55 protein-coding genes (1 of these 55 running past the window's edge) are annotated in these 56264 nt (G+C 66.1%); 10 read left to right on the forward strand and 45 right to left on the reverse strand.

Annotated elements, in window-relative coordinates:
- The first annotated feature begins 95 nt into the window (after positions 1-95).
- The 4 genes from AC3WUF_RS12520 to AC3WUF_RS12535 are packed head-to-tail and all read left to right on the forward strand — an operon-like array spanning position 96 to position 4750.
- Positions 96-2357, forward strand: coding sequence for a TonB-dependent receptor (locus tag AC3WUF_RS12520; protein WP_492426032.1), 2262 nt, complete (start codon positions 96-98; stop codon positions 2355-2357).
- Positions 2358-2386: 29 nt separating this feature from the next.
- Positions 2387-3394: a pyridoxamine 5'-phosphate oxidase family protein gene (locus AC3WUF_RS12525; protein ID WP_492426034.1), complete on the forward strand. Its 1008-nt coding sequence runs from the start codon at positions 2387-2389 to the stop codon at positions 3392-3394.
- A gap of 4 nt (positions 3395-3398) precedes the next feature.
- On the forward strand, positions 3399-4571 hold the full coding sequence (locus AC3WUF_RS12530; protein WP_492426036.1) for a PepSY-associated TM helix domain-containing protein: 1173 nt from the start codon (positions 3399-3401) through the stop codon (positions 4569-4571).
- Positions 4568-4750 (forward strand): hypothetical protein, encoded by a 183-nt coding sequence (locus AC3WUF_RS12535; protein ID WP_492426038.1) that lies wholly within the window; start codon positions 4568-4570, stop codon positions 4748-4750. The genes AC3WUF_RS12530 and AC3WUF_RS12535 overlap by 4 nt, the downstream gene beginning before the upstream one ends.
- 18 nt (positions 4751-4768) lie before the next feature.
- Here the strand turns inward: AC3WUF_RS12535 and AC3WUF_RS12540 are convergent, their stop codons facing one another.
- The 25 genes from AC3WUF_RS12540 to AC3WUF_RS12660 form a co-directional block, all read right to left on the reverse strand.
- Positions 4769-7888: an efflux RND transporter permease subunit gene (locus tag AC3WUF_RS12540; RefSeq protein WP_492426040.1), complete on the reverse strand. Its 3120-nt coding sequence runs from the start codon at positions 7886-7888 to the stop codon at positions 4769-4771.
- 8 nt (positions 7889-7896) lie between these two features.
- Positions 7897-9168: an efflux RND transporter periplasmic adaptor subunit gene (locus AC3WUF_RS12545; protein WP_492426042.1), complete on the reverse strand. Its 1272-nt coding sequence runs from the start codon at positions 9166-9168 to the stop codon at positions 7897-7899.
- On the reverse strand, positions 9165-10436 hold the full coding sequence (locus tag AC3WUF_RS12550) for a TolC family protein (protein ID WP_492426044.1): 1272 nt from the start codon (positions 10434-10436) through the stop codon (positions 9165-9167). The genes AC3WUF_RS12545 and AC3WUF_RS12550 overlap by 4 nt, the downstream gene beginning before the upstream one ends.
- Positions 10437-10494: 58 nt before the next feature.
- The gene (locus AC3WUF_RS12555) at positions 10495-10854 is read right to left on the reverse strand and encodes a hypothetical protein (protein WP_492426046.1); all 360 of its coding nucleotides are present in this window, start codon (positions 10852-10854) and stop codon (positions 10495-10497) included.
- A 66-nt stretch (positions 10855-10920) separates the two neighbouring features.
- Entirely contained in the window at positions 10921-11139 is a 219-nt protein-coding gene (locus AC3WUF_RS12560) for a hypothetical protein (protein WP_492426048.1), read from the reverse strand.
- A 107-nt stretch (positions 11140-11246) separates the two neighbouring features.
- Positions 11247-12755 carry a sigma-54 dependent transcriptional regulator gene (locus AC3WUF_RS12565; protein WP_492426050.1) on the reverse strand — a complete coding sequence of 503 codons (1509 nt, stop codon included), beginning with the start codon at positions 12753-12755 and terminating at the stop codon, positions 11247-11249.
- Between the two features lie 92 nt (positions 12756-12847).
- Positions 12848-14320: an RNA polymerase factor sigma-54 gene (rpoN, locus tag AC3WUF_RS12570; protein WP_492426052.1), complete on the reverse strand. Its 1473-nt coding sequence runs from the start codon at positions 14318-14320 to the stop codon at positions 12848-12850.
- Between the two features lie 175 nt (positions 14321-14495).
- Positions 14496-15131, reverse strand: a complete 636-nt coding sequence (locus AC3WUF_RS12575) for a response regulator (protein WP_492426054.1) — start codon at positions 15129-15131, stop codon at positions 14496-14498.
- Between the two features lie 45 nt (positions 15132-15176).
- Positions 15177-15755 (reverse strand): PilZ domain-containing protein, encoded by a 579-nt coding sequence (locus tag AC3WUF_RS12580; protein ID WP_492426056.1) that lies wholly within the window; start codon positions 15753-15755, stop codon positions 15177-15179.
- Positions 15752-16132: a flagellar export chaperone FliS gene (gene fliS / locus AC3WUF_RS12585; RefSeq protein WP_492426058.1), complete on the reverse strand. Its 381-nt coding sequence runs from the start codon at positions 16130-16132 to the stop codon at positions 15752-15754. Before fliS ends, AC3WUF_RS12580 begins: the two co-directional genes overlap by 4 nt.
- A gap of 171 nt (positions 16133-16303) precedes the next feature.
- Positions 16304-17632 (reverse strand): flagellar filament capping protein FliD, encoded by a 1329-nt coding sequence (gene fliD, locus AC3WUF_RS12590; RefSeq protein WP_492426060.1) that lies wholly within the window; start codon positions 17630-17632, stop codon positions 16304-16306.
- Between the two features lie 11 nt (positions 17633-17643).
- Positions 17644-18021: a flagellar protein FlaG gene (locus AC3WUF_RS12595; protein WP_492426062.1), complete on the reverse strand. Its 378-nt coding sequence runs from the start codon at positions 18019-18021 to the stop codon at positions 17644-17646.
- A gap of 159 nt (positions 18022-18180) precedes the next feature.
- A complete protein-coding gene (locus AC3WUF_RS12600) occupies positions 18181-19341 on the reverse strand; it encodes a flagellin N-terminal helical domain-containing protein (protein ID WP_492426064.1) in 1161 nt (386 codons plus the stop codon).
- Between the two features lie 494 nt (positions 19342-19835).
- A complete protein-coding gene (gene flgL / locus AC3WUF_RS12605; RefSeq protein ID WP_492426066.1) occupies positions 19836-21029 on the reverse strand; it encodes a flagellar hook-associated protein FlgL in 1194 nt (397 codons plus the stop codon).
- Between the two features lie 11 nt (positions 21030-21040).
- Positions 21041-22888 (reverse strand): flagellar hook-associated protein FlgK, encoded by a 1848-nt coding sequence (gene flgK / locus AC3WUF_RS12610; RefSeq protein WP_492426068.1) that lies wholly within the window; start codon positions 22886-22888, stop codon positions 21041-21043.
- A gap of 7 nt (positions 22889-22895) precedes the next feature.
- Complete coding sequence (gene flgJ / locus AC3WUF_RS12615; protein ID WP_492426070.1) at positions 22896-23900, reverse strand: flagellar assembly peptidoglycan hydrolase FlgJ; 1005 nt, start codon at positions 23898-23900, stop codon at positions 22896-22898.
- Positions 23900-25000 (reverse strand): flagellar basal body P-ring protein FlgI, encoded by a 1101-nt coding sequence (locus AC3WUF_RS12620; protein ID WP_492426072.1) that lies wholly within the window; start codon positions 24998-25000, stop codon positions 23900-23902. The genes flgJ and AC3WUF_RS12620 overlap by 1 nt, the downstream gene beginning before the upstream one ends.
- A 9-nt stretch (positions 25001-25009) precedes the next feature.
- A complete protein-coding gene (gene flgH, locus AC3WUF_RS12625) occupies positions 25010-25684 on the reverse strand; it encodes a flagellar basal body L-ring protein FlgH (RefSeq protein ID WP_492426074.1) in 675 nt (224 codons plus the stop codon).
- Entirely contained in the window at positions 25681-26466 is a 786-nt protein-coding gene (gene flgG / locus AC3WUF_RS12630; RefSeq protein ID WP_492426076.1) for a flagellar basal-body rod protein FlgG, read from the reverse strand. The genes flgH and flgG overlap by 4 nt, the downstream gene beginning before the upstream one ends.
- Positions 26467-26687: 221 nt before the next feature.
- Positions 26688-27431, reverse strand: coding sequence for a flagellar basal body rod protein FlgF (locus tag AC3WUF_RS12635; RefSeq protein ID WP_492426078.1), 744 nt, complete (start codon positions 27429-27431; stop codon positions 26688-26690).
- A gap of 18 nt (positions 27432-27449) precedes the next feature.
- Positions 27450-28670, reverse strand: a complete 1221-nt coding sequence (gene flgE, locus AC3WUF_RS12640; protein ID WP_492426080.1) for a flagellar hook protein FlgE — start codon at positions 28668-28670, stop codon at positions 27450-27452.
- A gap of 10 nt (positions 28671-28680) precedes the next feature.
- The gene (locus tag AC3WUF_RS12645) at positions 28681-29340 is read right to left on the reverse strand and encodes a flagellar hook assembly protein FlgD (RefSeq protein ID WP_492426082.1); all 660 of its coding nucleotides are present in this window, start codon (positions 29338-29340) and stop codon (positions 28681-28683) included.
- Between the two features lie 24 nt (positions 29341-29364).
- Positions 29365-29769 (reverse strand): flagellar basal body rod protein FlgC, encoded by a 405-nt coding sequence (gene flgC, locus AC3WUF_RS12650; RefSeq protein ID WP_492426084.1) that lies wholly within the window; start codon positions 29767-29769, stop codon positions 29365-29367.
- 11 nt (positions 29770-29780) lie between these two features.
- Positions 29781-30161 (reverse strand): flagellar basal body rod protein FlgB, encoded by a 381-nt coding sequence (gene flgB / locus AC3WUF_RS12655; protein WP_492426086.1) that lies wholly within the window; start codon positions 30159-30161, stop codon positions 29781-29783.
- 86 nt (positions 30162-30247) lie between these two features.
- Positions 30248-31189 (reverse strand): chemotaxis protein CheV, encoded by a 942-nt coding sequence (locus tag AC3WUF_RS12660; RefSeq protein WP_492426088.1) that lies wholly within the window; start codon positions 31187-31189, stop codon positions 30248-30250.
- Positions 31190-31303: 114 nt separating this feature from the next.
- Here AC3WUF_RS12660 and flgA point away from each other — a divergent pair, with 114 nt between their 5' ends.
- The 4 genes from flgA to AC3WUF_RS12680 all read left to right on the forward strand — a co-directional run bounded on the left by flgA (position 31304) and on the right by AC3WUF_RS12680 (position 34212).
- Positions 31304-31990, forward strand: a complete 687-nt coding sequence (gene flgA, locus AC3WUF_RS12665) for a flagellar basal body P-ring formation chaperone FlgA (protein WP_492426090.1) — start codon at positions 31304-31306, stop codon at positions 31988-31990.
- Positions 31991-32072: 82 nt separating this feature from the next.
- Positions 32073-32375 carry a flagellar biosynthesis anti-sigma factor FlgM gene (gene flgM / locus AC3WUF_RS12670; protein ID WP_492426092.1) on the forward strand — a complete coding sequence of 101 codons (303 nt, stop codon included), beginning with the start codon at positions 32073-32075 and terminating at the stop codon, positions 32373-32375.
- Complete coding sequence (locus tag AC3WUF_RS12675; RefSeq protein ID WP_492426094.1) at positions 32372-32806, forward strand: flagella synthesis protein FlgN; 435 nt, start codon at positions 32372-32374, stop codon at positions 32804-32806. Before flgM ends, AC3WUF_RS12675 begins: the two co-directional genes overlap by 4 nt.
- Positions 32807-32907: 101 nt before the next feature.
- A complete protein-coding gene (locus AC3WUF_RS12680; RefSeq protein WP_492426096.1) occupies positions 32908-34212 on the forward strand; it encodes an EAL domain-containing protein in 1305 nt (434 codons plus the stop codon).
- A gap of 23 nt (positions 34213-34235) precedes the next feature.
- On the opposite strand, the gene AC3WUF_RS12685 is transcribed toward AC3WUF_RS12680, so the two are convergent.
- The 6 genes from AC3WUF_RS12685 to AC3WUF_RS12710 all read right to left on the reverse strand — a co-directional run bounded on the left by AC3WUF_RS12685 (position 34236) and on the right by AC3WUF_RS12710 (position 41579).
- Positions 34236-34766: a cytochrome b/b6 domain-containing protein gene (locus tag AC3WUF_RS12685; protein WP_492426098.1), complete on the reverse strand. Its 531-nt coding sequence runs from the start codon at positions 34764-34766 to the stop codon at positions 34236-34238.
- Positions 34767-34780: 14 nt separating this feature from the next.
- Complete coding sequence (locus tag AC3WUF_RS12690) at positions 34781-35050, reverse strand: PepSY domain-containing protein (RefSeq protein WP_492426100.1); 270 nt, start codon at positions 35048-35050, stop codon at positions 34781-34783.
- 35 nt (positions 35051-35085) lie between these two features.
- A complete protein-coding gene (locus AC3WUF_RS12695; RefSeq protein ID WP_492426102.1) occupies positions 35086-37302 on the reverse strand; it encodes a TonB-dependent receptor family protein in 2217 nt (738 codons plus the stop codon).
- A gap of 5 nt (positions 37303-37307) precedes the next feature.
- On the reverse strand, positions 37308-38735 hold the full coding sequence (locus AC3WUF_RS12700; RefSeq protein WP_492426104.1) for an HTTM domain-containing protein: 1428 nt from the start codon (positions 38733-38735) through the stop codon (positions 37308-37310).
- Positions 38728-39966 (reverse strand): imelysin family protein, encoded by a 1239-nt coding sequence (locus tag AC3WUF_RS12705; RefSeq protein WP_492426106.1) that lies wholly within the window; start codon positions 39964-39966, stop codon positions 38728-38730. Before AC3WUF_RS12705 ends, AC3WUF_RS12700 begins: the two co-directional genes overlap by 8 nt.
- A gap of 86 nt (positions 39967-40052) precedes the next feature.
- Complete coding sequence (locus AC3WUF_RS12710) at positions 40053-41579, reverse strand: delta-60 repeat domain-containing protein (RefSeq protein WP_492426108.1); 1527 nt, start codon at positions 41577-41579, stop codon at positions 40053-40055.
- A 226-nt stretch (positions 41580-41805) separates the two neighbouring features.
- Here AC3WUF_RS12710 and AC3WUF_RS12715 point away from each other — a divergent pair, with 226 nt between their 5' ends.
- Together AC3WUF_RS12715 and AC3WUF_RS12720 are read left to right on the forward strand one after the other, a co-directional pair.
- Complete coding sequence (locus AC3WUF_RS12715; protein ID WP_492426110.1) at positions 41806-42480, forward strand: response regulator transcription factor; 675 nt, start codon at positions 41806-41808, stop codon at positions 42478-42480.
- Positions 42477-43790 carry a sensor histidine kinase gene (locus tag AC3WUF_RS12720; protein WP_492426112.1) on the forward strand — a complete coding sequence of 438 codons (1314 nt, stop codon included), beginning with the start codon at positions 42477-42479 and terminating at the stop codon, positions 43788-43790. Before AC3WUF_RS12715 ends, AC3WUF_RS12720 begins: the two co-directional genes overlap by 4 nt.
- A gap of 18 nt (positions 43791-43808) precedes the next feature.
- Here the strand turns inward: AC3WUF_RS12720 and AC3WUF_RS12725 are convergent, their stop codons facing one another.
- The 14 genes from AC3WUF_RS12725 to AC3WUF_RS12790 form a co-directional block, all read right to left on the reverse strand.
- Positions 43809-44600: a methyl-accepting chemotaxis protein gene (locus AC3WUF_RS12725; RefSeq protein ID WP_492427180.1), complete on the reverse strand. Its 792-nt coding sequence runs from the start codon at positions 44598-44600 to the stop codon at positions 43809-43811.
- A 478-nt stretch (positions 44601-45078) separates the two neighbouring features.
- Positions 45079-46116, reverse strand: coding sequence for a protein-glutamate methylesterase/protein-glutamine glutaminase (locus AC3WUF_RS12730; protein ID WP_492426114.1), 1038 nt, complete (start codon positions 46114-46116; stop codon positions 45079-45081).
- Positions 46116-46820, reverse strand: a complete 705-nt coding sequence (cheD, locus tag AC3WUF_RS12735; RefSeq protein WP_492426116.1) for a chemoreceptor glutamine deamidase CheD — start codon at positions 46818-46820, stop codon at positions 46116-46118. The genes AC3WUF_RS12730 and cheD overlap by 1 nt, the downstream gene beginning before the upstream one ends.
- A 2-nt stretch (positions 46821-46822) precedes the next feature.
- Positions 46823-47683, reverse strand: a complete 861-nt coding sequence (locus AC3WUF_RS12740) for a CheR family methyltransferase (RefSeq protein WP_492426118.1) — start codon at positions 47681-47683, stop codon at positions 46823-46825.
- A gap of 30 nt (positions 47684-47713) precedes the next feature.
- Positions 47714-50032, reverse strand: a complete 2319-nt coding sequence (locus AC3WUF_RS12745) for a methyl-accepting chemotaxis protein (protein WP_492426120.1) — start codon at positions 50030-50032, stop codon at positions 47714-47716.
- A 51-nt stretch (positions 50033-50083) separates the two neighbouring features.
- Positions 50084-50596 carry a chemotaxis protein CheW gene (locus tag AC3WUF_RS12750; RefSeq protein WP_492426122.1) on the reverse strand — a complete coding sequence of 171 codons (513 nt, stop codon included), beginning with the start codon at positions 50594-50596 and terminating at the stop codon, positions 50084-50086.
- Positions 50597-50616: 20 nt separating this feature from the next.
- Positions 50617-52620, reverse strand: a complete 2004-nt coding sequence (locus AC3WUF_RS12755; protein ID WP_492426124.1) for a chemotaxis protein CheA — start codon at positions 52618-52620, stop codon at positions 50617-50619.
- Between the two features lie 11 nt (positions 52621-52631).
- Entirely contained in the window at positions 52632-52997 is a 366-nt protein-coding gene (locus AC3WUF_RS12760; protein ID WP_492426126.1) for a response regulator, read from the reverse strand.
- Positions 52994-53305: an STAS domain-containing protein gene (locus AC3WUF_RS12765; protein ID WP_492426128.1), complete on the reverse strand. Its 312-nt coding sequence runs from the start codon at positions 53303-53305 to the stop codon at positions 52994-52996. The genes AC3WUF_RS12760 and AC3WUF_RS12765 overlap by 4 nt, the downstream gene beginning before the upstream one ends.
- A gap of 313 nt (positions 53306-53618) precedes the next feature.
- Positions 53619-54395 carry a glutathione S-transferase family protein gene (locus AC3WUF_RS12770; RefSeq protein WP_492426130.1) on the reverse strand — a complete coding sequence of 259 codons (777 nt, stop codon included), beginning with the start codon at positions 54393-54395 and terminating at the stop codon, positions 53619-53621.
- Positions 54396-54436: 41 nt separating this feature from the next.
- A complete protein-coding gene (locus tag AC3WUF_RS12775) occupies positions 54437-54781 on the reverse strand; it encodes a hypothetical protein (RefSeq protein WP_492426132.1) in 345 nt (114 codons plus the stop codon).
- Between the two features lie 24 nt (positions 54782-54805).
- A complete protein-coding gene (locus AC3WUF_RS12780) occupies positions 54806-55276 on the reverse strand; it encodes a VOC family protein (protein WP_492426134.1) in 471 nt (156 codons plus the stop codon).
- Positions 55277-55368: 92 nt separating this feature from the next.
- On the reverse strand, positions 55369-55605 hold the full coding sequence (locus AC3WUF_RS12785) for a hypothetical protein (RefSeq protein ID WP_492426136.1): 237 nt from the start codon (positions 55603-55605) through the stop codon (positions 55369-55371).
- 365 nt (positions 55606-55970) lie between these two features.
- On the reverse strand, positions 55971-56264 hold the 3' portion of the coding sequence (locus tag AC3WUF_RS12790; protein WP_492426138.1) for a GNAT family N-acetyltransferase. 168 nt of this gene lie beyond the right edge of the window; 294 of the gene's 462 nt are visible here — the last part of the coding sequence; its start codon lies beyond the right edge, outside the window — the gene reads right to left on this strand; it ends in the stop codon at positions 55971-55973.

Below are 56264 nucleotides of genomic sequence, written 5' to 3' on the forward strand. Positions count from 1 at the left end.
AGCCATCGCAGTACAGCCACGCCTCTCACAGTAACGACCGCGGTATCGGGGGCTGGATGCGTCTGCGCACAGGTTGGGCAACTCTCATCGCTGGCATGCTGGCGAGCAGCGCCGCGTTCGCGCAGCGCGAAACGACAACGGAACCGGCGGATGTCCCGACGATCGCCGTGCCGTCGACGGCCGATGAGCTGCCTGCGCAAAACATCAGTTCGCCGTCCGCGACGGCCTCCCAGCTCGAAACCATCGTCGTCACCGGCGAGCTGCTGACCCGCAATGCCGAGCGCACGACGACCAGCGTCGGCGTGCACACCGGCGCCGAGATCGAACGCAGCACCGCGCTCGACGTCTACGACGTCATCAATTCCACGCCCAATGCCAGCTGGCACGACAGCGAACTGGGCCTGTCGAGCATCACGCTGCGCGGCATCGGCAGCTACGGCACCAGCCAGATCGGCGCCGGCACGATCTACGGCACCGCGACCGCGATCGTCGTCGACGGCGTCGCGCTGCCGCGCGGCGCGATGGGCTTCGCCGATCTGTCCGCCTTCGACCTGAGCCAGGTCGAAGTCTTCCGTGGCCCGCAGTCGACCAGCCAGGGCCGCAACGCGATGGCCGGCGCGGTCATCATCAACACGGCCGAACCCGCCGTCGAAGGCGGCTTCGCGCCGGAACTGCGCGGACGCCTGGCGGGCGGCAGCGATTCGGCCTACCAGGGCGCGGTGGCCGCCGGTGCGACGCTGTGGCCGGACGTGCTGGCGCTGCGGGTGACCACCGATCACCGCGCCGACGATGGCGATCTGCCGAACGTCACGCGCGACGACGACGAATGGGCGCACGACAGCAATCACGGCACCCGCGTGCGGGCGCGGCTTACGCCCTTCGGCGCCGATGGCGACTACGAGGCACTCGTCACGGCCGGCGAACTGCGTCGCAACAGCGGCAACCGCTACGTCGAGCAGTCGCGCGAGGCTGAGCGCGTCGCGACTGCCGACGTCGAGAGCACCGTCGACAATCAGGCGCGGCTCGCCTCGCTGGAGCAGCAACTACGCCTCGGTGATCACTGGAACCTGCGCGCGATCAGTGCCTACGCCGATTCCACGGTGGAGCTGATGCTCGATGTCGACTACAGCGCCAAGCAGAACGGCTTTATCGCGCAGATCGCCAACTCGCATTCGTTCTCGCAGGAACTGCGCGCAAGCTTCGACTACGACCACTGGCGCGGCACGCTGGGTCTGTATTACTTCCGCGGCAAGGATGGCGAAACCTCGTCCGGCGACACCGCGGTGTCCGCACTGATCGATGCCGTCGGGCTGTGCCCGGTCGAACTCGTCTGCGAAGCCCTGCCGCTCGGCAACGTCACCGTCGTCGCCGATGCGCCGGCGCGTTTCGAGAACTATGCCGCGTTCGGCGAAGTGGACTGGGACGCGACCGAGCGCCTGACCCTGACCGCCGGCCTGCGCGTCGATCGCGAGCGCAACGGCCGCCACGTGGTCAGCGAGATCGACGGCGATACGCCGTTCGCCCAGCTCGCGGTGTTCGCGCTGCAGAACGCCGGCGTGCTCGGCGAGAACGGCGAAACCGACGTCAGCCGCAGCTTCTCCGCGGTGCTGCCGAAGGTCGCGGCCAGCTACGAGATCTACGACGGCGGCTATGTCGGCGCCGCCTACACCGAGGGCTACCGCCCCGGCGGCGAGGGCTACAACTTCGGCTCCGGCCGCCGTTACAGCTTCGATGCCGAGCGCACGCGCAACGTCGAGCTGTCGTTCAAGACCGCGCTGCCGCAGTGGCGCACGCAGCTGGCGCTGAACCTGTTCCATACGGACTGGGACGACATGCAGGTCCAGGTCGGCGAGCTGCTGGACTCGTACATCGAGAACGCCGGCCAGTCGCGCATCCGCGGCGGCGAGCTGGAAATCCGCAGCCTGTTGGTCGATCAGCTACGCCTGATCGCCGGCGCCGGCGTCACCCACGGCCGCTTCATCGAGTTCGTCAGCACGACCGGCGATTTCAGCGGCTATCCGCTGCCCAAGGCGCCGGAGTATTCGGCGACGCTGGCGCTGGAATGGACGCCGTTCGAGGACCTGCTGATCCGCCCCGAAGCGCAGTGGATCGGCTCGACCCCGGCCCAGGTCGGCAACGCCGAGGTCAACGCCGGACCGGCCTACCAGCTGGACGCCTATACGCTGCTGAATTTGTCGGTGCGCTGGCAGCCGGGCCGGATCGGCTTCTTCTTCAACGGCAGCAATCTGACCGACGAAAATTATCGCCAGGACGCGATCAAGGCGGCGCTCGGCGGCGATCTCGCCGCGCTCGGCTACGGCCGGCGGCTGGTGGGCGGCGTCGAGTTCAAGTTCTAGAATCCTCGCCTGCCATCCAGGAATCCCCCATGACCGAACTGATCGAGGACGTCGAAGCGCTGGTCGCCACCGTCGGCAAGGTGCCCGGTTCGCTGGACATGAAGGTCATGGATCACCTCGACGCCAGCGCGCTGCGCTGGCTGCAGGTGTCGCCGCTGGCGTTTGCGTCGTTCGGCGACAGCGGCAGCATCGACATCAGCGCCGCCGGCGGTGCGCCCGGCTTCGCGCAGGCGCCCGATCCGAAGCGCCTGCGTCTGCCGCGGGCGCTGCTCGACAGCCCGCAGTTCGCCCGCCCTGGCCGCGGCTTCGGTTCGCTGTTCCTGGCGCCCGGCATCGACGAGACGCTGCGCATCAATGGCCGGGTTGTGGCGGCCGATGGCGATGCGATCGAGATCGCGATCGACGAGTGCTATCTGCACTGCGCAAAGGCGCTGATGCGTTCCAAGTTCTGGGCCGCGCAGCCGCTCGATGGCGGGCCGGACGATGCCGCCGGTTTCATCGCGGAGAGCCGCTTCATGGCACTGGCGACGATCGACCGCGACGGCCGCGCCGATGTCAGTCCCAAGGGCGATCCGGCGGGCGCGATGCTCAAGCTGCAGGACGGCGCGGCCTGGTACGCGGACCGCCCCGGCAACCGCCGCGTCGACAGCTTCCGCAACCTGATCACGCAACCCAATCTCGCGGCGATGGTGCTGATTCCCGGTTCGACGCGTGTTGCAGTGCTGCACGGCGCGGCGCAGATCACGACCGGCATGACGATGCGCGAGGCCTTCGCGGTCGGTGAGCGCGTGCCGAAGATCGTCACCCGCGTGCAGCAGCCGCGTCTCGAACTGCGCGACAGCGCCGCCCTCGCCCGCGTGCGCCCCTGGCCGGCCGCCGCGGCGCCGGCCGATATCGATCCGGCGGCGATGTTTGTTGCTCATGTGAAAGAGAGCAAGGCGCGCGGCCTGCAGGCGACGATCGCCCGCGCGGCGCTGAATGTGCCGGGCCTGATGGAGAAAGGCCTGCAGCACGACTACAAGAACAACATGTACTGACACCATGTCGACGACCCATCCGAAGGCACCGACGCGCTGGTTCCGCACCAACCTCTGGCTGCATCGCTGGACCAGCCTGATCGCGACGCTGCCGTTCCTCGTACTGTGCCTGACCGGCACCGTGCTGATCTTCCATGAGGAGATCGATTACGCAATGGGCGTGATCCCGGACGGCGCGCGTTCGGCGCATGCACCGCAGCAGCCGCTGTCGGTCTCGGTGGCCAACGTCGCAGCGGCGTATCCGGACCAGCGTGTGCTCAGCGTCGGCATCGATGCCAAGAACCATCCGGGCGTGCAGCTGGTCGTCACCGCGGCGCGTGGCGAAACCGGCTTCGACAACGCGCAGCTGCGCTTCACCGAACTGGCGACCGGCCAGCTGATCGGCGAATCCGATCCGGCCAAGACCCTCACCGGCTTTCTGCTCGAACTGCACGCGCAGTGGTTCCTCGGTCCGGTCGGCGAGCTGATCGGCGCGCTGATCGCATTGCTGGTGCTGCTGTCGCTGCTGTCGGGCGTCGTCGTCTACGCGCCCTACGTCAAGCGCGTGGCCTTCGGCGTGCTGCGCCGAGGCCGCGGACCGCGCCTGCTGCAGCTCGATCTGCACAACTTCATCGGCGCGCTCGTGCTCGGCTGGGCACTGGTCGTCACCGTCACCGGCTTCATGCTCGGCTTCGGCAGCGTCGCGCTCGGCCTCTGGCAATACACTGAGCTGTCCGAGCTGCGCGCGCACGCCAACAGCCTCGAACCGGTCGACGCCGACCGGCCGCCGGTCGATGTCGACCGCGTGTTCGCCACCGCGCTGACGACGGCGCCGCCGGGCTGGAGCGTGGCCTCGGTGATCTTCCCCGGCACCGACTTCTCGACGCCGCGTCACTACACCGCGCTGCTGGTCGGTGCCGAAGGCGCCGAGGAACGCATGCTGCGCGTCGCAATCGTCGACGCCGCGACGGGCGAGATCGCCGCCGCGCCGGAATTCCCGCTGTATCTGAAGGCGATCTTCATCTCCGAGCCGCTGCACTTCGGCGACTACGGCGGCCTGCCGCTGAAGCTGCTGTGGACGGCCTGCACCTGGCTGACGCTGTTCATCACGGCCAACGGTGCCTGGCTGTGGTGGGACCGGCGCCGTCGTCGCAAGCGCACGACCGAGGTCATGGAAGTGATCGGAGTCACCGAATGAGCGCCGCCCCGCGCAGTCCGCTGGCGCTGGTCGGCGTGCTTGCCGTACTGAGCATCATCGGCCTCGTCACGATGCTGCTCGCTGGCTCGGCCTGGGGCGACGCCGCCGGCTTCGTGCTGACCGCGCTGCCGCTGATCGTCGGCGTCCGCCAGCTGCGGCGCGCACGCGCGCCGCGCTGACGGAAACCTCAGGAAACCTCAGGCCGCGCGCCGGTGCAGCAGCCGGTATAGCGCCGGCAACACCAATAGCGTCAGCAGTGTCGAGCTGATGACGCCGCCGATCACGACCGTCGCCAGCGGTCGCTGTACCTCCGAACCGATGCCGGTGTTGAAGGCCATCGGCACGAAACCGAGCGCCGCGACCAACGCTGTCATCAGCACCGGCCGCAGCCGCGTGCGTGCACCTTCGACGATCGCCGCATCGAGCGCCATGCCGCCCTCGCGCAGGCTGCGGATGAAGCTGACCATCACCAGACCGTTGAGCACGGCAACGCCGGACAGCGCGATGAAGCCGACCGCGGCCGAGATCGACAGCGGAATGTCGCGCAGCATCAGCGCCGCGATACCGCCGGTCAGCGCCAGCGGCACGCCGGTGAAGATCAGCAGCGCATCGCGCAGCGACGCGAACGCCAGCCACAGCAGGCCGACGATCAGCGCCAGCGTCAGCGGCACGACGATCGCCAGGCGCTGGCTGGCCGACTGCAGCTGCTCGAACGTGCCGCCGTAGGACAGCCAGTAGCCCGGCGGCAGCTCGGCCTGCGCATCGACCCGGCTGCGCAGCTCGGCGACGAAGCTGCCGAGATCGCGTTCGCGCACGTTGGCGGTGACGACGACGCGCCGCTTGCCGTTCTCGCGGTTGATCTGGTTCGGCCCCGGCGCCAGTAGCGGCGTCGCGACTTCGGCGAGCGGTACGTAACCGCCGCCAGGCAGCGGGATCGGCAACCGGGCGATCGCATCGAGATCGCTGCGCAGCGTCTCGCCAAGCCGGATCACCAGATCGTGCCGGCGGTCGCCATTGAACACCTGACCGACCGTCAGGCCGCCGTACGCGGCGCCGACCGCATCCTGCAGCGCGGCAACATCGAGGCCGTAACGCGCCAGTGCCTCGCGGTCCGGCTGCAGGCTCATGATCGGCAGGCCGGTCACCTGCTCCATCGCGACGTCCTGCGCACCGGCGACGCTGCCGACGATCGCCTCGATGCGCTCGCCGATCTCGCCGAGCACTTCGAGATCGTCGCCGTAGACCTTGACCGCGACGTCGGCGCGCACGCCGGACAGCAGCTCGTTGAAGCGCATTTGGATCGGCTGCGTGAACTCGTAGTTGTTGCCGGGCACCGGCCGCACGACCGCTTCGAGCTCGGCAACCAGCTGCGCCTTCGGCTTGCGCGGATCGGGCCACTCGCTGCGGTCCTTGAGAATGATGAAGTTGTCGGCGACCGACGGCGGCATCGGATCGGTCGCGATGTCGGCGGTGCCGATCTTCGCGACGATACGGTCGACCTCCGGCATCGTCTTCACCGCGGCTTCGAGCTGCGTCTGCATCGCGACTGCCTGCGTCAGGCTGGTGCCGGGAATGCGCAAGGCATGCATCGCGATGTCGCCTTCGTCGAGGTTGGGAATGAACTCGGTGCCCATGCGCGTCGCGAGCAGGCCCATCAGCAGCACCAGGGCCGCGGCGGCGCAGGCCAGCAGGCCGCGTGCGCCGAGGCTGAAGCGCAGTGCCGGCACGTAGAGGCGCTCCGTCATGCGCGCGAACCAGGTGTCCGCATGCGCGCGCGGCGCCGTCACGAACAGCGCGACCGCCGCCGGCACCGCGGTCACCGACAGCAGCATCGCCGCGACGAGCGCCATGACGACGGTCTGCGCCATCGGATGGAACATCTTGCCCTCGACGCCTGACAGCGCAAAGATCGGCAGATAGACGGCGGTGATGATGAACACGCCGAACAGCGCCGGCTGCATCACCTCGCGCGTCGCCTCGAAGACGATGTTCAGGCGCTGCTCCAGCGGCAGACGCCGGCCGTCGCCAGTTGCCGCGAGCGACAGGCGCCGCAGGCAGTTCTCGACGATGATGACCGCGCCATCGACGATCAGGCCGAAATCCAGCGCGCCGAGACTCATCAGATTCGCCGACACGCCGCTGCGGACCATGCCACTGATCGTCAGCAACATCGTCAGCGGAATGACCATCGCCGTGAGCAGCGCCGCGCGGATGTTGCCGAGCAGCAGGAACAGCACGACGATGACGAGCAGCGCACCCTCGACCAGATTCTTCTGCACCGTGCGCAAGGTCTTCTCGACCAGGCCGGTGCGGTCGTAGATCGTGACGATCTCCATGCCGGGCGGCAGCGAAGTCTGGATCGCCGCGATCTTCGCCGCGACGGCACTGGCGACCGCGCGGCTGTTCTCGCCGACGCGCATCATCACCGTGCCGAGCACGACCTCGCGACCGTTCTCGGTCGCCGCGCCGGTGCGCAGTTCCGGACCCGTCGTCACCGTCGCGACATCGCCGACGCGCAGCGGCGCCCCGGCGATCGTGCGGATCACGATGCCGCGCAGATCGTCGAGCGCCTGCGCGGCGCTACCGACCTGCCCCGGCACGCGCAGCAGAATCTGCTGCCCGTAGCGCTCGATGTAGCCGGCGCCGGCATTGGCGTTGTTGCGCTCCAGTGCCGCGGCCAGATCGCCGAGCGTGATGCCGTAGGCGAGCAGGCTCGCGGGGTCCGGCTGCACGAGGTACTGCATCTCGTAGCCGCCAATGGAGTTGACGTCGGCGACGCCGGCGACGCGCAGCAGCTGCGGCCGCACGATCCAGTCCTGCGCGAGCCGCAGATCGGTCGGCGTGATCGCCGAGCCATCGGCGTTGTTCGCCTCGGCGGCGGCTTCGACGCTGTACATGAAGATCTCGCCCAGGCCGGTCGCCGCCGGCCCCATCTGCGGCTCCAGCCGCGACGGCAGCTGTGACGAGATCGCCTGCAGGCGCTCGGCCACCTGCTGGCGGGCGAAATACGGATCGGTGCCTTCGTTGAAGATCACCGTCACCTGCGACAGGCCGTAGCGCGACAGCGAGCGCGTGTACTGCAGGCCGGCGAGTCCGGCCATCGCGGTCTCGACCGGATAGGTGACGCGCTGTTCCGCTTCGAGCGGCGTGTAACCGGGCGCCTCGGTGTTGATCTGCACCTGGATGTTGGTGATGTCGGGCACCGCGTCGATCGGCAGCTGCTGGTAGCTCCAGACACCGAACAGCGCGAAAGCGAAAACGATCAGCAGCACCGGAATCCGCTGCCGGATCGAAATCTGAAGAATGCGTTCGAGCATTGGATTTCTCAGTGATCGTGGCCGGCGCCGGACTTGTCGATGTCGGCCTTGATCAGATAACTGTTATCGACGACGTAGCGCGCACCCGGCGCCAGACCGCCCAGTACCTCGACATGGGTTTCGTCCTGGCGACCCAGTTCGAGCCTACGGACTTCATAGGTCTCACCGACCTGTTCGTAGACCACCGTGAAATCGCGAAAGCTCTGCAGCCCGCTGCGCTTCACGGCCAGCGGCACTGCGGTCTCGCCAATCTGCACCAGGCCGCGCATGAACAGCCCCGGCGTCCAGTGTCCCGCCGTGTTGTCGAGATCGACACGCGCCGTGTAGACGCCGCTGAGCGAACCATGCGCCGGCCCTTCGACCGGCGCGATGCGCACGATGCGGCCGCTGCCTTCGCTGCCGCCGCCATCGACCGGCACGACGCGCACCGACTGGCCGACCTTCACACGCGGCAGATCGCGCGGGAACACCGAAAGCTCCAGCCACAGGCGCCGATAATCGGCGACGACGAACAGCGGCTCGGTGCCGGCCATCTCGCCGGGATTCGCATGGCGTTCGAGAACGAGGCCGGCAATCGGCGCCGTCAGCGCATAGCTCTGCAGGCTGTCGCTGCTCTCGATCAGCGCCAGACGCTCGCCGGCCTCGACGCGCTCGCCGGCGGTCTTGTAGACCGCGCGGATCGCACCCGGAAAGCGCGCGGTCACGCTGCGCAGATACTCGGCATTGGCAACGACGCGACCGCTGAGCGTCAGCGTATCGGCAATCGCCGCGCCGCCGGCAATGCCGGTCTTCACGCCGGCTTCCTCGGCCTGGCGCGCAGCGATCGTCGTGCGACCCTCGAAGCTGTCGTAGTTCCAGAGATGCGTCTTGCCGTTCTCGGTCGCGGTCACGCTCACCTGGAACGAATGCGGTTCGGCCACCGCGGCGTTGCCGAGCAGATAATCATCCTTCGGCACGAAGCTGATCCGGTCGACAGCGCCGCCCAGACGCGTCAGCTCGACGGTGACCTGCGCGTCGCTCGGCGGCAGCGGTCGGTCGTCGCGGAACAGGTAGACGCGGAACAGGTAGACGCGGTACTCGGGCTGCGTGCCGTCCTCGAAGATCTGCAGCTCCAGCGCGAAGTCGCCATCACGCAGCAGTCGCCCGCGATGCGGTCCACGTTCTTCGCTCTCCTCGGCCGCATGCCCATGGTCATGCGCGGCCTCGTCGTCGGCGTGAGGCTTGCAGGCAGACAGCGCGAGAACACACAGCAACAGCGTAAAGACAGACAGACGGTTCATGGCGTGCTCCCGATGACCAGATTCTCGCCGCTGATGTTTTCCAGCTCGGCGAGCAATGAATGGAAACGCGCCGCGGTGTCGACCCGTTCGCGTAAAGCAGATGCGCGTTCCAGCAGCACCTGCGACAGTTCCTGATAGCCGTAACGGCCGCGTTCATAGGCGTATTGCGTCTGCTTGAGCGCCTCGTCGCGCGCCGGCAGCACCCGCGTGTCGAGCAGCTGCAGCGCCTCGCGCGCGTGGTGCAGCTCCTGATAGCGGTCGAACAGCAACTCCTCGGCACGCAGCAGGGCGGCGCCGCCCTCGGCCTTGCTCTGCTCGTACCGCGCCGCGGCGATCGCCGCCTCATCGGTAGCGCGGCGCCCGGCGAACAACGGCAGGCTCAGACCGACAACCAGGCCGACATCGTCGCCGTCCTCGTAGCGGCGCATGCCGGCAGTCAAGGTCGGCCGCAGGCCGGCGCTGGCCAGCGCAACACGCCGCTCGGCATCGAGTGCCGCCGCCTGCGCGAGACGCGCCTGCGCCGCCGGGCTTTGCGCCAGGCGTTCGCGCAACTCCTCGAGCGGACGGACCTCCGGCAGCTCGAAGAAATTCGCCTGCAGGACACCGAAGTCCGGCGTACGCACACCCATGCTGACTGCGAGCGCAACGCGCGCACTCGCCTCTTCATGCTCCGCGTGCTCGCGCTCAAGCATCGCCTGCGCCAGCGCCGCTTCGGCCCTGGCACGCTCGGCAAGCGGCGAGCGCGCGGCGGCCACCCGCTCCTTCGCGCTCGCCAGGGTCTGCTCCGCCAGTGCAACCGAGGCCTCGGCGAGTTGCAGGCGCTGCGCATCGACGGCCGCTTCGATGAAGCGCTGGGTGACTTCGGCATAGGCGGCGCGGCGCCGCTGCAGCTGATCGGCCTTCAGCGCATCGGTGCGTGCATCGGCGAGTTGCAGGCGTCCACGGCCCTGCCCGCCGAGCTCCAGCGCCTGGACGAAGCTCAACGTCCACTGCGCGGCATCGAGGCCGCTGCGGGCGCCACTTCCGAGCGCGTCCTCCAGCATCAGGCCGGCTTCGCCCGATGGCGCGCGTCCGGCGAGCCGGCGTTCGGCACTGGCGCCGTCCAGCTCGGCGCCGAAGGCCTGCAGATCGGGATGTGATTCGGCGGCGCGCTGCAGCGCACCGGCCAAGGTCAAAGGCTCAGCGGCGATTGCCGGCCATGCGAACAGCAGGCCCGATGCGACGAGCGCAGACCGCCATGCAAGGCGGCGATACAAACGGTAAACCACGGGGAATCCTCATTTCGGGAACGCGGAACTGCGCCGCGCCCAAGGAGGACGCTGCGCGCTATGCGAACGCGAAAGGAGCCGGCGGTGCCTGGCTGGGCGGCCTGAGGTGTGCGGGCGGTCCGTGACCGGGCATTTCCCGCAGATAGCCAATGGCGAGCGTCGGTGTCAGCGTTTCGACAACCGGCACACACTGCGCCAGCGCCGGACTCTGGTCCGCCTTCAGCTGCGATCGGGAAATCAGACCATCGTCGTTGCAATCGACGTCGACCGCGCCGCTGGCGTGCGCATCGGCATGATCGGCGTCGTAGGCGTTGACCACATGAACATGCGCCGGAGCGGCATCATTGTCATGCTGATGTTCGTGCCAATGATCCTGCGCACTGCCGAGTCCGGCCAGGAGCCAGATCGACAGCAGCACGCGGAACGAGCGGGAGAACATGCCGTCAGTGTAGCCGACCGCCGTCCATCCGCGGAATCGACCGGCCTAGGCTGAACGCCAGAGCCTACCGGCTTCGGTGACTTCCCATGCGGCAGCGCCAAGCTTGCTGACGAAGCCGAGCTTCTCCAGCGAGGCCATGGTGGCGGTGGTACACACCGGATGGCCATTGACCTCGACACGCGTACCGCGCGCGACGTAGGCCTTCCAGCCCTGACCCATCCAGGTCATGACCGCGACTTGCGACTTGCTGAGTTTGCTGGCCAACCGAATCCCCTGGCGATCTGACGTGAAACCGCGTGCCTAGGGCCACAGTCTGAGACCAGAGTACAGTCTGCGCCAGTCCGGGATCTGCGCGGCGCGCGACTCGGCGTCTAGTTGTACGCGCTCTGCGGCTCGTCGAGGTAGTCGCGGGTCAGGCCGTACTTGCGCAGCTTCTCGACCAGCGTCGTGCGACGCGTGCACAGCAGCTTGGCGGCGTGGGCAACGACGCCGCCGGACTGCAGCATGGCCTGGCGGATCAGTTCCAGCTCGATGCCTTCGATGTGATCCTTGAGGTTGATGCCGTCAATCGGCAGCTCGGCGTTCTTGGCGTCGCCAGCCGTCGACACCGGGATCGGCATCGCCGAGCTGGCATCGATGATCATCGGCGTCACCAGACTGACGACCGTGTTCGGCGAGGCCGCCGCTTGCGGCGCTTCGAAGATCGTCGATTCGTCCAGCGGCTTCGCCGCCAGCGCGACGCGATAGCGCTCCGGCAGTTCGGCGGCGCCGACCGCCTGCTGCGGATGCAGCACGGCGAGACGTTCGATCAGGTTGGACAGCTCGCGGACATTGCCCGGCCAGTGATAGCGGCGCAGCGCGTTGATTGCGTCCGGCGCCAGGCGCACCTTGCCGCGGCCGCCGCGCTCCAGCGTCTTGGTCAGGTCGTCGACCAGCATCGGCAGATCTTCCAGGCGATCGCGCAGCGCCGGCATCTCGATCGGGAACACGTTCAGGCGGTAGAACAGGTCTTCGCGGAACGTGCCCTTGAGAATCGCTTCCTCAAGATTGCGGTGAGTCGCGGTGATGATGCGAACGTCGCAGTGCGAGCTGCGGTTGGAACCGACGCGCTCATAGCTGCGCTCCTGCAGCACGCGCAGAATCTTGACCTGCATCGGCAGCGGCATGTCGCCGATCTCGTCGAGAAACAGCGTGCCGCCGTCGGCCATTTCGAAACGGCCGCGGCGCGCGGTGATCGCGCCGGTGAACGCGCCTTTCTCGTGGCCGAACAGCTCGCTCTCGAGCAGCTCGTGCGGAATCGCGCCGCAGTTGACGGCGACGAACGGGCGGTCGCAGCGGTTGGACTGTTCGTGGATCGCGCGGGCAACGACTTCCTTGCCGGTACCGGATTCGCCGGTGACCAGCACCGTGGTGTCGAAGCTGGCGACCTGCTCGATCATCTTGCGCAGGCGGCGTACCGCGACGGACTGGCCGGTCGGACCGCTCAGCGCCGGCTGGCGCGGCGCCGGTTCCGGGTTGAGGCGGCAGGCGCGGCTGAGCAGATCGTTGAGCTGGCTATAGCGCACCGGCGTCTCGAGCATCAGGCAGGCGCTGGCATCGAGCCGGCAGTTGGCCTGCACGGCTTCGTGATACGGCTGCAGCACCAGCAGCGGCGGATGCATGCGGTCGCGGCGCAGCCAGTTGACGAAGGCCATCAGCGGCTCGCTTTCGGTGCGGCCGACGACGATCGCGGCGTAACCCGCCGAGCGCAGCTTGTCGACGTCGATCTGGTTCGGGCTTTCGTAGACGACGGCGCGGTAGTCGATGAACTCCAGCACCGACCGCAGGCTTTCGGCACGCTCGGCATCGTTGTCGACGATCAGGACGCGGGCTTCAGCCATGGGCCTGCTCCTTCGCAGTCGTCGGGTGCTGGGTCTGAACCATGTTTGTCGTCTTCATGATTTCACCGTGCCGGTAGTGCATCTGGAATGGCTTAGCTCTTGACCTTGATCCGCGAGACGCGCGGACGTTCGCAACGTTCCTTCGCCGGGGCGATGTGCATCGCCTCGCGATACTTCGCCACCGTGCGGCGTGCGACATGCACGCCGTTGCGCGCGAGGATCGCGGTGATGTCGCCATCGCACAGCGGTGCGCGGGTGCTTTCTTCGTTGAGGATCTTGCGGATCATCGCCTTGACGGCGGTGCCGGAGACTTCCGCTTCGCCAGCGCTGCGGCCCGCGATCAGCGACGGGAAGAAGGCCTTCAGCTCGTAGATGCCCCACGGCGTCTGCACCCACTTCTGCGAGGTGACGCGGCAGATCGTCGATTCGTGCATGCCGATCGCGTCGGCAATCTCGTGCAGGGTCAGCGGCGCCATGCCGACTTCGCCCTTCTCGAGGAACTGCGCCTGGCGCTCGAAGATCGCGCGCGCGGTGCGCAGCAGCGTGTCGTGGCGCATCTCGAGGCCACGCACCAGCCAGCGCGCTTCCTGCAGCTGGTCGCGCAGCGCGGTCGCGCCGCTGGACTGCGTCACCGAGCGCTCATACATGCGGTTGATGCGCGGCCGCGGCAACGAGCGGTTGTTGAGCTGGACCAGCCAGGCGCCGCGACGGCCGCTGACGGTCAGGTCCGGGATCACCGCCTGCGCCGGCGCGGCGAGCGCGGCGGCCGGCTTCGGGTTCAGCGACAGGATCAGATCGAGTGCCTGGTGCAGCTGTTCGGCGTCGACGTCCAGCGCGGTGCGCAGCTCGGCGAAATCGCCGGTGGCGACGCGCTCAAGGCAGGTCGTGACGATGTACTGGGCGAGATTCAGCCCCGGCGTCTGCAGCGGGTGCGAGCGCAGCTGCAGCTGCAGGCACTCGCTGAGATTGCGGGCGCCGAAGCCGCAGGGCTCGACCGACTGCAGCAGGTTCAATGCCGCTTCGAGTTCGGCTTCTTCCGGCACCGGCTGCAGGCCGCATTCCAGCGCGATGCCGCTCAGCGGCTGCACCAGGTAACCGTTGTCGTCGACGGCGTCGAGCATGACCTCGATCAGGCGCGCCTCGCGGGCGGAGCGCACGACCATCTGCAGCTGTTCGAGCGCGGCGATGCGGGCGTCTTCGACGGCGGCCATCGGCGTACGGGCTTCCCAGGACTCGCCGTCTTCGTCGAGCGGCTCGCCGCCCGACCAGCTGTCGGCGCTGCTCCATTCGAAATCGGCTTCGACCTCGGCGTGCGCGCCGGCATCCATGCCGCTGACTTCGTCGTGACGCTCTGCATTGGCGGCCGGTTCCGGCTCGGCCGGTGCTTCGACCTCGTCGTCGGCGTCGTCGTCGGCGGCGTCTTCGAGCATCATGTTGGTCTCGAGGGCCTGGCGCAGTTCCTGCTCCAGTTCCAGCTTCGAGAGCTGCAGCATGCGGATCGACTGGAGCAGCTGCGGCGTCATCGCCAGGTGCTGTCCCATCTGCGTCTTGAGCTGTGCTTTCATCGGCTGGATTCCTCTATCCGCGCGTGGCGTGTTGGAAACTACTTTGACGATGGCGGCCTACCTGACACAGCAGGATGATCCTTACAACGAGTAAGGGAAACCCTGAGTCGTGTCGGCTTTTTGCCATTCCTCGGGCCGAAGCTGCCGCTGCGAGTTTCTGCGCCATGGAAGCGTCTCAGACCGTCGCGAAATCAAGGCCGGTACGGATGGCATAGCGCATCAGCGCATTGGTGCCGTAGAGACCCAGCGATTCCATCAGACGCGCGCGATGGGTCTCGACGGTCTTGATGCTGACGCCCATAAGGCCGGCGATTTCCTTGGTCGATTTGCCGCGCGAGATCATCTGCAGCACCTGGCGCTGGCGCGGCGTCAGATCGACGCCGTCTTCCATGCGCTGGCCGGCCCGGCGTTCGACCGCCTTGTGCGACACCGACGGGCTCAGATAGATGTGCTTGCGCTCGACCGCGCGCAGGGCGGCACCCAGCTCGTCAGGCTCCGCATCCTTGGCGATGAAGCCGGCGGCGCCTTGGCGCAGCGCGCTGCGGACGTGCTGGCCGTCGGTCATCCCGGTCAGGATGATGACGGCGACTTCCGGGTAATGGCGGTGGATCTGGATCAGGGCTTCGAGACCGGTCATGCCGGTCAGGTTGATCTCGGTCAGGACCACGTCGGGGCGCAGGCGGCCGCAGAGTTCGAGCAGGGCCTGGCCGTTGTCAGCCTCGCCGACGACGACGCCGTGCGAGTGGACTTCAATCAGGTGACGCAGGCCGGCCCGTACCAGTGTTTGAGACTCCGCCAGACCTACCCGCATGTGCGCTACCCCGGTGAGTGATGGCCGGAATGCTACTGCCCAGTACTAGGACATCTCGCGGCCAGCCGGCGAACGTGCGTCGGCGACCGACCGCCGGTGACGGACGAAAACGTAGCGCTCCATTTCCAGCGCGCAGGCCTCGCCGAGCACCTGGAAAACCGCCTCGCCGGGCGCCTGGATCTGCGCCGGCCACAGCAGCGGCGACGGCAGCCCCGGATGCAGATGGATGCGCAGCAGGACCCGGCTGCCGACGGCCGGCAATTCGCCGCCCTGCCAGCTGATACCGGCCGGCGTCACCCGCGCCGCCACCGCCGCCGGCAGCGGCTGTGCCTGGCTCAGCAACGCCGACAGCAGCTCCAGCACGATGTCCATCTTGTGATGCAGGCGCTCGATCTCGGCCGTCACCGGCTCGTCCGGCTCGGCACGGCGCGGCCGTTCGTCGAGCAGCGTCGCGGCGGTCAGCAGGCGCAGGTTGTGGTCATGCCAGTGGGCAAGCTGGCGGTCCGCCGGCGCCGTCGTCAGCGGCGTCCAGCTGAGCGGAATGTGGTCGTGATAGCCGAGCAGTTCGTGCAGCGGCTGCGCGGCGGCAGCTTCGGCGACGCCGGCCTGCGCCTGGCCGTTCATCGGGCGATCCCTTCCCAGCCGGACTGGATTTCGCGGCTGAGACGCATCACTTCCTCCAGCGCCTGTTCGTCGTTGTCGGCATTGGCCTTGACCAGGCGCCGCGTCATGTACTCGTAGAGCGCGTCGAGGTTGCTCGCCAGCGCGCCGCCGGCCTCGCGGTCGAGGCAGACGCGCAGGTGCTCGACGATCGCCACCGCGCCGCCGATCTGGCGCGCCTTGGTCGCGACATCGCCGCGCATCAGCGCGCCGCGCGCCGCGGCGAGGCGTTCGAGCAGGCCGGCGTAAAGCATCGACACGAGCTTGTGCGGGCTGGCATCGGCAGCCGCGCCGACGCTGGAAACGCTCTGGTACTGACGGACGGCGGTGGCGTAGGACACGGCGACAACCTGCTGGGGGACTAAAATCTTTATCGGCGGACTTGCGGGGTTCTTGAGCCTTCGGCCCTGTGCATTTTTTGGACGTAGGATGGGCCGCCAGGCCCATCATTGCGCGACCAGAAGCGGTTGATGGGCCTGGCGGCCCATCCTACGGACCGGACGTGCGGGATATCAGCTGTTGCTGTTCGTCAGCGCCGCCAGCTGCTGGGTCAGATAGCTGCTCGTCGCGTTCATCTTCGACATCAGCGTGTCGAGCGCGCTGAACTGCGTGCGGTAGCGCAGCGTCATCCGCGCCATGCGCTCGTCGAGCGCTTCCTGCTGCTTGTCGATGCTCTTCTGCTGCGACTTGAGCGCGCTGTCGCGGGTCTCGATGCGGCCGCCGGTGCCGAGCGTGCGGTCGAGCGCCGTGGCAAGCCGCGTTGCATAGCCGTCGGTCGCGCTGAACAGCTTCTGCACGCCGGCGCGATCGCTGCTCATCGCCGTACCGAGTTTGGTGCTGTCGATCTTCAGCGTGCCGTCGGTGCTGGTCGTGATGCCGATCTCGGACAGATAGCCGAAGGCGCCGCCACCGCTGACGGTGCTGCCGATGATGCCGCGGATTTCCTGCGCGGCGCCGCGCGCCAGAGAATCGCCGGCCAGCGCCGCGCCTTCCTTCTTGACCGGGTCGTAGCGCGTCAGCGTGCTGATCGCGGCGATCGCGGTGTTGTAGGCGCGGACGAAGGACTCGATCGCGGTCGTCGCGGTCTTGCTGTCGTTGGCGACGCTGAGGCTCGCCACCGTGCCCGGCTCGGCCTTCGCCAGGTTCAGCGTCAGGCCGTCGATGACGCCGCTGACGCTGTTGCTCGACGAATAGTGGTCATAGCCCTCGACGCGCACATGCGCGTCCTGCGCCGCCTGCTTCTCGGTGAAGCTGGCAATGCTGCTGTTCACCGTGATCGCCGAGGCGGTACCGGTGGATGTCGACGTCAGCAGCAGGCGCGTACTGCCGTTGTCCTTGACCAGCGTCGCGACGACGCCGACGTTGTCCTCGTCGGCATTGATCTTGTCGCGCAGCGCGGCCAGCGAGTTGTCGCCGTCGCTGAGCGTGACCGTAAACGACTTGGCGCCGACCGTGAATTGGACGTCGCCGTTGCCAAGCACCGTGTCGGCGCCGGCATAGGTGCCGGACACCAGCTTGTGCGGCTGCGCCAGCGCGACGACTTCAACACTGTAATTGCCCGCCACCGCGCCGGTACCGGCGCTGGCGCCGAACAGATCGGTCTTGCTGGAGGTTGCGGCGAGCTTGGTCAGCGCACCGCCGCTCTTGAGGTCGGCGACCGCGGTCTGCAACCCGGCCATCACGGCGCGGAAAGTGCCGAGCGCGGAAATCTGCGCATTGACCTTGGTCTCGGCCGTCGCGAGCCGGGTGTCGGCATTCTGGCGCTCGGCAGCGACCAGCTGGCTGACCAGCGAGCTGACTTCGAGTCCGGAACCGATTCCGGCGGAACTGATGCTGGCCATGCCTCGCTCTCCTAAGCGGTCGCCGCCAGCAGTCCGCCGGCGGCCGTTCCGTTCTTCTGCAGATGTTTGGCGATCCGCAGCGCTTCTTCGCTGGGAATCTGACGGACGACGGTCCCGTCGCGACGATCGGACACCGTCACGACCACGCGGCCGAGGTCTTCCTCGATGCGGAAACTCAGATCGACGCCGGCCTGCTCGGCGGCTTCGCGCAGCCAGGGCAATGCACCCGCCAGATCGGCGGTGGCGGTACCCGCGGTTTCGGCATCGGCACTCGCGGCGGCGGTCGTCGGCGCCGGCTCATGTCTGGATGGTGCGTCCGGCGAAACGCCGGAATGGCCGCTACCTTGCGGTGCGACCAGTGCAGAGACTGCTGGAAGGGTGGGCATCATGTCCGCACCTGCGTCTTTGAGTGTGCGTTGATCTCGCCGACATCCCTCTCACCATCGACGGATTGGAGACCGGATCAGGGCAGCTGGGAACCGGAGAACCAGTGCCCCGATCCGGCCCCCTCTCCATCCATGGAGAGAGGGCGCGGTTTGAAGCTTGGCTTAGCCGCGCAGCAGGCTCAGCACGTTCTGCGGGGCCGAGTTGGCCTGGGCCAGCATCGCCGTACCGGCCTGCTGCAGGATCTGCGCGCGGGACAGGTTGGCGGTTTCGGCCGCGAAGTCGGCATCCTGGATGCGCGACCGCGAAGCGGTCATCGACTCCGAAGCGCTCGACAGGCTGGTCACGACCGACTCGAAGCGGCGCTGGTAGGCACCGAGCGAAGCGCGGGCGGTGTTGACGGCATTGAGCGCGGCATCCATCGACTGCATCGCGGTGTCTGCGCCAGCGACGCTGGACAGATCGAGCGAGGCAAAGCCGGTGGCGGTCGCGGCAGCGGTCGTCGCGGCGCTGAGGCCGGTCGTCGCAGCCGTCGAGGTACCGCCGGCATGCGCAACCGTGATGCCGGTGCCGCTGGTCGAAACCAGGGTGACCGTCGTCGCCGTGTCGTTGACCGCATAGACGCCGGTCTGATCGGACACCGAGTTCACCGCATCGCGCACCTGGCCGGCACGCTCGGTGGCCGAGGCAGCGGCCGCAAAGCCACCGACGCTGATCGCACCGTTGCCGTTGCCGCCATCGATGGTCAGGTGACCCGCGGTGACTGCCGTGAAGGTGGTCGCGGCAGCGCCAGTGACAGATGCGCGGATGTAGGAGCCGAGCGAAGTGCTGTTCGCATTCACGATGCTCGCGACCGAAATCGTTTCGCCGGCGTTCGCGCCAATCTGGAAAGCCTGATTGGTGAACGAACCGTCGAGCAGCTTCACGCCGTTGAACGAAGTCTGCGAGGCGACGCGGTTGATTTCCGACATCAGCTGCTGGGCTTCGGTGTTCATCGCGTCACGATCGGACTGGCTGTTCGTGGCGTTGCGCGACTGCACCGCGAGTTCGCGGATGCGCTGCAGGTTGTTGGTGACTTCGCCGAGCGCGGATTCCGCCGTCTGCACCAGCGAGATGCCGTCGTTGGCATTGCGGGCAGCCTGGTTGATGCCGCGGATCTGCGTCGTGAAACGCTCCGAGATCGCGAGACCAGCAGCGTCATCCTTGGCGCTGTTGATGCGCAGACCCGAAGACAGGCGCTGCAGCGAAGTGGAGAGCGAGGACTGCGAGGTCGTCAGGTTGCGCTGGGCATTGAGCGAGCTCACGTTGGTGTTGATGATTTGCATGGACTTCTCCTGATTGATCCCATTTTGGGAGGCTAAAACCGGGGCGGATTTTCTGGATCCGATCCCGCCTCAGCGGTCCCCTGGTAGGGAAGGTTTGCCGCTGCTGAGGGCTTTATCGGGAGAACGTCGACGAAACTTGAGAGAAATTTGCTACATGCGACGAACGGTCATTGCATTGGGGATGAATGGTCGCGTTGAGGCTTTTTATGTTCGACAGACAGAATAAATAGTTCGGCTGCGGTCTCTCGATACAGCGCGCCAGAAGGCGCGCCGCTCGAGACGAACGGAGAGTGCAGACATCAGGTGAAGTTCCTCCCTCTCCCCGCGTGCGGGGAGAGGGTTGGGGTGAGGGGCGTCTTTTCAGTCGAAGGACTGAACGCTCTTCTCGTCAGGAGATATTTCTCATGAGCTGCAGCGATCCATCGCCTCAGCGCTGCATACCCTGCCCCTCACCCCGGCCCTCTCCCCGCAGGCGGGGAGAGGGAGAGTCGGGCTCAGCGCAGATAGTCGAACAGCGACAACCCCTGCACTCGCGTATAGGTCTGCTGCGCAGCCTGCAGCGCGGTCAGCTGCATCTGCAGCCGCGTCGCGGCTTCGGCGTAATCGAGATCGCGCAGATCCGACAGTGCTTCCTTGGCATCGAGTTCCTGCGCACCGAGCTGGTTCGACGCCTGCTCGGCGGCGTTGAGCCGCACGCCGACACCGGCGCGCAGATCGGAGAAATGCGCCTGCGCGTTGTCGAGTTCACTCAAACCCTGCTGTAGCGCGGTCTGCCACTGTCCGCGCTGCGCGGCGTTGTCCTGTGGCGTCTGCATCATGCCGGCGAGCTTGTCGATCAGCGCCAGCACGTCCTGCGACTGGCTCGGCGCCAGGTTGTAGCTGTCGCCGTTGGCCGGCGACCCGCTGAACGACACTTCGACGCCGCGGAAGCGGATCGCGCTGCCGGCTGTGTAGCTGCCGCTCTGGATGAGATTGTTGCCGCTGTCGCGGACTTCGTAACTGCCGTTGTTGAATCCGATGCTGTATGCGCCGCCGTCCCAGGCGGCGGCATCGACGACCTTGCTCGCGGTCAGTTGCGAGCCGCCGCTGTTGGTCGCCGCGGCGGCGACCGCGAACGTGCCGTTGCCGCTGCGCAGATTGAGGAACACCGTGTCGCCGGCATCGCCCTCGGCGATCATCCGCGTCGCACCGATCTGCGCATTGCGCACCTGCTGGTCGCCGCTGTAGCTGGCGACGCTGCCGGTCCAGGAGAACGGCGCACTGCCATCGGCGCTGCCGGCAAAGATGTAGCGGCCCTGACCGTCGTCGCGGTTGGCGATGCCGAGCATCTGCTCGCGCAGCGCTTCCAGCTCGACGCCGATCGCGGCGCGCGACTGCGCCGACTGGCCGGCGCTGTTGGCCTGCAGGCTGAGTTCGCGCACCCGCTGCAGCACATCGATGCCTTCGGCGAGCGCGCCCTCCTCGACCGACAACCGATGATTGGCTGCATCCGCACTGGATTGGTAACGGCCGATCTGCGCGAGCTGGCGATCGAGGCCTTGAGCCGCGCCGAAGCCGACCGGATCGTCGCTGGCGCTGAACCACTTCTGGTTCGACGACAGCTGGTTCTGCGTGTGCGCGAGCTGGCTCTGCTGGCGCTGCATCGCCGTCACGCCCTGGTTGTGCAGCATGTTGGTCGAGATACGCATGGCTATCGTCCCTATCTTGAGGTCGCCTGCAACAGGGTCTGGAAGATCGTGTCGGCCACCTGCATGACCCGCGCCGCAGCCTGGTAGGCCTGCTGGAAGCGGATCAGGTCGGCGGCTTCCTCGTCGAGATTCACACCGGATACCGACTCGCGTTCCGCGAGCGTCTGCGACTGCACCGCGGCCTGCGCGTCGCGGCGCGTCAGCGCCTGCTGCGCATCGAGGCCGGCGCTGGTGACCATCGCCGTCTGCGCCTGCGTCAGGCTGCTACCGCCGCTGAACACGCCGCGGCTCGCCAGCCCGGCGAGCGCCTGCGCATTGCCGTTGTCGCCGCTGTTGGCGGTGCCGCGCGCAATCGTGAACTGCGCACCGGCGGCCGGCGTGCCGCTGACCGCGACGCTCCAGCCGTTGACGCTGATCGGCGTGCCGGCGGTGTACGCGTAGCTGCCGCTGCCGTTGATCTGGTAGGTGTTGGCGCTGCTGAACGTGATCGTGACCGGATCCAGCAGATTCGCATTCGTGGCATCGGTCACCGTCGGCGTGGCCGCGGTGACGCCGCTGCTGCCGGTGACGCGCAGCGGCGATGCCGCGGCGACCTTGGCCGGATCGCTGACCGCGACGCGCAGCTGGCCGGCGGCGAACGCAGTCGGCTGCAGCACGTAACGGTCGCCAACCGCCGGGGTATTGGCGATCGTCAGTTCAAGCCCGGCGCCGCGCAGCGGATCGGCGGCGGTGCCGGTGCCGCTGAGTGCGACGTTGGCGCCGCTGCTCTTGTCGGTCAGCTGCCAGCCGCCGCTCAGATAGCGCAGTTCGTAATCGTTGCCGCTCAGCGCGCTGACGTCGCCGAAGCCGACCGTGACGGTCGCGTTGCCGGTATTGGCGGTCGCGGCAAGGCCCTTGCTGGTCGGCTCGGCGAAGAACAGGCCGCCGAGATTGCCGCTCGCATCCATGCCCTGCGCGTGCTGGGCGTTGACCGTCTCGGCAATGCCGACGGCGAGCTTGCCGAGTTCATTACGTGCGGGATCGATGATCTCGCGCCGCACATCGAGCAGGCCGCCGAGGCTGCCGCCGCTGAGCTGGTTGGTGACGATCGCCGTGCCGCCGAGCGAGATCTCGACGCGGTCGGTGCTGTAGCTGTCGCCGACCACCGAGAGCGCCGTCGCCTTGTTGCCAAGCACCAGCGACTGGCCACCGCTGGTGAACACGTTGAGGCTGCCGTCGTCCTGGCTGACCGTCGAGATGCCGATGCGGCCTGCCAGATCCTGCAGCAGCTGGTCGCGCTGGTCGAGCAGATCGTTCGGCGCCTGGCCGCCCATCTGGCCCTGCGCGAGCGCGATGCGCTCGTTCATCTGCGCCAGAGACGTCGTCAGCTGATTGATCTCGCTGACCGTCGAGCGCATGCGCGAGTCGACATCGGTCGCCATCTGGTCGATCTGCGACTGGGTTTCGTTGAAGCGCGCGGCCAGCGTCTGCGCCGTGCCGATCAGCGACTGGCGCGCGGCCGTCGAGCTCGGGTTCTGCGCCAGCGTGTTCGCCGCATTGAAGAAGTTCTGCATCGGCGCCGCCAGATTGCTGTCGCTGTTCGACAGCAGGCTGTCGACGCGACCGGCATAGCCGGCGAACACTTCAAGCCGCGCATAGGCTGCGGTATCGCCCTGCAAGCGCGTATTGACCAGACCGTCGGCGATGCGGCGCACGTTCTGCACCGAGACGCCGCTGTTGAAGCCCGGTGCGGCGCCGAGTTCGACACGCTGGCGCGTGTAGCCCGGCGTGTTGACGTTGGCGATGTTGTGGCTGGTCGTGTCGAGCGCGCGGCGATAGGCCAGCAGCGCCGACGATCCGATGGAAAGCATGTCGCTCATGGCAGTCTCAGACGCTCAGTTGACGCGGCGCGGCGCGCTCGCTGCCCTGTACGGCGGCAAGCGCGGCGGTCATCGTCGGGCCGTGCGCGACGCGCATGATCTTCTGCGCGTAGGCCGGATCGGTGGCATAGCCGGCCTTCTGCAGGCCGGCGACATAGTTCGATTCGCTGCCGCCATGGCGCAGGGCCTCGGCGTAGCGCGGATTGGACTTGATGAATTTCACGTAGTCGGCAAACGACTCGCCAGCCGAGGCGTAGCTGCGGAAGCGCGCCGATTCGGACTGCGCGACGCCATTGCTGTATTCCGTCGTCATGCGCTCGACCTTGGCGCCGCTCCAGCGGCGATCGGCCTTGATGCCGAACAGGTTGTTGCTGGAACCGCCGTCGTCGCTGCGGATCGCCTTGCGACCCCAGCCGGTTTCCAATGCCGCCTGCGCGATCAGCACGCGCGCCGGCACGCCCAATTCGGCGGCTGCGGCTTCGGCATGCGGGCGGACGGCGGCGACGAATTCGGCGGCGCTGCGGGCGCGGATACCGGACTTCTTCATAGATTCACCGTCATTCTCGCGTACGCGGGAATCCAGGGAATTCACAGCGGCGCTCTCCGCCCTGGATTCCCGCGTACGCGGGAATGACGATGTATCCATAGCGGGTGGACGTTGCGGCAGCGGATTGAGCCGCGAAACATCGGGCGCCGTATTCGCATTCGCCGCCTGACGCCCCTGCAGCTGACGCACCAGCAGATCGGCAATACCAAGCCCACGACCGCTCGACATGTGCACCGCCATCTGCTGATCGAACATGTCCTGATAGAAGCCAGTCTGGCCGCCGCCCATGACGTCATCGCCGAGGCTCGCGGCGCGCGCGCTCTTGAGCATCTGCTGCGTCATCAGCGCCTCGAACTGCTGCGCGGTCTTGCGCAGCGCTTCCGGGGTCTGCGCACGGGCGTCCGCACGCAGACCGGCGAACTGATTGAAATCAGTGACCAGGTCCGGGCGGTTCAGCGTGTTCATCAGATGACCACCAGCTCCGCGCGCAGCGCACCGGCTTCGCGCAAGGCTTCGAGGATCGCGATCAGGTCGCCCGGTGCGGCGCCGACCTGATTCACGGCACGCACCAGATCATCAAGGCTGACGCCGGCGTTGAGCACGAACATGCGGCCGCTGCCTTCCTGCGACACGGTGATCTCGGAGCGCGGCACGACGGTGGTCTCACCCTGGCTGAACGGATTCGGCTGGCTGACCTGCGGCTTTTCGGAGATCGTCACGGCGAGCGAGCCGTGCGTCACCGCGGCCGGCAGCACGCGCACCTGGCTGCCGATGACGATCGTGCCGGTGCGCGCATTGACGATGACCTTCGCCGCGGCAGAGCCCGGCGTGACTTCGATGTTCTCCAGCGCGGCGAGGAAGATCACGCGCTGGTTGCCGTCGCCCGGCGCGTTGACCGCGACCGTGACGGCATCGACCGCGCGCGCATGCTCGCTGCCGAGAAACTGGTTGATGCCGTTGGCCATCATCGCCGCTGTCGTGAAGTCCGGCGTATGCAGGTTCAGGCGAATGTCGCCGCCCTCAGCAAAGGCGTTCGGCACGACGCGCTCGATCATCGCGCCATTCGGAATGCGCCCGGCGCTCGGGATGTTGACGGCGACGCGCGAGCCGTCCTTGCCGGACACGCCGAAGCCGCCGACGACGACATTGCCCTGCGCGATCGCATAGACCTGGCCGTCGGCGCCTTTCAGCGGCGCCATCAGCAATGCACCACCGCGCAGCGAACCGGCGTTGCCGATCGACGACACGGTGATGTCGATCGTCTGGCCCGGCTTGGCGAACGGCGGAATCTCGGCGTGGATCGCAACCGCCGCGACGTTCTTCAGCTGCAGGTTCTGGCCCGGCGGCAGCACGACGCCGAGCTGGCTCAGCATCGCCTTGAGGCTCTGCGTCGTGAACGGCGCCTGGGTGGTCTGGTCGCCCGAGCCGTCGAGACCGACAACGAGGCCATAGCCGACCAGCGGATTGCTGCGCACGCCTTCGACGCTGGCCAGATCCTTGATGCGATCGGCGTGAGCCGGCGCAAGAACCAGGAGCAAGCAGACCGCAGTGAGGAACTTGCGCATGGTCATTCTCTAGAAAGGAAACACAACGGAGCTGAAGAAGCGGCTCAGCCAGCCGGCGGAATTGGCATCCGCCATCGCGCCGCGTCCGGCGTAGCGGATGCGCGCATTGGCGATGCGGTCGGACGTCAGGCTGTTGTCGGCGCGGATGTCTTCCGGCCGCACGAGACCTTCGACCGAAACGGTTTCGCTGCCCTGGTTCAAGGTCAGTTCCTTCTCGCCGCGGACGACGAGATTGCCGTTCGGCAACACACGCACCACCATCACGCCGATACTGCCGCTGAGCGCATTCGACTGCGAGCTGGTGCCGCCGCCGGTGAACTTGCTCTCGGCGCCGAACTCGGTGTCGAGGATCGGCACGCCGCCGGCGGTCACCGGGCGACCGAGCAAGGTCGGGCTGTTGATGCCGACGCTGGATTCGCGCGCGGTCGAGGTATTGGCCTTCTTCTGCGCCGTCGTCGATTCGATCAGCAGCACGGTCAGCACGTCGCCGACGCGATGCGCCTTGCGGTCCTCGAACAGCGACATGCCCTGCTGCGGCGCATAGATTGCGCCGCTGCTGATCGGCTGCGGCGGTAGTTGCGCTTCGAGCGGCAGTTCGTACTGGTCGTCGACGGTCGCACCGCGCGACGCGCAGGCACCGAGTGCGAGCGCCAGCAGGATGATGGAAGCGCGGACGGCGTTCACAGGTTGTTGCTGACGTAGGCCAGCATCTGGTCGGTCGTCGAGATCGCCTTCGAGTTCATCTCGTAGGCACGCTGGGTTTCGATCATGTTGACGAGCTCCTCGACGACATTGACGTTCGAGGATTCGAGCGAGCCCTGCACCATCGAGCCGAGGCCCGACTGGCCCGGCGCGCCGGTCTGCGGCGTGCCGCTCGATGCGGTTTCCGCGTAGAGGTTCTCGCCGAGCGGCTGCAGGCCGCCGACGTTGATGAAGTCGGCGACGAGCAGCTGGCCGATCTGCTGCGGCGCCGATTCGCCGGCGAGCTTGGCGCTGACGATGCCGTCGGCGCCGATGCTCAGGCTCTGCGCGCCCTCCGGCACGGTGATGCCCGGCTGCAGCACGAGGCCGGCGTTGTTGACCATCTGGCCCTGCGCGTCGAGCTTGAAGCCGCCGTCGCGGGTGTAGGCGACCGAGCCGTCGGTCATCTGGATCTGGAAGAAGCCGCGACCGTTGATCGCCAGATCGAGCGGATTGTTGGTCTGCAGCATGTTGCCCTGGGTAAAGAGCTTCTCGGTCGCGACAACGCGCACGCCGGTGCCGAGCATCAGGCCGGTCGGCGCCTGGCTCTGCTGCGAAGTCTGCGCACCGGGCTGGCGGACCGTCTGGTACAGCAGGTCTTCAAAGGCGGCGCGGCCGCGCTTGAAACCGGTGGTGTTGACGTTGGCGAGATTGTTCGAGACCACCGACATGCGCGTCTGCTGCGCATCGAGTCCGGTCTTCGCGACCCACAGTGCTTGGTTCATTGCTGCCTCCACGACGGAAAACCGTCTTTGGGTGGAGGCTTACAAGTTCTGGGCCAGGGGGGGGTGTCAAGAAATTCACTTCATGCTCCCTCTCCCCGTTTCAACGGGGAGAGGGCTGGGGTGAGGGGCAGCACGGGTATTAAACGAACGAAGCTGCGTCGTCTGACAGCGCGCCCCTCACCCCGACCCTCTCCCCGCGCGCGGGGAGAGGGAGATTTCCTTTAGCCGTTCATCCTGAGCAGCGACGACGACGCCTGCGCATTCGCCTCCGCCGTCTTCATCAGCTTGACCTGCAACTCGAACTGCCGCGCGAGGCTGATCATGTTGACCATCGTCTCCGGCAGGTTGACGTTGCTGGATTCGAGCATGCCGGAGGTCAGCACATTGCCGGAGGCCGGCAGCGGCGGATCCGCGGGCTTGCCGCGCATCAGGCCGTCGGTGCCGCGCGTGAGCTGGTCGGGCCTGGCGCTGACGACCTTGAGGCGGGCGACCGTGCTCATGGTCTCCGCGCCCTGGCCGAGCGGCACGACGGAGATCGTGCCGTCGCTGCCGACGAGCAGGCGGCCGTTGGGCGGAATCGATACGAGGCCGCCATCGGACAGCACCGGCTGACCGCCGGCGGTGCGCAGCTGGCCGCTGGCGTCGAGCTGCAGATCGCCGGCCTTGGTGTAGGCCTCGCTGCCGTCGCTGGCCTGCACGGCGAGCCAGCTGTCTTCGCGCAGTGCGATATCGAGATCGCGGCCGGTCTGCTGGAAGGCGCCGCTGCGCGCATCCCAGGCCTGATCGGCGGCGGTGACGTTGACCCGCGACGGCAGACCGCCGCCCTGCACTTCGGCCGATGCGGCGGTCAGCAGCTGCGCGCGAAAGCCGGTCGTCGATGCATTGGCGAGGTTGTGGCTGTTCGCGGTCTGCGCACGCAGGGTCTGCGTGGCGCCGGTCATTGCGATGTATAGAGCGCGGTCCATGGGTTACCCCTGGAATCTTTAGCGGATGTTGATGATCGTCTGCGTGACCTGATCAGCAGTCGAGATCATCTGCGCGTTTGCCTGGAAGTTGCGCTGCGCGGTGATCATGTTGACCAGCTGTTCGGTCAGGTCGACGTTGGAGGATTCGAGCGCGCCGGATTGCACGAGACCGAAGCTGGTCGAGCCGGCCGGGCCGCGGACGACCTGGCCCGCCGCGAAGCTTTCGCCCCAGCTGCTGTTGCCGAGCTGCTGCAGACCCTGCGGATTCGGGAAGTTGGCGAGCGCGAGCTGGCCGAGCGGAATCGCCTGGCCGTTGGTGTAGCGCGCCTGCACGACGCCTTCGTCGGTGATCTCGACGCCGGTCAGACGGCCGGTGGCGTAGCCGTTCTGGCGCAGGCTCGCAACGCCGAAGCTGTTGCCGAACTGCGTGGAGTCGGACATCGACAGATTGATGTTCATCTGTGCCGCGCCGGTCGTCGGCGTGTAGCCGGCAAGCGCAATCTGGCCGCCAGCCGGCGTCAGCAGTGCGCCGGTGTCGGAATAGGTCAGCGTGGTCGGCGTGCCGACGGCGGCACCGTCGATCTGCACCTGCACGTCCCAGGTGTTCGCGGTCGCGCCCTTGATGAAGAACAGGTCGGCGGCGTGTGCGACACCGAGCGAGTCGTAGACGGTGACCGAGGTGGTCTTGTTGTAGCTGTTCGGATCGGTCGCCGAGAACGGCGTGACCGTCGGCGGCGTCGCATTGGCCGGCAAGTTGAGGTTGGCATTCAGCGTGGTCGTCGCGTTCGGCGGGTTGTCGCCGGTCGCGAGCTGCAGATCGGCGAGCCGCGCGGTGTCGAAGCTGGCACCGCCGTTGACCGGCGGGAACACCTGCAGACGCTGGTTGGCGGCATTGACGACGTAGCCGTTGCGGTCGGTGCCGAAGGCGCCGGCGCGGGTGTACGAGGTGCTGCCGTTGTCGGACAGCGTGAAGAAGCCTTCGCCGGACAGCGCGAGATCGAAGGAATTGCCGGTCGTCGTGATCGGCCCCTGCTCGAACTGCTGCGACACGCGCGACATGCTGGTGCCAATGCCGGTCGCGGTCGATGCGAGACCGTACGAGGAGATCGGGAACAGGTCGGAAAACTCGGCGCGAGATTCCTTGAAGCCGGTCGTGTTGACGTTGGCGATGTTGTTGGCAGTGACGTTGAGATCGGACGACGCCGCGTTGAGACCTGAAAGTGCGATACGGAAGGGCATGGCAGCCTCCTTAGAGAATCTGTTGAATGTCGGCCAGCGCCACCGGCGGCAGGCCATCGAGTTCGAGCGTCAGACCGTTGGCGCCAAGCGCGACGCTGCGCACCTGGACGATCGCCGAGGTATCGAGTTCGGTCGTGGTGTTTCCCTGCACGATGCTGGCGCGCATCGTGTAGTTGCCGGCCGCGGCGCGCTGGCCGCTGGCATCGAGACCGTCCCAGGCGAACTGCTGGTTGCCGGCGGCGAGCGTGCCGAAGTCGAGACGCCGCACGACCTGGCCGCTGCTGTCGACCATCTCGACCGACACCTGGCCGGACGACGGCACGTCGACCGCGCCGAGCAGATAACCTTCCTCGGGCAGCGGTGCGACATCGCTTTCGACCTGCACCGCATGACCGACGAGCTGCGCGGCCTGCAAAGTCTGGTTCGCGGTCAGCGAAGACGACAGGCTGCCGAAGGCTTCGTTGAGCTGCTCGATGCCCGACACCGTGCTGAACTGGGCGATCTGGCCGAGGAACTCACCGCTCTCCATCGGCTTGAACGGATCCTGGTTCTTCAGCTGCGTCGTCATCAGCGTCAGGAAGGCTTCCTGGCCAAGCGATTCCTTCTTGGTCGACGGCGCCTTCAGCGCGAGGCCAAGATCGGCATAGGGATTGGTTGCTGCGACGGTCATTTCAGATCACCGGAAAGTTATCGACTATTTGCCGAGCGTCAGCGTGCGCAGCGCCAGTTCCTTGGCGGTGTTCATCACTTCGACGCTGCTTTGGTACGAGCGCGCGGCGGAGATCATGTTGACCATCTCCTCGGCGACATTAACGTTGGGAGCGTAGACATAGCCTTCGGCGTCGGCGAGCGGATTGCCCGGCTCGTGACGCTTCTCTGGCGTGGCCGTGCTCTCGACGATGCCGAGCACCTGCACCGACGGCGTGTCGGTACCCGGCGCGGCCATTGCCTTGAACACTGGCAGGCGCGCCTTGTAGACCTCGTCGGCGCTGCCGGCGACGGCATCGGCATTGGCGAGGTTGCTGGCGACGGTATTGAGGCGCACCGACTGCGCGCTCATGGCACTGCCGGCGATATCGAAGATGCGCAGGGAGGACATGGTTCAGTGCCTCACTGGCCGGTCAGCGCGGTCATCATCGAGCGGATGCGTCCGTCGAGGAAACCGAGACTGGCCTGGTAGCGCAGCGCCGATTCGGCGAACTGCGCCTGCTCGGTCTGCACGTCGACGGTGTTGCCGTCGGCGCTGGGTTGATTGGGAATGCGGTACTTGAGGATCGCGGCGTCGGTCGTCGCGCCGCCGCTGGCCTGCTGCGTCGCCGCCGGATTCGCGCCGGCCGCGGCCTGCGCGAGCACCTCGCGGAAATCCAGATCGCGCGCCTTGAAGTTCGGCGTGTCGGCGTTCGCCAGATTGGCGGCAATCAGCTCCATGCGCCGGCGCTGGAGATCCATCGCCTGGGCTTGGATGCCGAAAAGTCCATCGGTTGCGGCCATGTGCTGCCTCCTCTGCCCGACGGACTGCGCCGGGGTTCGAGGAAGGACCTACAAGGCCTGTGCCAGCATGGCCGGCTGGCGCGCTTTCAGGCCGCCATGGCCGACGACTGGGCGCTTTTCAGCTGATCGAGCACCGCCTTCGCCAGCTCGTCGGCACCGAACTTGGCGATGAAGCGGTCGGCGCCGACCTTCTGCACCATCGCATTGTTGAAGACGCCGGACAGCGAGGAATGCAGGATCACATACAGATCTCGCAGGCGCGGGTTGCGCCGGATTTCCGTCGTCAGCGTATAGCCGTCCATATGCGGCATCTCGACGTCGGACAGCACCATCAGCAGCTTGTCGGTGATCGGCCCGCCCTCGGCGAGCAGCTGCAGCTGCTGCAGCGCCTCGCGGCCGTCGGCCACCGTGATGCATTCGACGCCCATCTCGCCGAGCACGCGCTCAATCTGGTTGCGCGCCACCCGCGAGTCGTCGGCGACCAGCACCTTGAGACCGGTCGCCTGCAGTTCCTGGGCCTGCTCGCGGATGCTGTCGTCGAGCGCCGGCGGGCTGCCGTTGACCTCGGCGAGCACCTTCTCAACGTCGATGATCTCGACCAGCTGGTCGTTGTAGCGGGTGATCGCCGTCAGATAACCCTCGGTCGCCGCCAGCGGCGGCGGCTGCAGCTGGGCGACGTCGACATGGACGATGCGGTCGACATGGCTGACGAGGAAGCCCTGCACCGAGCGGTTGAACTCGGCGACGATCACATGCGCGCCGGCGCTGTCGCCGAGGTTCTGCGCACCGATCGCCAGCTGCAGGTCGATGACCGGGATGATCTGGCCGCGGATATCGGCCACGCCGCTGATGTGCGCATGCGCACCCGGCAGGCGCGACAGCGCGGGCCGGCGGATGACTTCCTGCACCTTGAAGACGTTGATGCCAAAAATCTGACGCGGCCCCAGGCGGAACAGCAGCAGCGCCAGGCGGTTGTGGCCGGCCAGCTGCGTGCTGCGGTCGATACTCTCGAGCAATCCGATAGCCATGGTGGGCGCGTCCTTCGCGTGATGAAGCTTGATGCGAGCGCTATCGGCGCCGCGCGGCATTCCTTGAATGCCCGCCGACCGGCGGTCTGGCACGCGACTTGTAGGAGCCCCGCCATGAACAGGTTCCGTCACGCCGTTTTCGCCGTCGCTCTGCTGGGCTGGCTCGCGCCGGCGCTGGCCGACGACGAGGCGCTGGAGCGCATCCGCGAGGCCGCCACCGCGGCTGTCGCCGCCCAGGCGGCGCCGACCGCGCAGCTCAGCGCAGACAACCTCGATCCGCGCCTGCGCCTGCCCGCCTGTGCCGAACCGCCGCTGGCCGAGCCGCCGGCCAGTTTGCGCGGCAGCACGATCACCGTCGCGGTGCGCTGCAATGCGCCGAGCCAGTGGACCGTGCATGTTCCGGTACGCCTGCGCGATCCGCGCACGGTGCTCGTACTGTCGCGCGCCGTGCGCGCCGGCGAGACCGCCGGCGACGAGCTGTTCACCGTGCAGGAGCGCGATGTCGCGCTGCTGCCATTTGGATTCGTCGACGATCTCGAAGCCGCGCGCGGCATGCAGTTCAAGCGCGCCCTCGCGGCCGGCTCGACGCCCTCGCCGGCCGACCTGACGGCGCCGAACTGGGTCAAGCGCGGCCAGCTGGTGCAAGTCCTGAGCCGTGCCGGCGGCATCGAGGTCCGCGCCGAGGGCAAGGCCCTGGTCGACGGCAGCGCCGGCCAGCGCATCCGCGTCGAAAATCGCAATTCGAAGCGCGTCATCGAAGGCATGGTCAGCGCGCCCGGCGTCGTCGAGGTCGCGATGTGAGCGCCGTCAGCGGCTCGACCGTAAAGATTTTCCGGACATGGCCGATAAGCTGCCAGGGCACCGATGCCCGCAGGAGTCCGCCATGAGCAACAAGATTGAACCCAGCCGCAATTCGCCGATCCTCGCGAGCGTTCGCAGCCCGGCGTCCGGCACCGCCGGCCGCACCGCCGAAAGTGCGAAGTCGAGTGCGGGCGATTCCCTGAAGGTGACCGACCAGGCCCGTCTGGCGACGCGCGTGATCCAGGCCGCGCGCGAGAATCCCGAGCTCGATACGCAGCGCGTCAGTAGCGTGCGCCGGGCGATCGACAGCGGCAGCTACATCGTCAACGCCGCGGCGGTGGCCAGCCGCATGCTCCAACTTGAATGGCAACTATCGAGCCCATGAACGCATTCACCGCCAGTACCACGCTGCAGGAAAACCTCAACCGCCATTGCGCGAGCCTGCAGCTGCTGGTGGACCTGCTGCAGGAAGAGAATCAGGCCCTGCAGTCACAGGATGTGGCGGAGCTGGAACGCATCACCCAGGCCAAGGCACAGACGGCCGATCATCTGAATCTGCTCGGCCGCGAACTGCCGCCGGCCGCCAACGTCGCCCGCGCCGAACCCGCGCTGTGGGCGCGCCTGCAAACCCTCGCCGCGCAATGCCAGCTGGCGAACAAGACCAATGCCATGTTGCTCGATACGCGCACGCGCGCCGTCCGCGGCCGGCTCGAAGTGCTGCGCAGCGGCTACGACAACACGCCGCAGGGCGCCGCGGTCTACGGCCGCTCCGGCGTCAGCCAGAATTTCGGCAGCCGTCGCTTCGGCTTCGCCTGAGCCGCCACGGCGACGACCAGCGGTAGCCCGCGGGGGATTCACCGGCAAGGCCGGCGAGCGCCGGACGATCAAGTCGGCAAGCGTGCCGCCGATAAAATTGAATGCAGCCTCCATCGATCCCGCCCGCGGCCAGTCCTGCGTCCAGCCTCGGACGCCTCCTCAGTCAGCTCGCCTCGTGGAAGCCTTATCCGCGCGCGATGCTGGTCTATCTGGATCTGCGCCACATGCGCAGCATCAATCGCCTGGGCGACTCCGGCGCCGGCGATGCGGTGATCGCACAGACACTCGCGGTGCTGGAAAACTGGACCGGCCGCGCCGGCTTCGCTTACCGGCTGTGGAGCAATGAGTTCGTCGCTGTGAAATCGATCGACAGCGGCGAAAGCGCCGTCGATCAGGCCTCGACGCTGCGCGCCGAACTGACGGCGATCGTCTATCCATCCACACTCGGCAGCAGCCGCGTCGCGGTGTCGATGGGCTTGATGGTCGTCAACGCCGGCAGTCAGGACTGGGAGGCGCTTATCCACGACGCCGCCGAAGCCTGCGAGTCCGCCAAGCATCGCGGCTTGAATCAGATCGTCGCCAAGGACCAGCGTCAGAGCGTCGACGGCAGCGCCCTCGTCAACGCCAGCCATGTGCTGAACTTCAGATCGCTGCGCGACCAGGGCCGGCTGACGCTGCACGCGCAGCCGATCATGGACATCAGCACGCCGACGCCGCGCCTCGCGAAAGCCGAATTCCTGACCCGCATGCAGATCGGCGATCGCGCCGTGCCCTTGCCGCCGGGAACGATCGACACGCTGGAATACTTCGGGCTCACCACCGAACTCGACCGTCATTCGGTGCAGACGCTGTTCGCCTGGCTGGACCAGAACCCCGAGCTGCTGCGTCATCTGGACGGCGTCAGCCTCAACCTGTCGGCACGCTCGATCGCCGACGGTCATTTCATGGACGATCTCTACAACGAGGTGCGCAGCCTGCACCTGCCGGCCGGCAAGCTCGGCTTTGAAATCACCGAAACCGCGGCGATCGATCGTCTCGACATCGCCGCCGCGCTGGTCGCCGACTTCAAGGCGATCGGCTGCAACTTCAGCCTCGATGACTTCGGTTCCGGGCTGTGCTCCTTCGCCTACCTGCATTCACTGCCGGTCGATGAGGTGAAGATCGACGGCCGATTCATCCACGACATTGTCGGCAATCCGGTCTCGCAGGAGATCGTCCGTGCGATTCACCAGGTCGCCAAGGCGACCGGCAAGCGCACGGTCGCCGAGTTTGTCGACGAGCCCGGCAAGCTCGCGGTGTTGCGCTCGCTAGGCGTCGATCATGCGCAGGGCTGGCTGTTCCACAAGGCGATGCCGCCGGAGCAGCTGCTGAAGCTGTTGATGCGGCGCGATTCTCTGGCGGCCTGACGCACGGGCTCTCTGAGCGAGACTCAGGATTCAGGGTCTTCGTCGACGTACTTGTCGCCGGACAGCATGCCGCGAATCAGGTTCTGCCGTTCGAGGATGCTGCTGGCCGCGACGCCCAGCAGATGGATCGCGACGCAAGCCAGCATGCCGTAGGCCAACACCGCATGGACCGCAACCGGCCAATCCTCGCCCCAGTAGCGGTCCCAGCGGCTGACCCAGCCCGAGAGCGCGAGCAGCAACACCAGCACCCACAGCAGCAGGCCCATCGCCGCGCCGAGCGGGTTATGTCCGTACGGACGCGCGACCCGGCCGCAGAGCATCCCGCGCAGATGCGACAGTCCGGCGGACAGGCACGGCAGATGGATGCGCGCCGGCCCCGCGGACGAGCGCAGGCCGTACAGGATGCGCAGGCCGACGACGGCCGCGGCGGCATAACCCGCATAGCGATGCAGCTTGTCGCCGGAATCGTTGAGCATCGCGTAGACGAAAAGCGCCGCCACCGCCCAGTGCGCCAAGCGCACCGGCAGCGTCCAGACCTGCCTGAGCGTGCTCAAGGATTCCCGATGAATCAGTCGTCGATTTCCGACTTCACGATTTCCAGTGTCTTGGTGTCGAAATAGATCTCGGCCTTCTTGCCGTCCTTGTTGAAGCCATAGATCTCGTAGCAGTTGCCGTCGACCTTGAACTTCTTGATCTTGTAACCATCGGCTTCAAACTTGGCGCGGGCATCCGCCTCGCTCTTCCATTCGGCCTTCGGATTCGCCACGCAATCGGCGTCGGCCAATGCCAGGCCCGGCGCCAGGGCCAGTGCGAGCGCTGCTGCAGTCATTCTGATCATCGTTGATCTCCGTTTCCAAGAGTGAAGCCTGAACCCTACAGGCTGTATTCGACACCGACCTGAATCGCCACCGGCCGCCCGGGCCGCGCGCCGAACGGCCGCCGCGAAACGAGGTACTCGCGGTCAAGCACATTGTCGGCTCGCGCCGTGAACGCCCAGTTGCGCGTGAAGTCCCAACGGCCGAACAGATCGACGACCGTGAACGAATCGCTGCCGGTGCCAGGTTCTATCGGGCCGCTGCCGGTGAAATCGCGCATCTGCGACTGATAGGTCAGCGAGACACCGGTGGACCAGGCGCTGGCTTCAAGGCTGGTGCGCAGATTGAAACGTTGCGCCGGAATGTACGCCAGCCCGTAACCCGACTCGACATCGATATCGCCGCCTTGCGGATCGCGGAACACGAACGGCTCACGGAACTCGGCGTCGGTATAGGTATAGCTGAGATTCACCGGAATGCTGAGCCCCGCGCCAAGCGCCAGCGTGTACTCGTAGGCGGCTTCCACTCCCTGCGTGACTGCACGCCCCGCGTTGGTTTGCGTGTCCAGTTCACCGCAGCCGCTGGAACCGGTGCAGGCAATCGTCAGATTGCTGTAGTCGCTGTGGAAGCCGATCAGTTCAAAGCGCCCGAACGAGGTCATCAGGCGGCCGCCCAGCTCGTAGTTGATCGCCTCCTCCGGCTCGGCGTCGGCGGACGGTCCGACCGCGGCGGGCGAGAAACCCTTGTGAACGCCGGCGAGCAGATTCAGGCGCTCGGTGACGGCGTAGTTCACGCCCATGCCCGGCAGCACGATGACGTAATCGTTGTCGCGGCTCCGCTGCGTCGCATAGTTGATGTACTCCGAGCTGATCTGCTCGATGCGCAGGCCGGGCGCAAAGGTCCATTGGCCGACGGTGATTTCGTCGCGAATCCAGCTGGCGAAGGCCAGGCTGCGGCCCAGGTTGTTGTCCTTGATCTGCGGCGGCAGGTCGTTGCGCACGAGGTTGCCTTCGAACATCTCGTAGGCGTACATCGTGTGCAGACGGCGCGCCCGGTCGCTGTGCAGGCGCGCGCCGACTTCAAGGCGATGTTCGCCATAGCCCGACAAGGTCCAGTTCTGCCGGGCCTGGATTCCCGACGAACGGAACTGGCGATCGTTGGTGCGGATCTGCAGATCGTCGCCCTCGAAGTTCGGATCGCCGTTCTCTTCACCGGTCAGCACGCCGTACAGCAGGCGGTTGAAGCCTTCGTCGGGATTGCTCAGCACATCGCCGATCGTACCGCTGCCGAGATTGTCGAAGCGGCGCCAGAGGCGATCGAACTGATGCGAGTACGCGGTCGCGACCAAGGTGCCGCCGAACAGTCCTTGCGTCCAGTCGATGCGCTGATCGTTGCGATCGGAGTCGAAATGATCCAGGGCGCTGGCGCGGTAGCGACGCACCGGGTTGGCGCGGAAATCGGCTTCGGTGATGCCCAGATAGGTTTCGTCAGACGACTCATCGGCGTAGCCCAGACGCATTTCCAGAAGGCCTTTGCCGATCCGGTGCGAGGCCTTGAACATCGCCTCATTCTTTTCGAATCCAGTATCGCCGCCGCCGTCGAGTTCCTTGAAGCCGTCGCTGCCGACATGAACCACATCGGCGAGCAGGCCGAATCCGCCGGCCTGGCCGCCGGCGCGCGCATGAGCGCGGCGGTAAGCATCGGTGCCGGTCGCGAGGTCGACATCGAGTGCTGTCTCTTCGGGAATCGGCGCGGTCAGGAAGTTGATCGCGCCGCCCACCGTCTGCGGGCCTTGCGAGATGGCCGCCGGCCCCTTGAAGACCTCGACGCCGGTCATCCGCACCATCAATGGAAAGTAGTACGCGGCCGGCGCCGTGTACGGCGCGGGACCGAACAGCACGCCGTCTTCGAGAAGCGTGACCTTCTGGCTGCGATCGGCGGCGCCGCCGCGCATGCCGATGTTGGGCCGCAGGCCGAAGCCATCCTCTTCACGGATGTAGACGCCGGGCACGGTATTGAGAATGCGATTGACGTCGTCGTAGGCGTACTGGGTCAGGGTCTTTTCATCGACCAGATGTGCGGAGCCGGAGACCCGCGGCAAGCCTTCGCGCTCGCCGATGATGGTCAGCGCCGGCAGCTGCACCGGCGTATCGCTCTTCGCCGGCGCTGCGGTTGTGGCTGCCGGCGTCGGCGACGGTTGCGGCTCGATCTGCGCGAAGGCCGGCGTCGAGGCGAGGCAAAGGGTCAAGGCAACGGTGGAACGAAGATAGTTCATCGACTTCAGTGGGAAGGCTGAGAGTTGTCGGCCAGCGACAGACGCAAACGCGACATCAACGGCGGCGGCTCGGCTGGCGGCGCGGTGATCCACGCGGCGACACGCAGGCCGTCTTTGACTTGGGCGAGATCGACCGTGGGATCGATCAAGCGTGCGCCGGAACGGCCGTTCAAGGACACGACCGAATCGGCAAACACCTTGACCGGCCCGACGCCGCGCGCGTTGTAGTCGTCGCGGATGCGGTGCGCGAGAAACAGGATCATGTCGGGCTGCGCGGCCATTTCCCGATACTGCTGATCGGTGAGGTAGCTGTACGGCGAAACGATCTCGCTGACGCCATCCCGGCTGACAACGCGGTAATCCAGCGCCCCGGATTTCTCGCGCAGCATCACGCGCCATGAAAAGCGCATGCCCTGCTCATGCCACAGCACGGTGCCCGGATACAGCCAGTGACGCAGCGGCATCAGGAACTGGAACAGACAGAAGGTGCCGACGGCGGCGACCAGCGCCGTTCTGCGCGGCGTCCAGCGTGGCGCCGCGCCGCCGGCTGGCGCGATGCGCCGACGCAGCCAGGGCAATAGACGCCGTGGCCAATCCGGCTCGAAGTAGTTGAGCACTCCGATCACCATGATGAACGGGAACAGGCCGATGTTGAAGAACAGGTGCGTGAACAGGTGAAACACCAGGATCACGACGAAGGCGTACGGCCGTGCGCGCCGCCACAGCATGAACGCGATGATGAAGGTGTCGAACAGGAACGCGAACCAGGAGAACGCGAAGTGCACCCAGGGTTGGCCGAGAAACGGTCCGAGCAGCGGTAGTCCGGTGTGTGCCGGCAGCCAGATGTTCAAGGGCTGCGCATGCAGCAGCCAGTCGGTCTCGAACTTCGCCAGGCCCGCATAGAAATACAGCAGGCCGACCTGGAAACGCAGCCAGTACGTCTGCCACGCCGGCAAGGTCTCGACGCGAATGCCGGGACGCAGCCAGGCATCGACCGACCACATCCGGTGCGGCGACAGGAAACACAGGATCAGTGCCTGCAGCGAAACCAGGTAGTAGTGATTGAGATAGGTCGTGACATCCATCAGCTCGGCGTAGGTGAACAGGCACCAGAAGCTGACGATGGCGACGCGATAGAACAGTCCCAGCGCCACCATCAACGCCGACACCGCGATCGCCGTGTAGAGCGCATACAGGCCGGCCTGATCCGGCACCTGCACCCATTCGAAGCCCCAATACTTGAAGTGGAACGTCGGCTCCACGTAGAGCCGGTCGACCCAGCCCTGCGCCATGAAGCGCAAGGTGCCGCAGAACATCAGCAGACCGAACAGCACCCGATACGCCGCGAGCGCGGCGATATCGAGCGGCTTGAACCAGAACTGCAGGACAGCGTCGCGCCAACCGGCGGACGCAGAGGCAGTCTGCTCAGTCATTGTCGCCCGCGGCCGAGTCGGGGATGCGCAGGTTCAGCACCGAGGTGATTTCCACTCGCAGCGTATCCGTCGCAGCGTCGACCTTGCCGTGCAGCGAACAAGCCACCGGCTCGCCATTGCGGGCGGCGGACGCGTTGATGCAGGCATCGCGATTGGAAATTGCCGCAACCTTGTTCTCGAACTCGGCTTCGATCGCATCGGATGCGGCAATCGCCGCGTCGATCTGCGTAAGAATCTTGGTGGCGAGATCTTCGCGGTCAACACCCTCAAGCAGCGTGTTCAGGCCGAGACCGCCGTCGGCACCGGCGAACAGCAGCCGCGCCGCGCGCAGGTTGTTGCCGACGTGCACGCCCGAGATTCGGGCATAGCGCGACTCGACACGCTCCGGGCAGCTGTTCGTCGCACAAGGCGGCAGACCCGTTGCACCGATGCCGATCGGATTCGCGAGCTTGCGATCCTTGGTTTCCTTTTCCAGATAGAAGACCGCGGTGGAAATCGCATCGAGCGCGTCCTGCGGCATGTCGTAGGTGGTGTTGCCCGCACCCGCCGTCGAGAACGTCCGCAGGAAATTTCCGCCGGCCGGTTCCCAGGCATCGCGCAACTGCAATGCGACGGCCGAGACGCGGCGCGCCAGCTTCGCCGCGTACTGCGCGCGCTTGGTCTTGCCGTCGACGCCTGCCGGCGCCGCGCAGGCCGGGTTTTCGGTGTCATCGAACAACAGATACTCCAGAGACCCCATGCCGGTACGGTCGATGGGCGTCGCTGCAGTGGGTGTGACATCTCCATAAGCGGCCTGATGGACGCCACAGAGATTGAGTAGGGGGAAAGCGTAAATCTGATCGCGGAGACCCTGGCCACCCGGCTCCATCGAGCGTGCGGCGGGACCCAGCTGCAGCAATTCGGCGCGCTCGACCGCGGTCATCGTCGTGCGCCAGGCCGCCTTCGCGGCATCGCGCACCGCGTTGTCGCTCGGCGCTGCCGCCAATGCATCCACACGAGTCACCAGGATCTCGGCCTGGCTGTCCAGCTCGCGCAGCGCCGGCAGGATGACGTCTTCACCGAGGCTGGCGAGTACCGCACGCCGCGCATCGTCGTCGACGACCGGACCCGAAGTGGGCGTAGCCGTCGGCGTTGGCGTCGGATTCCCACCCCCGCCTCCACCACCGCCGCCACAGGCCGCGATCAGCAAGGAGAGGACAAACACCGTCGAGGCTTGCGCAATCTGTTTCATATCAAACTTTCCTTGTTAGCAGCACAGCGCACCGGCCCTTGCGAACCGGTGCGCTGCTCGAAACCGCTTGAACCTTCGTTCAGCGTTTAGGCATCGATATCCAGCAGCACCAGACGCGCGCCGTTCGGATCGGTCGACGTCGTCACGGCGAGGCGCTTGCCATCCGCGGACAACGCAACGTTGAAGAACTGCTGGACGACCGTCGTGCTCGGGAACTCCAGGATGCCGTCGCCATCGACGCTGGTATCCAGGTCACCGTCGGCGGTCAGCACGTAGATGGCAGGAACGCCGCCGAAGAAGCCGACGTGCGCGGTGCGATCGTCACTGAGCCCGATGATCTGGCGGCCACGCTCTTCCTTGCTCGTGCGGCCGAGGCTTTCGCTCTGCAGAACCTGATTGCCGTTGTTGCCCCAGCTGGTGTCCAGTGTGCCGTTGACGAGGCGGAAGCTGACCAGATCCGGGCCCTGCGTCGGCAGGAAGCCAAGCGTCGACGGCGTGTCTGCGCCACCGGTTGCCGAGCCGTAACCGGTCGTCACGTAGCTGCCGTCGCTCTGCTTGGCAACGCCATAGCACTCGGCAACGCCACCATCAGCCTTGAGCGGATTGAAGACCGCAACACCCGGCTGCACCGGCGTCAGGCCAAGCCCCGGGAACGTGGTGTCGAGCACACCGGCCGCCGTCAGGCGGAAGATCACGACATGGTTGCCGCCGGCTTCGCTGCCCAGATTGGTGTAGCCGCAAGCGGTGATCTTGCCGTCGTCTTCAACGATGCCGCGGCGACCGTTGTCGCTCAGCGTGCCCGGCGTCGACCAGGTAAAGGCCTTGCCGGCGTTGAAGGCCGGATCGGCGGCGCCAGTGCTCGCCAGCACGCGAGCGACGTAACGGTCGACATCGACGCGCTGCGTACCCGTTGCCGCATTGGCGGCCGAACCGAAGCCGAACACCACGAGGCGCTCGGTGTCGCCGCTCTCGTCGACCTTCAGGTCGTAGGCGGTATCGGTCGGGAATCCTGCGTGCGAGAAGCCTTCGGTCGTGCTGAACGTCGGTACCGGCCATTCGCCGTTGTCGGCATTGTTCCAGCCGAACACCACTTCGACGCGTCCGCCCGTACCGAAGGTGGTCACCGGCGTGCCGTCGCTGCTGAAGCGGACCAGATAGATGCTCGTGCCGTCGGCGCGCACGCCCGGCGTGCCGGCGGGATTGTCGCTCGGCGTGATTGCCTGGCCGCCATTCTTGTCGCCGGCATTGACGGCGACGACGACATCGCCCCCCGCCAGCTCGACGACGCTCAAGGTCTGCTCGATGCCGCCTTCGACGACATTCAGCTCGGCAAACCCGTCGCCGCTGAAGGTCGTGTCCGGCGAACCATCCGCGTTGAAGCGAGCGACGACGATCTTGCGATCGGCCGCGTCGGCGTCGGTATGGCCGGCGGCGTAGATCTTGCCGCTGCGCGCAAACGTCACGCCGCGCAGGTCGTTCGCCTTGGCGGTGACGTTGTCGGAAGCAACCGTGATTTCGCCGGACGGGCCGCCGTTGTTGTCGTCGCTGCAGGCGGTGACCAGACAGGCCATCGAGCCCGCGGCCAGCAGTTTCAGCCAGGTGTGATGCGTCATTGCAAATTGCTCCTAACGTGAATCTATATAAGAATGAGGATGAGAAGGATTACCGAATCCGAGCAAATCTTTGACCGACGACAGCCTGCTGGGAGGGAACTGCAATACCTTGCCGACGCGCCATCCAGGAAAAGTTACCGAATGGCATGTCCGATTTTTGTCCGAATGCCTCCCACCGCCCCCTCATGTCCGACCTCCCCCGGGGCCGGCTGAACAGAGGTGAAAGATGCGTCTGCTGATCGTCGAAGATAACCGGAGATTGATCGCCAATCTCTTTGAATACTTTGAGAAACGTGGCCATGTTCTGGACGCCGCTCCGGACGGCGTGGTCGGCAAATGGCTGGCTTCGACCCAGTCTTACGACGCCATCGTCCTGGACTGCATGCTGCCGCGACTCAACGGTTACCGGATGCTGCAGCAGCTGCGCGAGGAGAAAGGCCTGGAGACGCCGGTGATCATGCTCACGGCCCGCTCGGAACTCGCGGACAAGGTTGAGGGCTTCCGCGCCGGCGCAGACGATTACCTGACGAAACCCTTCGAGTACGAAGAGCTGGAGCTGCGCCTGCATGCCCTCGTCTCCAGGGTCACCAGGCCGCGCCGCCAGAGGCTGCTGCAAGTCGGCGATCTGCGTTTCGATCTGTCCACCCAGCAGGTCACACGCGGCACCGACAGCATCCACCTCTTCCCGGCCTGTCGGACGCTGCTGCAGGCCTTGATGGAATCCGCACCGGAAATCGTCACCCGCCAGCAACTGGAAGAGCGGCTGTGGGGCGCCGATCCGCCGGAAAGCGATCGCCTGCGCTCGTACATCCACGAGCTGCGCCGGCAGGTAGACGCTCCCTATGAACTCAAACTGATTCAGACGGTGCCGCGCTGCGGCTATCGCATCGCGTCTCCATGAGCCCAACGCAGAATCACGACTCCGGCAGGCGCAGGCGATGGAGCCTGCGGCGCAGAATCGTCGCCGGGCTGGTGATCTATCTGGTGCTGCTGACGGCCGGCGTGCTCGGCAACGACATGTACGTCAACGAACGCGCCGAGAGCTTGGTCTGGGAATCGCTGCTGGAAGGAGAGATGCAGCATTTCCTGTCGCGGCGCGCCGCCGACCCCGGCCATGAGTGGCTGCCGACGGCAGTGCACGAGCTCTATGAACTGCAACCGGGCAAGGACACGCATCCCGCGTTGCGCGCGCTGCCGCCTGGAGTCCATGACGAGATCATGATCGACGGGCGCGAGCGCGTGGTGCTCGTGCAGCCAGGCACCGATGGCGTCCGTTACGCACTGGCGCTCGACATCACCGAGCTGGAACAGGGCGAGTCGAGAATCAGGGGCGCCGTCTTCATCGCCGCGTTCGTTTCCGCCATCGCCCTCGCGCTGCTTGCGGCCTGGGGCGTTGCGCGCCTGACCCGCCCGCTCAAGCAGATGGCCGACCAGATTCTCGCCTTGAGTCCGGAGAAGTTCGACCAGCGCATCCGCCTGCCCGAACATTCCAGCGCCGAGCTGGCCGTCATCGCAGACGCCATGAACGCCTACAGCGAACAGATCGAGATGTTCATCGAGCGCGAGCGCGAGTTCGTCACCACCGCCAGCCACGAACTGCGCACGCCGCTATCGGTCATCGATGGTGCAGTCAGACTGGCGCTGGACGAACCCGGCCTGCCGGAGGCTGTCGACACGCGGCTGCGGCGAGTGCGCGAGACGGTCGCGGATGTCCATGAGCTGATGGCGATGCTGCTGATGCTCGCCAAGAATCCCAAGCGCGTCGTCGATGCCAGCGAGGATGTTTCGCTGAATGCCGTCATCGCCGAATGTACCGAAGCGCTCAGACCGCTGGCGGAAACCAAGTCGCTGACCCTCAAGACGCAGACCAGCATCGAAAGCCAGGTCTTCGGGCCTGCGCAGATGATCAAGTCCGCGATCAGCAACTTGATCAGGAATGCGATCGAGCATTCGCACGATGGCGACGTGCTGATTCACCTCGACACGCCGGGCACCGTACGGATCATCAACCGCGGCGCCGGCATCGATGCGAAGGAGCTCAGCCGCAGATACACCGAGCTGGCCCGCGGCGGCGGCAGGCATGGCGGCGGCGTTGGCCTGGCCCTGATCTCCAAGCTCGCGAAGCACTGCGGCTGGACGCTGTCGTTCGCCGAGATCGAGCAGGGCGGCGTCGATCTTGCCATCCGCTTCCCGCTTAGGACGCGCGCCTGAGCGGCGCCCCCGCGACAGTCAGAACAACTCCACCGCTCCCGACTGCATCGAGACCTGGGCAACCGGGCGATGCGGCGGTACCCGCCAGGCTTCCTGCTCCGGGTTTGGCGGCGCACTGAGCGGCTGCGCGCCGGCATCGGACTGCGGATCGAGCGCCACCGCTTCGGCGTTGATCGCGTCGATACGCTTGGCATGCTTCTGCGCCGTTGCCAGCGCCTGCGTCGAGATGTCTTCGAACTGCAGGCAGCGAATGGCTAGGCCGACGGCGAGATGAATCTGCTCGCGTGCGGCGGCAACATCCTGGATGCCGCTGCTGAGGCCGCGGTTGATCTCGTCGACCTGGCCGATCAGGCGCCCCGCCTCGCCGCGTGCGTCTTCGCTGAGGCTCATGTCGCGGGAAGCCATCGTGCCGACGGTGTCGCGCACCGAGGCGACCGCTTCCTTGGAATTCGAGACCAGCTTGCGAATCTGCTCGTTGAAGTTCGTCGAGCGCTCGGAAAGATTGCGCACTTCCTCGGCGACGACCGCGAAGCCGCGACCCGCCTCGCCCGCTCGCGCCGCTTCGATCGCGGCATTGAGCGCGAGCAGATTGGTCTGGTCGGCGATCGTCTTGACGTCGCCGAGCAGATCGAAGATCGCGTCGAGATGCTTGACCATCGCGTCGATCTGCTGGACCGTCGTCAGGCTCTGACGGCTGACCTGCGCGAGCGAGTCGACGAGCTTGTTCATCAGGCCCGCCGCCGCTTCGGCAAAACGGCGGACGTTGATGCCCTCGCTGGACTCGCCGTTCTTGACGAGCAGGCGCGCCATCGCGGTTTCCTGGGTCTTCGACTGACGGGTGATGTCTTCAAAGGCCGAGCCCAGATGCCGCACGGCCTCGGCAATCAGCGTCCGGACGCGCTCGACTTCCTGGCGCACACCGTCCGCTTCTGCGGAAAGCCCGCTGCGCAGTTCGCCGAGCGTGTGATGCTGGCGCACGGACTGCGCACGATGGCGCTGGTTCTCGCTGCGCAGCGTCGCCAGCTCGCGTTGCTGCTGGTAACCGACCCAGCCGAGTGCGGCAACCGCGATCAATCCTGTCACCCACAGGAACACACCGCCGGTGCCCGCGCCAATCGCCGCCAGATGCGGCAGTACGGCGAAGCTCGGAATCAGAAACGGTTTCCAGATCTTGTCTGCCACGATCAGCTCCAGGGGAATGGCGTTGGGTCTTGCCTTGAAAATGGGCACTGCAAAGTTCTGCTTGAAGCTGCTATCGGCGCGGATGGTCGGCACTTGAGACCGTTCATCACGTTGCCCATGCCAGCAGCTGGCCGGCAACGCTGCCGAGCGGCAGCACCTGCTCCGGCGCACCGAGCTTCACCGCGGCACCCGGCATGCCCCAGACGACGCTGCTCGCTTCGTCCTGCGCCAGCACGCGGGCACCGGCGCCGCGCATCTCGAGCAAACCGCGCGCGCCGTCGTCGCCCATGCCGGTGAGGATCGCCGCGACGGCATTGCTGCCGACGTTCTGCGCAACCGAACGGAACAGCACGTCGACGCTCGGCTTGTGCCGGTTGACCGGCGCGTCGTCGCCGAGCCGGCACAGATAACGCGCACCGCTGCGCTCGACGCGCAGATGGCGGCCACCCGGCGCGATGTAGGCATGCCCCGGCACGATCTGCTGGCCGTCCTGGGCTTCGCAGACCGACATTGCGGAGCTGCGGTCCATGCGCGCGGCGAACGGCGCAGAGAACATCGCCGGAATGTGCTGGGTGATGACGATTGCCGGCGCGTCCGGCGGCATCTGCTCCAGCACCGCCTTGATCGCCTCGGTACCGCCGGTCGATGCGCCGATCGCAATGATCTGGTCGGTCGTGCGCAGGCTGCGTCGCGGCGAGACTAGCGTCGGTGCCCGTATCGCGACCTGCCCGACCGTCCGCGGGCGCGACCGCGCAACCGCCTTGAGTTTCTCGCGCAGCAGCTCGGCGTAGTCGTTCAGGCCGGCGACGACATCGAGCTTCGGCTTGGTGACGAAATCCACCGCGCCGAGTTCCAGCGCCTGCAGCGTCGTCTCCGCACCGCGCTCGGTCAGTGTGGAAACCATCAGTACCGGCAGCGGGTGCAGGCGCATCAGGTTTTCAAGGAAGGTCAGGCCGTCCATGCGCGGCATCTCGACGTCCAGCGTCAGCACATCCGGCTTGAGCAGCTTGATCTTCTCGCGCGCAATCAGCGGATCGGGCGCGGTGCCGACGACTTCGATATCGGGGTCCGCGCTGAGAATCTCGCTCAGCAGATTGCGGATCAGCGCCGAGTCGTCGACGATCAGGGTGCGCAGGCGCGGCATCAGAAAAGCTCCACGGAACCCGCGGCGGGCTCCTGCTTGAGACGGTGGATGTAACGAGACTCCTCGGCGACCACGCTGGACTTCTGCGCCACCGGCAGGCATTTAACGAAGGCACGGCCGTCGATCGGGAAGTAATGCACGCGGCGCGGAGCCTGGCCGCCGAGATCCTCGCAGCGGGTGGCGATGCCCTCGCCGCGCAGATACGTGCGGACGAACTCGGCATTGCGCTGGCCGATGTTGACGGTATGAAAACCCGGCAGCACGTTGCCGCCACCGAACACCTTGGCCTCGAGTCGCTGACGCGCGGCACCGCGCTTGAGCAAATCGTTGATCAGCATTTCCATCGCATAACCGCCGTAGCGGGCCGACGATACGCCGGTCGAGAACTCGCCTTCCGGCAGCATGAAGTGATTCATGCCGCCGATGCCGGCATGCGGATCGCGGATGCAGGCGGACACGCAGGAGCCGAGCACCGTCACGAGCATGACGTCGTCACTGGTGACCTTGTACTCGCCCGGCAGGACCTTGACGGCCGTCGCCTGGAAGCGGTTGTCGTAGTAGCCGCCATCAGCACCGCCCTGCTCAGCGAGGCGCGTCTTCGTAGCCCGGGTGAAACCCGGGGATGTCGCCGCCCGGGCGCTGCCGTCCCGGGTTTCACCCGGGCTACTCTCGGTGACGCGAGCCCTGTAACCCTGACCGTCCATGCTCAGGCGCTCCTCGTCTGCGCAGCGGAAGGATGGCGATACACGGTGCGCCCGCAGGACGCGACCAGATCGACGGCATGGAAGAAGCTTTCCGAATGGCCGGCAAAGAAGCGGCCTTCCCGCGCCAGCAGCGGCATCATCCGCTGCAGCACACCGCGCTGGGTCGGCTTGTCGAAATAGATCATGACGTTGCGGCAGAAGATCGCTTCGAATGGCCCGCGCATCGGATAACGTGCATCGAGCAGATTCAGTTGGCGGAACTCGATCAGCGCGCGCAGTTCGTCGCGCACACGGCACAGGCCGGACGCCGAACCGCCGCCGCGGCGGAAATACTTGCGCAGCAGCTCCGGCGCCATGCGCTCGACCCGCTCCAGCGGATAGACGCCGCGCGCCGCGGTCTCGAGCACCTGCGTGTCGAGATCGGTCGCAAGGATGCGGACCGGCGGCGTCAGCGTGCCGAAGGCCTCGCAGGCGCTGATCGCCATCGAGTACGGTTCTTCGCCGGTCGACGCCGCCGAGCACCATAGGCGCAGCGGCTGTGCCGCCTTGCTGGAAAGCAGCAGCTCGCGCAGCTGCTCGAAGTGATGCGCCTCGCGGAAGAACGACGTCAGGTTCGTCGTCAGCGCGTTGGTGAAGGCCTCCCACTCCGGCTCGTCGGGTCGATCGAGACGGCCGAGATATTCGCCGAAGGAGCTCAGGCCCAGGGCGCGCAGCCGCCGCGACAGACGGCTGTAGACCATGTCCTGCTTGCTGTCAGCCAGCGCGATGCCGGCGCGGCCGTGAATCAGCTCACGGACGCGCCCGAAGTCGCGTGCCGAGAACACAAACTCCCGCTGTCCGGATTCCACGCTGCTGGCTGACATGTTGGGCGAGTATTGGGCGATGGGCCTGGCTTAGAACTCGGTCCACTGCTCGTCCTGCTTCACGGCGTGGCCGTTGGCCGCCGCCTTGCGTGCAGGTGCCGCCGCGGTGCGCGTCGCACGGGCCGGCATCACGGTGACGTTGCGCGTCGCCGGCCGGCTCTCGACGACCGGATCGGCACTGCGCACCGCGCTGTCGTCGACCTTGAAGCGGTTGACCGAGCTGTTGAGGCCCTGTGCCTGCTCTTCGAGCGAGCGGGCCGATGCCGAAGCCTCCTCGACGAGCGCCGCGTTCTGCTGGGTGACCTCGTCCATCGACGTGATCGTCTGGTTGACCTGCTCGATGCCCTGGCTCTGCTCCTGCGAGGCCGCGCTGATCTCCGCCATGATGTCGGTGACGCGCTTCACGCTGGTGACGATCTCCTCCATCGTCTTGCCGGCCTGTTCGACCAGCTTGGAGCCGTTGCCGACCTTCTCGACCGAATCGCTGATCAGGCTCTTGATCTCCTTCGCCGCGCCGGCGCTGCGCTGCGCGAGGCTGCGCACCTCGGCGGCAACCACCGCGAAGCCGCGGCCCTGTTCGCCGGCACGTGCCGCCTCGACCGCCGCGTTGAGCGCGAGGATGTTGGTCTGGAAGGCGATGCCGTCGATGACGCTGATGATGTCGACGATCTTCTTGCTCGACTCGTTGATGGCCGACATCGTCGTCACTACCTCGCTGACGACGTGCCCACCCTTGCGGGCGACATCCGAGGCGCCGACCGCGAGCTGGTTGGCCTGCTTGGCGTTCTCGGCGTTCTGCTTGACCGTCGAGGTCAGCTCTTCCATCGACGAAGCGGTCTCCTCCAGCGACGCCGCCTGCTGCTCGGTGCGCGCGGAAAGATCGCTGTTGCCGGTGGAGATTTCGCGCGCGGCGGTGTTGATCGCCACCGTCGCTTCCTTGATGCGGCCGACCACGCTGGCCATGTTGTCGACCAGGTCGTTGATGCCCGAGCACAGATCGCGGATCGAGCCGGTCTTGCCGTCGAGCACAATGCGCTTGGTCAGATCGCCATCCTTCGCCGCGACGACCACCTGCTGGGTCTGCGCCACCGCATCGCGCAGCACCTCGGAGGCCTTGACCTGCTCGGTGACGTCGGTCGCGTACTTGACGACCTTGAACGGCTTGCCGTTCATGTCGAGGATCGGGTTGTAGCTGGCCTGGATCCAGATCTCCTTGCCGCCCTTGCCGATACGCTTGTACTGGCCGGCGTCATATTCGCCGCGGCCGAGCTTCTCCCAGAACAGCCGATAGTCGTTGCTCGCGCGATAGCTGGCCTCGGCAAACATCGAATGATGCTGGCCGCGGATCTCGTCGAGCGTGTAGCCGAGCGTCGCGAGGAAGTTCTCGTTGGCATGCGTGATCCGGCCGTCGAGTGTGAACTCGATGACGGCCTGCGCCTTCGAGATGGCCGCCAGCTGGCCTTCGTAGTCGGCGCTGCGGACCTTCTGCGCGGTGATGTCGGTCGCGTACTTGACGACCTTGAACGGCTTGCCGTTCATGTCCATGATCGGGTTGTAGCTCGCCTGGATCCAGACCTCCTTGCCGCCCTTGCCGTAACGCTTGTACTCACCGGCATCGTATTCGCCGCGGCCGAGCTTCTCCCAGAACAGCCGGTACTCGTTGCTGGCGCGATAAGCCGGATCGACAAACATCGAATGATGCTGGCCGCGGATCTCGTCGAGGCTGTAGCCGACCGTCGCCAGGAAGTTGTCGTTGGCGACCATGATCTTGCCGTCGAGCGTGAACTCGATGACGGCCTGCGCCTTGGAGATCGCCGACAGCTGGCCGCCGACATCCGCTGCATGCATCTTCGCCGCGGTGATGTTGGTCGCGTACTTGACGACCTTGAAGGCCTTACCCTGGGCATCGAAGATCGGGTTGTAGCTCGCCTCGATCCAGACTTCCTTGCTGCCCTTGCCGTAGCGCTTGTACTGGCCGGAGTCGAACTCGCCGCGGCCGAGCTTGTCCCAGAACGCACGGTATTCGGCGCTGGCCTTGTAGACCGGATCGACGAACAGCGAGTGATGCTGGCCGCGAATCTCGTCGAGCGTATAGCCGACGGTATTCAGGAAATTGTCGTTGGCCTTGATGATCGTGCCATCGAGATGGAACTCGATGACCGCCTGCGAGCGGTTGATCGCGGCGATCTGGCCTTCCAGGTCGGCGCGCAGCGTGGCGCCGCTGTCCACGCGTTTTGCGACAGGCGCTGCCTTGACGGCTTTCCTGGCGGGCTTCTTCGCGGCGGCCTTGACCGTCGGCTTCTTCGACTTCGAGGACTTGACCGGTTTCGCGGACTTGGCGGTTTTCATGGCGGGCTGCCTGTGGTTGATACGATTGCGGAAAGGGTTCTGGCGCTGGGCTTACTGCAGGGACTGGGCGTGCGCATCCATCAGCGCCATGTCGGCACCGGACATCAGCTTCTCGATGTCGACCAGGATCAGCATCCGCTGGTCGAGCGTGCCGAGGCCGGTGATGTAGCGGGTGTTGAGCGCGGCGCCGAATTCCGGCGCCGGGCGAATCTGTTCGGGCAGCAGCTGCATCACATCGGACACGCCATCGACGACCATGCCGACCACGCGCCGCGCGATGTTGAGGATGATCATCACCGTGAAGTCGTTGTAGTCGGCGCGGCCGAGCTTGAACTTGATGCGCATGTCGACGACCGGCACGATCGTGCCGCGCAGGTTGATTACGCCCTTGATGAAATCCGGCGCATCCGGAATCTTCGTCACGGTGTCGTAGCCGCGAATCTCCTGGACCTTGAGGATGTCGACGCCGTACTCCTCGTCGCCGAGCGTGAAGGTCAGGAACTCGTTCGGCGGCGCGCCGTTGCTGCCGTTGCGCGGGTCGGTGATCGGGTGGGTACTGTTCATGGGTCGGTCCTGGGAATACGTCAGGCTGCCAGCGCGACGCTGCTCTGCGAGAACAGGCGCACCAGTGAGGCAACATCGAGAATCAGCGACACGCGGCCGTCGCCGAGAATGGTGGCGCCGGAGACACCCCGCACGCGGCGGTAGTTGGTCTCCAGGCTCTTGATGACCACCTGCTGCTGGCCGACCAGATCGTCGATCTGCACGGCGAGCTTGCGGCCCTCGCCTTCGACGATGACGACGATCGACTGCTGCGGCAGCCGGCGTTCGCCCGGCAGGCCGAACCAGTCGCGCAGGTCCATCAGCGGCAGGTATTCGTTGCGGACGCGGATCACGCTGCCGGCATCGGCCACGCGCTTGATCTGCTCCGCCTGCGGCTGCAGAGATTCGAGCACCGACGACAGCGGCAGGATGAAGATCTCGCCGGCGACATCGACCGACATGCCGTCGAGGATCGCCAAGGTCAGCGGCAGGCGGATGCTGACCTTCATGCCGTTACCAGGCTGGGTCGTGATGTCGACCTGGCCGCCGACCGCCATGATGTTCTTCTTGACGACATCCATGCCGACACCGCGGCCGGATACATCGGTGACCGCCGCGGCCGTCGAGAATCCCGGCGCGAAGATCAGCTGCCAGACCTCGGCATCGCTGATCGTGTCGGCAACGTCGATGCCGCGCTCGCGCGCCTTGGCAATCAGCCGCTCGCGGTCGAGACCGCGGCCGTCGTCGACCACTTCAATGAGAATGCTGCCGCCCTGATGCGCAGCCGACAGGCGGATCGTCCCGCAGGGATCCTTGCCGGCGGCAATGCGCGCCTCCGGCGTCTCGATGCCGTGGTCGAGCGCGTTGCGCACGAGATGGTTGAGCGGATCGGCAATGCGTTCGATGACCGACTTGTCGAGTTCGGTGTTCTCGCCCACGGTCGTCAGGCGCACCTGCTTGCCGAGCTTGCCCGACAGATCGCGGACCATGCGCGGGAAGCGGCTGAAGACAAAATCCATCGGCAGCATGCGGGTCAGCATCACAGCTTCCTGCAGCATGCGGGTGTTGCGATCGAGCTGCGACAGACCCTGCAGCATGCGTTCGTTCTGCACCGGATCGAGCTGGCCGGCCTGCTGCATCAGCATGGCCTGCGTGATCACCAGTTCGCCGACCAGATTGATCAGCGCGTCGATCTTCTCGGTGCTGACACGGATCGAACCGCCGGCGGCATTGCGGTCGCCGCCACCTTCGACCACGCTGAGCTTTGCACCGCCGGTGACCGGCGGCGGCGTTTCGGTGTGTTCGGCGGCCACGGATTCCGCGACCGCAATAGTGGACGCTTCAGCGCTGCTCAGCGGCTCGATGTCGAGACGGCACTCGTCCTCGACCCAGGAAAACAGCTCGCGGACCTGCGCCTCGGTGGCACTGCCCTGCAGGCGGATCGTCCAGGCCAGATAGCAAAGATCGGCCTCGGCGCTGCGCAGACCCGGCAGGCGCTCGGCGTCGCAGACGATCTCGGCATGGCCCAGACCCGCCAGCTCGCGGAGGATGCACAGCGGATCGTTGCCGCTGGAAAAAAGTTCGGGTTTCGGCGTGAAGCGGATCAGCCAGCCGGCGGATGCGGTCATAGCGGCTTCGACTTTCTTCGCCGGCGCGACCAGGCCCAGGCAGGCCTCCAGCTCGCGCTCGACAAGCGCAGCCGCCGCGGGATCGAACTCGCCGCCGTCGGATGCCGCCTTGAGCATCGCCCGCTCGACATCGACCGCGCGCAGCAGCAGATCGACATCCGCCTGGGAAATGCAGTGCTTTCCGCTGCGCACGCGGTCGAGCAGCGTCTCGACATGATGCGTGAACGCGGCAATCGCCGAGAACCCGAAGGTGCCGGCGCCACCCTTGATCGAATGCGCGGCCCGGAAGATCGTGTTGACGGTTTCGGCATCGGCACTGCCGACGTCGAAACTCAGCAGGGCCGACTCCATCGCATCGAGCCCTTCGAAGCTTTCGTCGAAGAAGGTGCGATGGAAGCGGCTGAGGTCCATCGACATGAGCGATCTTCCTAGCCGACGACGCGCTGAACCGTCGCGATGAGCTGCTCCGGATTGAAGGGCTTGACCAGCCAGCCGGTTGCGCCGGCCGACTTGCCCTCGGCCTTCTTGTCGGAGCCCGACTCGGTCGTCAGCACCAGCAAGGGCGTGTACTTGTAGTCCTGCAGCTGGCGCAGCTCGCGCACCAGCGTGATGCCGTCCATGTTCGGCATGTTGACGTCGCAGAGGACGAGGCGGAATTTCTCGCGCTTCGCGAGATTCAACGCAGCCACACCGTCTTCGGCTTCGGCCACTTCATAGCCGGCGTCCTTGAGGGTGAAGCTGACCATCTGCCGCATCGAGGCAGAATCGTCGACAGCCAGAATGCGAGCGGTCATGCCTGCTCCCGTGCCAGTTGCAAAAGCGTGGTGACCCCAAGCAGCGCGGCGGCGCTCTTCAGGGCCTCGGAGGGATGCGACCAATGCGTCTCGCGGCCGATGTTGCGGCGGTCCTGGCAGAACATGCAGAACAGCTGCAGCGCGGCGGTATGCACGCGCGCCACGTCGGCGGCATCCAGCACCACCGGCGCCTCGTCATCGACATGACTCAGCAGCTGGCTGTAGGTATCGCTGGCGTTTTCGATGCCCAGCTCCGCAGGCAGATGAAAATGGTGCGGACTGGCGGACGACTGAGAAACCTGCGGCATGGCGGCGCTCCCTGTTTGACGGTTCTGAACCTCAACGGGGCTGGTGCAAAACCCGGTCCCGTTGTCAGTTCCGTTGCGAGGGTTTCGGCGCGGCCCTTGTAGTCCAAAGCCGACAGCGGATGAACGCGCCATCCAGACCGCCAAACGGCAAAGAGCCATGGGATAGCCCGGTACGGGCGTCAGGAAGCCGACAAACCACCCAACGTAGCCCGGGTGAAATCCGGGAGCAGCACCTCAAGTCAACGTAGCCCGGATGCAATCCGGGAACAGCACCTCAAGCACAAACGAAGGTCGAGACTGCGGGCAACGCCGGCTAGGCGCCGATATCAGACCGCCGAACTTCCGCGGATTGCCCCCGATGGCGGCGATAGATTCCCGCCGCCCACTGCGCCGCCGGATGCCGCAGCAGGCCAGCGCGATAGTCCTCTACATACGACGGCAACTCGACCTGCAGCGGATACTGAATCTCCGGCGGCTGCAGCACCGGCCCCATCAAGGCGGCGGCCGTCAGGTCCGCCACCGTGAAAGCATCGCCCACCAGATACTCGCGACCCTGCCGCTCCTGCTCGATCCGGTCCAGCGCCGCGACGACGGCAGCACGATCCTTCTCCAGATCCGCCGCGCTGATCTTGTGGCGGAAGCGATAGAACGCCGGAAAGACCCGCAGCAAGCGCCGCATCGTCCGATACGCCGGGTCCGGCATTCCCGTCATCAACACCCGCAAGCCGATGTCCGGATCGCTCGCGAACAAGGGCGTCACGATCGCCGCACGTGCGGCCGGCCCCAAGGTCTCGTCGAAATAATCTTCCAGCGCCAGCGCACGCTGTCGCGCAGCTGCGTCCCGCGGGTACAAGGCCGGCTGCGGGTAACTCGCCTCCAGCGCCGCGATGATCCGCGTCGAATCGGCGATCGCCCGATCGTCAAGCCACAGGATCGGCAACTTGCCCTGCCCCGTCGCCCGCCATGCCCGAATCAGATAGTCCGGACCCAACACCCGGCGCCGATGCGAAACCGCCTTGTAGTCCAGCGTCCACCGCACCTTTTCGTTGTAGTGCGACAGCGGGATGTGCCATAGCAGCGGAGTGTCCATGCCCGGTCAGCCCTCAGAAAATTGCCAGGCGCGGGAGTGCCTCATTTGATCGTAGCGCGGCAGGCCTTGGTCAGCGCATCGAGTTCTTTGAAAAGCTGGGCATCTACCACCTTGAAGTTGAAGCAGGACTTCCCCTGCATCTTGGACCGGAGCTCCACGGACACACCGTCGAGAAGCTCCGGCTTGGAATAGACCGGCATCAGGTGGTAACTCACATAAGACTTCTTGATCTGGACCGCCCCAAAGAACTCAGGCTTGCCCTTCGGCGCCGCGGGGCCAGCTTCAAGGTAAAGATTGTCGCTGCTGTCGATCTTCGCCGTGAGCCCCTTCGACTGCTTCCGGAGAATCTTGCTCAGCGCTTCGAAGACTTCTGCGTAGTCCGACATGCGATGCTCCTTAGGCAATCAATGCTATGACTTCATCGGATTCACTCGGGACTGATGCTGCCCCAGCTCCTCCGCAAGGCCGATGAGAATCCCTTCGGGGCCCCTGATGTAGCAAAGGCGATACATGTTTTCATACTGGACGACTTCGCCAACCAGCTTCGCGCCGCGCTTGATCAGCCGGGCAAGGGTGTCGTCAATGTCTTCCACGGTGAACATGACGCGCAGATACCCGAGCGCGTTCACCGGCGCGTTGCGGTGATCGGCAACCACCGGCGGCGCGAGGAAGCGCGACAGCTCAAGCCGGCTGTGACCGTCCGGCGTACGCATCATCGCGATCTCGACGCGCATGTCGCGCAGTCCAGTGACACCGCCGGCCCACTCTCCCTCGACAGGGGCGCGCCCCTCCAGATCGAGGCCGAGCTCGGTGAAGAACTCAATCGCGGCATCGAGGTCGGCGACGACAATGCCGACGTTGTCCATACGCTTGACCGTCAAGATGTTCTCCTTGGCGTTTCACGCCTCGATGCGACAAAGTTCCCGCACAACGAGGACGCTACGCTGCCCGACACGGCAGTTCAGCGGCGACGTCACCGCTTGCGGCCTTCCAGATGAAAGCGATGCAGGAGACGGTGAGCCAATGGCGCCAGGAGAAGCCCGGCAATCATGATGACCGCCAACCCGCAGTAGAGCGCGTAGATGCCCGCAAACAGCTTGCCCCCCAGCGTCACCGGCGCATTCACCGGCCCCATGCCACCCAGCAGCATCGCCGCATTCAAGAATGCATCCACCCAACTGAGGTTCTCAGTCAGGCGATAGCCGAGCATACCTACTCCGAGTGAGGCCATCACGAGTACGGACGCGACACCCGCACTTCTCGCGAGCCGGGCGAAGAACTGCGGTCGAGGGAGAAGCGGTTGATCACGGTGCTCGAACAATTGGCGCTCCTGGCTGACTCAAGACTTTCACATTCGACCACTGCCTTAGCTTAGCTGCGTTTCCGCCGCAGAGAAGCGAAGGCAGAAACGCGGGCAGAGCTATAGCATCAACTCAGCAAATGGGAACGAACTTTCTGAAGTTCATTGCCGCGTCCCTTTGTAATGCCTGAAATACAGTTCCGGCATAGCGAACCCGAGGTCCAAATTAACCCGCGGCCACTCCGAGGGCCTGGACATCGGAGTTGAATGAACTGTCAGGCTTCATTCTTCCTCCGAGGAAAGAGCTCCAGTATTTCGTCTCCCGAGAGATCGAATGTACCGGAAGAAGCCCAGCCAAGGTGTCTATAGAAACCATGTGATCTCACTGCCGGGTCCGAAGAACACCCGAGGAACAGCCGTCTATGCCCAGCCCCTACAAGGAGGTCCACTACAAGGTCCAGTAGTTGCTTGCCGATGCCCTTGGCTTCGTATGGCGGCAGCAGCGCGAGGACGACAACCTCTCCGGTGGTTCTATTCCCGAAGCAGTAGCCGACGATGGAGTCCGCGTC

Source organism: Fontimonas sp. FW305-C-3, assembly GCF_058783185.1.

Coding starts and splice junctions, on each gene's coding strand:
- flgB (WP_492426086.1), bottom strand. CDS start 30,161: ATGGCCGCAACCGATGGACTTTTCGGCATCCAAGCCCAGGCGATGGAT.
- flgA (WP_492426090.1), top strand. CDS start 31,304: ATGAACAGGTTCCGTCACGCCGTTTTCGCCGTCGCTCTGCTGGGCTGG.
- AC3WUF_RS12675 (WP_492426094.1), top strand. CDS start 32,372: ATGAACGCATTCACCGCCAGTACCACGCTGCAGGAAAACCTCAACCGC.
- AC3WUF_RS12575 (WP_492426054.1), bottom strand. CDS start 15,131: ATGCGGGTAGGTCTGGCGGAGTCTCAAACACTGGTACGGGCCGGCCTG.
- AC3WUF_RS12715 (WP_492426110.1), top strand. CDS start 41,806: ATGCGTCTGCTGATCGTCGAAGATAACCGGAGATTGATCGCCAATCTC.
- flgG (WP_492426076.1), bottom strand. CDS start 26,466: ATGAACCAAGCACTGTGGGTCGCGAAGACCGGACTCGATGCGCAGCAG.
- flgL (WP_492426066.1), bottom strand. CDS start 21,029: ATGCGTATCTCGACCAACATGCTGCACAACCAGGGCGTGACGGCGATG.
- AC3WUF_RS12695 (WP_492426102.1), bottom strand. CDS start 37,302: ATGAACTATCTTCGTTCCACCGTTGCCTTGACCCTTTGCCTCGCCTCG.
- AC3WUF_RS12750 (WP_492426122.1), bottom strand. CDS start 50,596: ATGAACAGTACCCACCCGATCACCGACCCGCGCAACGGCAGCAACGGC.
- AC3WUF_RS12680 (WP_492426096.1), top strand. CDS start 32,908: ATGCAGCCTCCATCGATCCCGCCCGCGGCCAGTCCTGCGTCCAGCCTC.
- AC3WUF_RS12635 (WP_492426078.1), bottom strand. CDS start 27,431: ATGGACCGCGCTCTATACATCGCAATGACCGGCGCCACGCAGACCCTG.
- AC3WUF_RS12755 (WP_492426124.1), bottom strand. CDS start 52,620: ATGTCGATGGACCTCAGCCGCTTCCATCGCACCTTCTTCGACGAAAGC.
- AC3WUF_RS12595 (WP_492426062.1), bottom strand. CDS start 18,021: ATGATGCCCACCCTTCCAGCAGTCTCTGCACTGGTCGCACCGCAAGGT.
- AC3WUF_RS12785 (WP_492426136.1), bottom strand. CDS start 55,605: ATGCTCGGCTATCGCCTGACTGAGAACCTCAGTTGGGTGGATGCATTC.
- AC3WUF_RS12535 (WP_492426038.1), top strand. CDS start 4,568: ATGAGCGCCGCCCCGCGCAGTCCGCTGGCGCTGGTCGGCGTGCTTGCC.
- AC3WUF_RS12545 (WP_492426042.1), bottom strand. CDS start 9,168: ATGAACCGTCTGTCTGTCTTTACGCTGTTGCTGTGTGTTCTCGCGCTG.
- AC3WUF_RS12520 (WP_492426032.1), top strand. CDS start 96: ATGCTGGCGAGCAGCGCCGCGTTCGCGCAGCGCGAAACGACAACGGAA.
- flgK (WP_492426068.1), bottom strand. CDS start 22,888: ATGAGCGACATGCTTTCCATCGGATCGTCGGCGCTGCTGGCCTATCGC.
- flgC (WP_492426084.1), bottom strand. CDS start 29,769: ATGTCCTCCCTGCGCATCTTCGATATCGCCGGCAGTGCCATGAGCGCG.
- AC3WUF_RS12540 (WP_492426040.1), bottom strand. CDS start 7,888: ATGCTCGAACGCATTCTTCAGATTTCGATCCGGCAGCGGATTCCGGTG.
- AC3WUF_RS12620 (WP_492426072.1), bottom strand. CDS start 25,000: ATGCGCAAGTTCCTCACTGCGGTCTGCTTGCTCCTGGTTCTTGCGCCG.
- AC3WUF_RS12730 (WP_492426114.1), bottom strand. CDS start 46,116: ATGCCGCGCCTGCGCACCCTGATCGTCGACGACTCGGCGCTGATCCGC.
- AC3WUF_RS12600 (WP_492426064.1), bottom strand. CDS start 19,341: ATGCAAATCATCAACACCAACGTGAGCTCGCTCAATGCCCAGCGCAAC.
- AC3WUF_RS12700 (WP_492426104.1), bottom strand. CDS start 38,735: ATGACTGAGCAGACTGCCTCTGCGTCCGCCGGTTGGCGCGACGCTGTC.
- AC3WUF_RS12765 (WP_492426128.1), bottom strand. CDS start 53,305: ATGCCGCAGGTTTCTCAGTCGTCCGCCAGTCCGCACCATTTTCATCTG.
- AC3WUF_RS12745 (WP_492426120.1), bottom strand. CDS start 50,032: ATGAAAACCGCCAAGTCCGCGAAACCGGTCAAGTCCTCGAAGTCGAAG.
- AC3WUF_RS12725 (WP_492427180.1), bottom strand. CDS start 44,600: ATGGCGCGCCTGCTCGTCAAGAACGGCGAGTCCAGCGAGGGCATCAAC.
- AC3WUF_RS12760 (WP_492426126.1), bottom strand. CDS start 52,997: ATGACCGCTCGCATTCTGGCTGTCGACGATTCTGCCTCGATGCGGCAG.
- flgJ (WP_492426070.1), bottom strand. CDS start 23,900: ATGAACACGCTGAACCGCCCGGACCTGGTCACTGATTTCAATCAGTTC.
- AC3WUF_RS12775 (WP_492426132.1), bottom strand. CDS start 54,781: ATGTCGGACTACGCAGAAGTCTTCGAAGCGCTGAGCAAGATTCTCCGG.
- flgE (WP_492426080.1), bottom strand. CDS start 28,670: ATGCCCTTCCGTATCGCACTTTCAGGTCTCAACGCGGCGTCGTCCGAT.
- AC3WUF_RS12565 (WP_492426050.1), bottom strand. CDS start 12,755: ATGGCTGAAGCCCGCGTCCTGATCGTCGACAACGATGCCGAGCGTGCC.
- flgM (WP_492426092.1), top strand. CDS start 32,073: ATGAGCAACAAGATTGAACCCAGCCGCAATTCGCCGATCCTCGCGAGC.
- cheD (WP_492426116.1), bottom strand. CDS start 46,820: ATGGACGGTCAGGGTTACAGGGCTCGCGTCACCGAGAGTAGCCCGGGT.
- AC3WUF_RS12720 (WP_492426112.1), top strand. CDS start 42,477: ATGAGCCCAACGCAGAATCACGACTCCGGCAGGCGCAGGCGATGGAGC.
- AC3WUF_RS12710 (WP_492426108.1), bottom strand. CDS start 41,579: ATGACGCATCACACCTGGCTGAAACTGCTGGCCGCGGGCTCGATGGCC.
- AC3WUF_RS12770 (WP_492426130.1), bottom strand. CDS start 54,395: ATGGACACTCCGCTGCTATGGCACATCCCGCTGTCGCACTACAACGAA.
- AC3WUF_RS12645 (WP_492426082.1), bottom strand. CDS start 29,340: ATGACCGTCGCAGCAACCAATCCCTATGCCGATCTTGGCCTCGCGCTG.
- AC3WUF_RS12530 (WP_492426036.1), top strand. CDS start 3,399: ATGTCGACGACCCATCCGAAGGCACCGACGCGCTGGTTCCGCACCAAC.
- fliD (WP_492426060.1), bottom strand. CDS start 17,632: ATGGCCAGCATCAGTTCCGCCGGAATCGGTTCCGGACTCGAAGTCAGC.
- AC3WUF_RS12660 (WP_492426088.1), bottom strand. CDS start 31,189: ATGGCTATCGGATTGCTCGAGAGTATCGACCGCAGCACGCAGCTGGCC.
- AC3WUF_RS12705 (WP_492426106.1), bottom strand. CDS start 39,966: ATGAAACAGATTGCGCAAGCCTCGACGGTGTTTGTCCTCTCCTTGCTG.
- AC3WUF_RS12580 (WP_492426056.1), bottom strand. CDS start 15,755: ATGAACGGCCAGGCGCAGGCCGGCGTCGCCGAAGCTGCCGCCGCGCAG.
- rpoN (WP_492426052.1), bottom strand. CDS start 14,320: ATGAAAGCACAGCTCAAGACGCAGATGGGACAGCACCTGGCGATGACG.
- AC3WUF_RS12690 (WP_492426100.1), bottom strand. CDS start 35,050: ATGATCAGAATGACTGCAGCAGCGCTCGCACTGGCCCTGGCGCCGGGC.
- AC3WUF_RS12740 (WP_492426118.1), bottom strand. CDS start 47,683: ATGTCAGCCAGCAGCGTGGAATCCGGACAGCGGGAGTTTGTGTTCTCG.
- AC3WUF_RS12525 (WP_492426034.1), top strand. CDS start 2,387: ATGACCGAACTGATCGAGGACGTCGAAGCGCTGGTCGCCACCGTCGGC.